At 69.7% G+C, this 57,671-nt stretch carries 47 protein-coding genes and 5 pseudogenes (1 of these 52 running past the window's edge); 16 read left to right on the plus strand and 36 right to left on the minus strand.

Features of this window, described 5'->3' with window-relative positions:
• Positions 1-158 precede the first annotated feature (158 nt).
• A pseudogene (locus tag GEV07_16135) lies at positions 159-1,387 on the plus strand (IS110 family transposase).
• Between the two features lie 17 nt (positions 1,388-1,404).
• On the opposite strand, the gene GEV07_16140 reads toward GEV07_16135, so the two are convergent.
• The 5 genes from GEV07_16140 to GEV07_16160 are packed head-to-tail and all read right to left on the minus strand — an operon-like array spanning position 1,405 to position 6,145.
• Positions 1,405-1,902, minus strand: a complete 498-nt coding sequence (locus GEV07_16140) for a dehydratase (protein MQA04185.1) — start codon at positions 1,900-1,902, stop codon at positions 1,405-1,407.
• Positions 1,851-2,315: a MaoC family dehydratase gene (locus tag GEV07_16145; protein MQA04186.1), complete on the minus strand. Its 465-nt coding sequence runs from the start codon at positions 2,313-2,315 to the stop codon at positions 1,851-1,853. The genes GEV07_16140 and GEV07_16145 overlap by 52 nt, the downstream gene beginning before the upstream one ends.
• A 20-nt stretch (positions 2,316-2,335) precedes the next feature.
• On the minus strand, positions 2,336-3,670 hold the full coding sequence (locus GEV07_16150; protein ID MQA04187.1) for an MFS transporter: 1,335 nt from the start codon (positions 3,668-3,670) through the stop codon (positions 2,336-2,338).
• 41 nt (positions 3,671-3,711) lie between these two features.
• A complete protein-coding gene (locus GEV07_16155) occupies positions 3,712-4,536 on the minus strand; it encodes an enoyl-CoA hydratase/isomerase family protein (protein MQA04188.1) in 825 nt (274 codons plus the stop codon).
• Positions 4,520-6,145, minus strand: coding sequence for an AMP-binding protein (locus GEV07_16160; GenBank protein MQA04189.1), 1,626 nt, complete (start codon positions 6,143-6,145; stop codon positions 4,520-4,522). The genes GEV07_16155 and GEV07_16160 overlap by 17 nt, the downstream gene beginning before the upstream one ends.
• A gap of 124 nt (positions 6,146-6,269) precedes the next feature.
• On the opposite strand from GEV07_16160, the gene GEV07_16165 reads away from it, so the two are divergent.
• The 3 genes from GEV07_16165 to GEV07_16175 all read left to right on the plus strand — a co-directional run bounded on the left by GEV07_16165 (position 6,270) and on the right by GEV07_16175 (position 7,890).
• On the plus strand, positions 6,270-6,887 hold the full coding sequence (locus tag GEV07_16165) for a TetR family transcriptional regulator (GenBank protein MQA04190.1): 618 nt from the start codon (positions 6,270-6,272) through the stop codon (positions 6,885-6,887).
• A gap of 274 nt (positions 6,888-7,161) precedes the next feature.
• Positions 7,162-7,452, plus strand: coding sequence for a hypothetical protein (locus tag GEV07_16170; GenBank protein ID MQA04191.1), 291 nt, complete (start codon positions 7,162-7,164; stop codon positions 7,450-7,452).
• Between the two features lie 111 nt (positions 7,453-7,563).
• A complete protein-coding gene (locus tag GEV07_16175) occupies positions 7,564-7,890 on the plus strand; it encodes an alpha/beta fold hydrolase (GenBank protein MQA04192.1) in 327 nt (108 codons plus the stop codon).
• A 218-nt stretch (positions 7,891-8,108) separates the two neighbouring features.
• Here GEV07_16175 and GEV07_16180 read toward each other — a convergent pair.
• Positions 8,109-8,348: pseudogene (locus GEV07_16180) on the minus strand (SAM-dependent DNA methyltransferase).
• A gap of 113 nt (positions 8,349-8,461) precedes the next feature.
• Positions 8,462-8,641: pseudogene (locus GEV07_16185) on the minus strand (IS5/IS1182 family transposase).
• A gap of 120 nt (positions 8,642-8,761) precedes the next feature.
• Between GEV07_16185 and GEV07_16190 the strand changes: the two are divergent.
• Positions 8,762-9,190 (plus strand): LLM class flavin-dependent oxidoreductase, encoded by a 429-nt coding sequence (locus GEV07_16190; protein MQA04193.1) that lies wholly within the window; start codon positions 8,762-8,764, stop codon positions 9,188-9,190.
• 9 nt (positions 9,191-9,199) lie between these two features.
• Here the strand turns inward: GEV07_16190 and GEV07_16195 are convergent, their stop codons facing one another.
• The 4 genes from GEV07_16195 to GEV07_16210 all read right to left on the minus strand — a co-directional run bounded on the left by GEV07_16195 (position 9,200) and on the right by GEV07_16210 (position 13,925).
• Positions 9,200-9,616: a hypothetical protein gene (locus GEV07_16195; protein MQA04194.1), complete on the minus strand. Its 417-nt coding sequence runs from the start codon at positions 9,614-9,616 to the stop codon at positions 9,200-9,202.
• Positions 9,617-9,733: 117 nt separating this feature from the next.
• On the minus strand, positions 9,734-11,197 hold the full coding sequence (locus GEV07_16200; GenBank protein MQA04195.1) for an adenosine deaminase: 1,464 nt from the start codon (positions 11,195-11,197) through the stop codon (positions 9,734-9,736).
• Complete coding sequence (locus GEV07_16205) at positions 10,732-12,510, minus strand: amidohydrolase family protein (protein ID MQA04196.1); 1,779 nt, start codon at positions 12,508-12,510, stop codon at positions 10,732-10,734. Before GEV07_16205 ends, GEV07_16200 begins: the two co-directional genes overlap by 466 nt.
• Positions 12,507-13,925 carry a thiamine permease gene (locus GEV07_16210; GenBank protein ID MQA04197.1) on the minus strand — a complete coding sequence of 473 codons (1,419 nt, stop codon included), beginning with the start codon at positions 13,923-13,925 and terminating at the stop codon, positions 12,507-12,509. The genes GEV07_16205 and GEV07_16210 overlap by 4 nt, the downstream gene beginning before the upstream one ends.
• 107 nt (positions 13,926-14,032) lie before the next feature.
• Here GEV07_16210 and GEV07_16215 point away from each other — a divergent pair, with 107 nt between their 5' ends.
• Positions 14,033-15,043 carry a LacI family DNA-binding transcriptional regulator gene (locus GEV07_16215; protein ID MQA04198.1) on the plus strand — a complete coding sequence of 337 codons (1,011 nt, stop codon included), beginning with the start codon at positions 14,033-14,035 and terminating at the stop codon, positions 15,041-15,043.
• A 227-nt stretch (positions 15,044-15,270) separates the two neighbouring features.
• Positions 15,271-18,347, plus strand: a pseudogene (locus GEV07_16220) (amidohydrolase family protein).
• Between the two features lie 7 nt (positions 18,348-18,354).
• Here the strand turns inward: GEV07_16220 and GEV07_16225 are convergent.
• Positions 18,355-19,653: a DUF2088 domain-containing protein gene (locus tag GEV07_16225; protein MQA04199.1), complete on the minus strand. Its 1,299-nt coding sequence runs from the start codon at positions 19,651-19,653 to the stop codon at positions 18,355-18,357.
• 5 nt (positions 19,654-19,658) lie between these two features.
• On the opposite strand from GEV07_16225, the gene GEV07_16230 reads away from it, so the two are divergent.
• From GEV07_16230 to GEV07_16245, 4 genes and pseudogenes are all read left to right on the plus strand, one after another.
• On the plus strand, positions 19,659-20,447 hold the full coding sequence (locus GEV07_16230; protein MQA04200.1) for an FCD domain-containing protein: 789 nt from the start codon (positions 19,659-19,661) through the stop codon (positions 20,445-20,447).
• 84 nt (positions 20,448-20,531) lie between these two features.
• Positions 20,532-21,389 (plus strand): 2-hydroxy-3-oxopropionate reductase, encoded by an 858-nt coding sequence (locus tag GEV07_16235; GenBank protein MQA04201.1) that lies wholly within the window; start codon positions 20,532-20,534, stop codon positions 21,387-21,389.
• Positions 21,390-21,397: 8 nt separating this feature from the next.
• Positions 21,398-23,041 carry a thiamine pyrophosphate-binding protein gene (locus GEV07_16240; protein ID MQA04202.1) on the plus strand — a complete coding sequence of 548 codons (1,644 nt, stop codon included), beginning with the start codon at positions 21,398-21,400 and terminating at the stop codon, positions 23,039-23,041.
• A 10-nt stretch (positions 23,042-23,051) separates the two neighbouring features.
• Positions 23,052-24,780, plus strand: a pseudogene (locus tag GEV07_16245) (dihydroxy-acid dehydratase).
• Here GEV07_16245 and GEV07_16250 read toward each other — a convergent pair.
• From GEV07_16250 to GEV07_16275, 6 genes are read right to left on the minus strand one after another with little or no spacing between them, the layout of a single operon-like run.
• Entirely contained in the window at positions 24,777-25,613 is an 837-nt protein-coding gene (locus GEV07_16250) for a TIM barrel protein (protein MQA04203.1), read from the minus strand. The pseudogene GEV07_16245 and the gene GEV07_16250 sit on opposite strands and share 4 nt — an antisense overlap.
• Before the next feature lie 28 nt (positions 25,614-25,641).
• Positions 25,642-26,262, minus strand: a complete 621-nt coding sequence (locus tag GEV07_16255) for a hypothetical protein (protein MQA04204.1) — start codon at positions 26,260-26,262, stop codon at positions 25,642-25,644.
• Positions 26,133-27,257, minus strand: a complete 1,125-nt coding sequence (locus GEV07_16260; protein MQA04205.1) for a hypothetical protein — start codon at positions 27,255-27,257, stop codon at positions 26,133-26,135. Before GEV07_16260 ends, GEV07_16255 begins: the two co-directional genes overlap by 130 nt.
• A 17-nt stretch (positions 27,258-27,274) precedes the next feature.
• A complete protein-coding gene (locus tag GEV07_16265) occupies positions 27,275-28,045 on the minus strand; it encodes a hypothetical protein (protein MQA04206.1) in 771 nt (256 codons plus the stop codon).
• A 19-nt stretch (positions 28,046-28,064) separates the two neighbouring features.
• Positions 28,065-29,015 carry a hydroxyacid dehydrogenase gene (locus GEV07_16270; GenBank protein MQA04207.1) on the minus strand — a complete coding sequence of 317 codons (951 nt, stop codon included), beginning with the start codon at positions 29,013-29,015 and terminating at the stop codon, positions 28,065-28,067.
• A complete protein-coding gene (locus GEV07_16275; GenBank protein ID MQA04208.1) occupies positions 29,012-30,562 on the minus strand; it encodes a transporter in 1,551 nt (516 codons plus the stop codon). Before GEV07_16275 ends, GEV07_16270 begins: the two co-directional genes overlap by 4 nt.
• A 132-nt stretch (positions 30,563-30,694) precedes the next feature.
• Here GEV07_16275 and GEV07_16280 point away from each other — a divergent pair, with 132 nt between their 5' ends.
• On the plus strand, positions 30,695-31,564 hold the full coding sequence (locus GEV07_16280; GenBank protein MQA04209.1) for a helix-turn-helix domain-containing protein: 870 nt from the start codon (positions 30,695-30,697) through the stop codon (positions 31,562-31,564).
• A gap of 62 nt (positions 31,565-31,626) precedes the next feature.
• Here GEV07_16280 and GEV07_16285 read toward each other — a convergent pair whose 3' ends face one another.
• The 16 genes from GEV07_16285 to GEV07_16360 form a co-directional block, all read right to left on the minus strand.
• Positions 31,627-33,309: a methyltransferase domain-containing protein gene (locus tag GEV07_16285; GenBank protein MQA04210.1), complete on the minus strand. Its 1,683-nt coding sequence runs from the start codon at positions 33,307-33,309 to the stop codon at positions 31,627-31,629.
• 438 nt (positions 33,310-33,747) lie between these two features.
• The gene (locus GEV07_16290; protein MQA04211.1) at positions 33,748-34,206 is read right to left on the minus strand and encodes an AsnC family transcriptional regulator; all 459 of its coding nucleotides are present in this window, start codon (positions 34,204-34,206) and stop codon (positions 33,748-33,750) included.
• Between the two features lie 14 nt (positions 34,207-34,220).
• On the minus strand, positions 34,221-35,084 hold the full coding sequence (locus GEV07_16295; protein MQA04212.1) for an amidinotransferase: 864 nt from the start codon (positions 35,082-35,084) through the stop codon (positions 34,221-34,223).
• Between the two features lie 105 nt (positions 35,085-35,189).
• On the minus strand, positions 35,190-36,587 hold the full coding sequence (locus tag GEV07_16300; GenBank protein MQA04213.1) for an aminotransferase class I/II-fold pyridoxal phosphate-dependent enzyme: 1,398 nt from the start codon (positions 36,585-36,587) through the stop codon (positions 35,190-35,192).
• A gap of 38 nt (positions 36,588-36,625) precedes the next feature.
• Positions 36,626-37,411 carry a hydrolase gene (locus GEV07_16305; GenBank protein MQA04214.1) on the minus strand — a complete coding sequence of 262 codons (786 nt, stop codon included), beginning with the start codon at positions 37,409-37,411 and terminating at the stop codon, positions 36,626-36,628.
• A 13-nt stretch (positions 37,412-37,424) separates the two neighbouring features.
• The gene (locus GEV07_16310) at positions 37,425-38,453 is read right to left on the minus strand and encodes an ATP-binding cassette domain-containing protein (protein MQA04215.1); all 1,029 of its coding nucleotides are present in this window, start codon (positions 38,451-38,453) and stop codon (positions 37,425-37,427) included.
• On the minus strand, positions 38,450-39,457 hold the full coding sequence (locus GEV07_16315; GenBank protein MQA04216.1) for an ATP-binding cassette domain-containing protein: 1,008 nt from the start codon (positions 39,455-39,457) through the stop codon (positions 38,450-38,452). Before GEV07_16315 ends, GEV07_16310 begins: the two co-directional genes overlap by 4 nt.
• Entirely contained in the window at positions 39,436-40,254 is an 819-nt protein-coding gene (locus GEV07_16320; protein ID MQA04217.1) for a creatininase family protein, read from the minus strand. The genes GEV07_16315 and GEV07_16320 overlap by 22 nt, the downstream gene beginning before the upstream one ends.
• An 18-nt stretch (positions 40,255-40,272) precedes the next feature.
• The gene (locus GEV07_16325; GenBank protein MQA04218.1) at positions 40,273-41,142 is read right to left on the minus strand and encodes an ABC transporter permease subunit; all 870 of its coding nucleotides are present in this window, start codon (positions 41,140-41,142) and stop codon (positions 40,273-40,275) included.
• Positions 41,139-42,086, minus strand: coding sequence for an ABC transporter permease subunit (locus tag GEV07_16330; protein MQA04219.1), 948 nt, complete (start codon positions 42,084-42,086; stop codon positions 41,139-41,141). The genes GEV07_16325 and GEV07_16330 overlap by 4 nt, the downstream gene beginning before the upstream one ends.
• Before the next feature lie 5 nt (positions 42,087-42,091).
• Positions 42,092-43,699: a hypothetical protein gene (locus tag GEV07_16335; GenBank protein MQA04220.1), complete on the minus strand. Its 1,608-nt coding sequence runs from the start codon at positions 43,697-43,699 to the stop codon at positions 42,092-42,094.
• A 205-nt stretch (positions 43,700-43,904) separates the two neighbouring features.
• Positions 43,905-44,855, minus strand: a complete 951-nt coding sequence (gene speB / locus GEV07_16340; GenBank protein MQA04221.1) for an agmatinase — start codon at positions 44,853-44,855, stop codon at positions 43,905-43,907.
• A 19-nt stretch (positions 44,856-44,874) separates the two neighbouring features.
• Positions 44,875-46,479 (minus strand): amidohydrolase family protein, encoded by a 1,605-nt coding sequence (locus GEV07_16345; protein MQA04222.1) that lies wholly within the window; start codon positions 46,477-46,479, stop codon positions 44,875-44,877.
• A complete protein-coding gene (locus tag GEV07_16350) occupies positions 46,476-48,047 on the minus strand; it encodes an amidohydrolase (protein ID MQA04223.1) in 1,572 nt (523 codons plus the stop codon). The genes GEV07_16345 and GEV07_16350 overlap by 4 nt, the downstream gene beginning before the upstream one ends.
• Before the next feature lie 2 nt (positions 48,048-48,049).
• Positions 48,050-49,384 (minus strand): MFS transporter, encoded by a 1,335-nt coding sequence (locus tag GEV07_16355; protein MQA04224.1) that lies wholly within the window; start codon positions 49,382-49,384, stop codon positions 48,050-48,052.
• A 54-nt stretch (positions 49,385-49,438) separates the two neighbouring features.
• Positions 49,439-51,025, minus strand: coding sequence for a 5-guanidino-2-oxopentanoate decarboxylase (locus tag GEV07_16360; GenBank protein MQA04225.1), 1,587 nt, complete (start codon positions 51,023-51,025; stop codon positions 49,439-49,441).
• 105 nt (positions 51,026-51,130) lie between these two features.
• Between GEV07_16360 and GEV07_16365 the strand changes: the two genes are divergently transcribed.
• Both GEV07_16365 and GEV07_16370 read left to right on the plus strand, forming a co-directional pair.
• Positions 51,131-52,204, plus strand: coding sequence for an AsnC family transcriptional regulator (locus GEV07_16365; protein MQA04226.1), 1,074 nt, complete (start codon positions 51,131-51,133; stop codon positions 52,202-52,204).
• Between the two features lie 41 nt (positions 52,205-52,245).
• On the plus strand, positions 52,246-53,172 hold the full coding sequence (locus GEV07_16370) for a C-terminal binding protein (GenBank protein MQA04227.1): 927 nt from the start codon (positions 52,246-52,248) through the stop codon (positions 53,170-53,172).
• Positions 53,173-53,230: 58 nt separating this feature from the next.
• Here the strand turns inward: GEV07_16370 and GEV07_16375 are convergent, their stop codons facing one another.
• Positions 53,231-54,976, minus strand: a complete 1,746-nt coding sequence (locus GEV07_16375) for a BCCT family transporter (protein ID MQA04228.1) — start codon at positions 54,974-54,976, stop codon at positions 53,231-53,233.
• Between the two features lie 453 nt (positions 54,977-55,429).
• On the opposite strand from GEV07_16375, the gene GEV07_16380 reads away from it, so the two are divergent.
• On the plus strand, positions 55,430-56,866 hold the full coding sequence (locus GEV07_16380) for a hypothetical protein (protein ID MQA04229.1): 1,437 nt from the start codon (positions 55,430-55,432) through the stop codon (positions 56,864-56,866).
• A 166-nt stretch (positions 56,867-57,032) separates the two neighbouring features.
• On the opposite strand, the gene GEV07_16385 is transcribed toward GEV07_16380, so the two are convergent.
• Positions 57,033-57,491: a Rieske 2Fe-2S domain-containing protein gene (locus GEV07_16385; GenBank protein MQA04230.1), complete on the minus strand. Its 459-nt coding sequence runs from the start codon at positions 57,489-57,491 to the stop codon at positions 57,033-57,035.
• Between the two features lie 134 nt (positions 57,492-57,625).
• On the opposite strand from GEV07_16385, the gene GEV07_16390 reads away from it, so the two are divergent.
• Positions 57,626-57,671, plus strand: the beginning of a protein-coding gene (locus tag GEV07_16390) for a hypothetical protein (GenBank protein MQA04231.1). It continues 371 nt past the right edge of the window; only the first 46 of its 417 coding nucleotides appear in the window; its start codon is at positions 57,626-57,628; its stop codon lies beyond the right edge, outside the window.

A 57,671-nucleotide genomic window follows, 5' to 3' on the forward strand; every position in this document is an offset into this window, starting at 1 on the left:
GTCGCTCGTTGAGGGCCTGCATGACACTGCCGCCCCCGGTTCTCGCGGGGCCGTGGACCGGCAACAGGGAGACGCGCCGTAGAGCGCCGGTTAGTGACCGCCCGGGTGTCGGCCTCGTCGCCGCCGGGTCGTCGCTGCTGCCTGATGGAGGAGTCTCGTTGTCTCTTGCGCTGCCTGCTGCGCTGTACTTCGTTGGGATCGACTGGGCCGCTGCGATCCACGCGGTGTGCGTGATGGATGCGGCCGGGGTGGTTGTGGCGGAGTTCACCGTCGCCCACTCCGCGGACGGGATCACAGCGTTGATCCGTCGTCTCGCTCGTCTGGGTGATCCCGCCGATGTGCCGGTCAGGATCGAACGGCCGAACGGCCGCCTGGTCGACCTGCTGCTCGAGGCCGGTCACCCAGTGGTGCCGGTGTCCCCGAACGCGATCAAGACCTGGCGTGACGGCGAGGTGCGCTCCGGCGCGAAGTCTGATGCCGGCGACGCCGCGGTGATCGCGGAGTACCTGCGGCTGCGGGCGCACCGGCTGCGTGTCGCAGCGCCGTACTCGCCCGAGACGAAGGCGCTGCGGACCGTGGTGCGGTCGCGAGACGACCTGGTCGAAATGCGGGTCGCCGCGACCAACCAGCTCTCCGCACTGCTGGACGCGTACTGGCCAGGGGCCAACGCCGTCTTCGCCGACGTCGAGAGCCCGATCAGCCTGGCGTTCCTGACCCGCTACCCCACCCCGGCCGCCGCAGCCCGGCTCGGCGTCAAGCGGATTGCCGCGTTCATGGTCAAGCACGGCTACTCCGGCCGCCGCACCGCTACCGAGCTGCTCACTCGGCTGCACGGCGCCCCACCGGTGTCAGCGACGACGCCGTGACCGAAGCACTGCGCGACGCCGTCCTCGCCCACGTCGCCGTGCTGACCGCGTTGAACACCGCGATCAAGGACCTCGACCGGTCCGTGACCGCCCACCTCGGGGAGCACCCGGACGCCGCGATCTTCACGTCGCTGCCAACGTCGGGTCAGATCAACGTCGCCCAGGTGCTCGCCGAGTGGGGCGATGTCCGGCAAGCCTACGACTCTCCCGACGCCGTCGCCGCGCTCGCCGGCTGCACACCTGTCACCAAGGAGTCCGGCAAGCACCGCGCGGTGCACTTCCGGTGGGCCTGCAACAAGCGGTTCCGCAAGGCGATCACCACCTTCGCCGACAACAGCCGCCACGCCAGCCCCTGGGCCGCCGACATCTACACCCGCGCCCGCGCCAGCGGCAAGGACCACCCACACGCGATCCGCGTCCTGGCCCGCGCCTGGATCCGCGTCATCTGGCGCTGCTGGCACGACAACAACCCCTACGACCCCGCCAAACACGGCACCGCAGCCACCCTCACAGCGGCCTGAGGTTGACACAGGGAGTGTCATGACCGCACCCCCGTCCGTTCCGTCACGAGCGTCTTCAGGCTCGCCGCGACCACGGTCTCGTCGCGCTGGTTGAGCACGGTGAAGTCGGAGGTGACCACGCCGGTACCGTCACCGCGCGGCGTCTTGTCGGTGACCACCGTGCGGACCCGGATCGTGTCGCCGATCCTGGTGGGCGTGACGAACCGCAGCCGGTCGATCCCGTAGAACGCCTTCATCGCCTGCGGCCAGAAGGTGACCAGGCCGAGCGCCACCGAGAGGACGAGCGCGCCGTGCGCGACGCGGCCACCGAACACCGGGTCGGACTCGGCGTACGTGACGTCGGTGTGCGCGGGGTGCCAGTCACCGGTGAACATCGCGAACGTGACGATGTCCGTCTCGGTGACCGTGCGCGCCATGCTGACGTGCTCGTCGCCGACGGCGATCGCGTCGAAGTAGTCGGTGATCACGCATGCGCCTCCTGCGGTCTGCGGTACATCAACCCGGTGCGGCGGCATCGGCACACCAGCACGTCGTCCTGGTTGTACGCGCGGTGCTCGAACACCACGATCCCCGCGCCCGCGCGGGACTTCGACGCCCGTGCGTCGACGACCTCGCTCTCCACGCGCACCGTGTCTCCCGCGAACACCGGGGCGGGGAACTGCACGTCGGTCAGGCCGAGCTGGGCGACGATGGTGCCCAGGGTGAGCTCGGGTACGGACAACCCGACCACCAGAGCGACGGTGAACATACTGTTCACGAGCGGCTTGCCGAACTCCGTGCGCGCGGCGTACTCGGCGTCAAGGTGCATCGGCGCCGGGTTCATCGTCATGGTGGTGAACAGCACGTTGTCGGTCTCGGTCACCGTGCGCCGGGTGGCGTGCTGCACGACGGTGCCGACGGTGAGCTCCTCGAACCACCGGCCGGACACCCGACGTCGCGGGTCCACGGTCACGAGCGGTCCTCCACGGCGGCGCCGTCCATGTCGCGGCTGCCGCGGGCGAGGTCACGCTGGCTGACCAGCAGCACGCTGAACAGCGACACGAGCGAAACCGCGGCGACGTACACCGCGACAGACATCGACGTTCCGGTGGCGGCGACGAGCGAGGCGGCCACCAGCGGGGCTACCGCACCCCCGAGGAGCACGCCGAGCTGGAACGACGTGGACGAGGCACTGAACCGCACCCGTGCGTCGAACAGCTCGGTGATGAACGTCGCCTGCGGGCCGTAGGAGACGCTGAACAGCACCGCGCCGACGAGGTACGCGAGCACGACCAGCGGAACGATCCCGCTGTCGATGGCGAGGAACGTCGGGAAGATCCACACGCACATCCCGGCGAGCCCGATGAGGATCAGCCGGCGGCGGCCGTGGCGCTGGGCCAGTGCGCCGAAGAACGGCAGGGCGAACACCGCGACCACGGCCGAGAGCAGGACGGCGACCAGCATGACGCTGCGGCTCATCACCTCCGTGGAGGCGGCGTAGGACAGCGAGTAGGTGTTGACGACGTAGAAGTAGGCGCCGGTGCTGATCATCGAGCCGGTGGCGAGCAGGACTTGCTTCGGGTAGGTGCGGAATGCCTCGACCAACGGCACCCGCACGACCTCCCGCCCCTGCGTGACCCGCTCGAAGACCGGTGTCTCCGTGAGCGTGAAGCGGACGATCATGCCGATGACCACGAGCACGATGCTCACCAGGAACGGGATCCGCCACCCCCAGCTCAGGAACGCCTGCTCGGGCATCTGCGCGACGAGGAAGAACGCGCCGGTGGCGAGGAACAGCCCGGCCGGTACGCCGATCTGGGGGAGACTTCCGTAGAAACCGCGTCGTCCGGGGCTCGAGTACTCGACGGCGGTGAGCACCGCACCACCCCACTCGCCGCCGACACCGAAGCCCTGTACCAACCGCAGCAGGACGAGGATGATCGGCGCCGCGACGCCGATGGTGGCGTACGTCGGCAGGGCTCCCATGAGGAACGTCGCCACGCCCATCATCGACAGCGACAGCACGAGCATCTTCTTGCGGCCGACCCGGTCGCCGAAGTGTCCGAGGACGATCCCGCCCAGTGGCCGCGCGAAGAAGCCGACCGCGAACGTGCTGAACGCGAGCAGCGTCGATGCGACGGGGTCGGACGACGGGAAGTACAGCGGACCGAGGACCAGGGCGGCCGCCGACCCGTAGAGGATGAAGTCGTACCACTCGATGGTGGTCCCGATGAGGACGGAGGCGGCCACCCGCCGCATGGGCGGCGCCTGAGCGGTCGTGAGCTCGGTTCTGGAATCGGTCATCGTCAGGCTCCTTCGTCGACGTCCCGCGGGCACTTGGTCGGTCACGGAGCGACCGGCGCCGGCGCCGTGCGGCGGAAGTCCGGGTTACGGCGTTCCGCGAACGCGGAAAGCCCCTCCCGTGCGGTCGCGCTGCCCAGGTGGTCGAGCAGCGCGTCTCTTTCTGCTGCGATCGCCCGCGCCGGCTCGGCGGCACGAGCATTGGTGTGCAGGCGTCTCATGAGCGCCAGGGCGTCCGGGCCGTGCCTGGCCAGCCGGTCGACGAGCGCGTCGACGGCGGTGTCCAGGTTGGCTGCCGGGACGACGTGGCTCACCAGCCCGAGCTGGCCGGCGGTACGGCCGTCGAGCATCTCGCCGGTATACAGCAACCGGCGCGCCAGCATCGGCGGCAGCGCTCGCGTGAGCCGGACCGAACCGCCCGCGCCCGGCACCAGCCCGTACTCGAGATGCCGGTCGCCGATGGCCGACGTCTCGCTGACGACGGCGAGGTCGCAGGCGAGCATGATCTCGCAGCCGCCGGCCAGCGCGTACCCGTCCACCACGCAGACCGAGACGAAGGGCGCGGCCTCCAGCCGGTCGACGGTCGCCCCGATCGACGTGATGTAGTCGCGCAGTGCCCCCGGTTCGTCCACGACGCCGAGCAGGTGCTTGAGGTCGGCGCCGGCCGACAGGGTGCCGTGCGCACCCCGGACCACCACGACGCCGCACCGCGCGTCCGTCGCGGCGTCGACGGCCGCGTCGAGCCCGGCGACCACGGACGGACTGAGCGCGTTGCGGGATCTCGGCCGGTTGATCGTGACCCGACCGACCGGCCCGTCGACCTCCACCAGGACGGCGCCGTCCGCGAGCTCCTCACCTGCCGATGACAATGCCGGCCGCCTCTCTGTCCCACAGTTCACCGAGGCGTTCGGCCGCTGCGGTCTTCAGCTTGTACTTCTCGATCTTCTCGCTGGGCGTCTTGGGGAGCTCGTCGATGACGTCGAGGTAGCGCGGCACCATGAAGTACGGCATCTGGTCGGCGCAGAACGCGATGATCTCCTCGTACGTGATCGTCGCGCCGTCGGCGGCGACCAGGTACACCATCACGTCGTCCTCGCCGAGCTCGGATGCCACGGGGACGGCGGCCGCCTCGTGCACCGCCGGATGCTGGCAGATGATGGTCTCGACCTCGTACGCGGAGATGTTCTCGCCCCGCCTGCGGATGGCTTCCTTCTTGCGGTCCGAGAAGTACAGGTACCCGTCACCGTCCAGCCAGCCGCGGTCGCCGGTGTGGAACCAGCCGTCCTTGTGCGTCTCGGCGGTGGCCTCAGGCATGTTGTAGTACCCGAGCATCGTCATGCCGGGCTCGGCCGGCTTGATCCGGATCTCGCCGACCGCGCCGACCGGGACCTCGACCCCGTCGTCGTCCACGATCTGCACCGCGACGCCGTCGCGTACCCGCCCGGCGGACGGCACCTTCTCCTGTGGGTCGTCCGGGCCGAACACGGTGACCGCGCAGTTCTCGGTCATCGCGTAAACCGAGGTGACGGTGATGCCGTACCTGTCGAGGAAGCCGCGGCTGAGCTCGCGCGAGTTCGGCACCATCATGCAGATCCGGGCGCGGTGCTCGCGGTCCGCGGGCGACGGCGGCTGCTGCCAGATGATGTTCGCCATCGCGCCGAGACAGTTGAACACGGTCGCGTTCGACTGCTGGATCTGCGCCCAGAACCGGCTGGCCGAGAAGGGCGGGTACAGCGCCACCGATGCCTCGGCCCAGAGCGCCGCGTAGACCGTGTACCAGAGCGCGTTGCCGTGGAAGACCGGCAGGCAGGTGTAGAGCACGTCGTCCGGCCGGTAGCCGTTGATCGAACTCATCTGGTGGCCGACCGCGTGGCCCTGCGACTGTGGGCAGATGGCGCCCTTGGACGGCCCGGTGGTGCCCGACGTGTAGAGGATCAGGTGCGGGTCCTCGGCACGTACCGGCACCGCAGGCTCCGGCGGCGTGTCGGGGCCGGTGGCGAGCTCGGTCAGCTCGTGCGTGCGCACCCCGTCCGGCAGGCCGGCGGCGGTGAGCGCGTCGGCGTCGACGCCGTGGCCGAGCACGGTGCGTACGGCAGGCACCTGGCCGAGGACGTCGACCGCGCGCTGCAGCAGCGATCGGTCCACGCACAACATCACCGAGTCGGACTGGTCGAGGAAGTAACGCAGCAGCTCGCCCTTCGCCGCGGTGTTCAGCGGCACCGCGACCGCACCGAGCTTGCCGAGACCCCACAGCGTCCAGAGGAACTCCGGGCAGTTGGGCATGAGGAGCGCGACGTGGTCGCCCCGGCCGACGCCGAGGTCGGCGAACCCGTTCGCGTACCTGTTGGTCATCGCGTCGAGGTCGCGGTACGCGTACGTGCGGCCCTGCCAGTGGAGGAACGGCCGGTCACCGACGGTCGCCGCCTTGTCGGCGAGGATCCGGGTCGTCGTCCGGTCGCTGGCGTCGTAGTAGCGCATTGGGTGCTCCGCCTCTGCTCTCGACCGAGACGGTAACCGGGGCCACGGCCAGAGTCAACAAACACTTGTTGCATCGCCTCGCCTGGATCGTCACCTCGATCGCCCGGTGGTGTGTAATGGGCGGATGACCGAACGCGCTACAGGCAGTAACGACTACGCGGCTCCGATCGTGCAGACCGCCGCCGCGCTCTTCGCCCGGCAGGGCTACCGCGGCACGTCGATGCGGGACATCGGCAGGGCGGTCGGCGTCCACGCGGGCAGCCTGTACGTGCACATCTCGAGCAAGGAGGACCTGCTCGAGGAGATCGTCTTCCACATCATGGAGCGCTCCGAGCAGGACATGGCCGATGTGCTCGCCGGCGGCGGCACGGCGACCGAGCAGCTCTACCGGATCGCCGCCAAGGACCTCGAGCTCATCGGCGAGAACAAGGAGTTCGCCACCGTCTTCTTCCACGAGTGGCGGAACCTGAGCGAGGAGCGCCAGCAGAAGGTGATCGCGAGCCGGGACCGCTGGGAGGCCAACCTGCGGAGCGTGCTCGCGCGGGGGATCGCCACCGGCGAGTTCCGCGACATCGAGCCGCGGATCGCCGGTATCGCCCTCACCAGTATCCTGAACTGGGCATACGTCTGGTACTCGCCCGACGGCGACCTGTCTACCGACCAGCTCGCGAAGCGATTCGTGGACATCGTGATCAACGGCATCCGGGCGCCGCGCAAGGGTGGCGAGATGGGAGTCGGCTAAGCCGGTCGAGATCGTCCGTCGACCAGCGGGGGAGGGGTGTTTCAAGATCATGTAACAACTGTTTGTTGATTGCGTGCAGTGATTGTGGTTTGCTTCCCTGCAACCGCGCGGGACCGAGACAAGGAAACCAAGCCTTCGGGGTGCGACACCACCGTGCACCGGGGCGCGGTCGCAGGGGAGCGGATATGCCATTCGTCCCGGCATCGGACGGTGTCCTGCTGCACTACTCTCGACCGGCACCGGCCGGCCGATCGTTCTGATCCACGGGTGGACGATGAACGGCCGACTGTTCCACAAGAACGTCGACGCGCTGGCCGCCGACCATCGGGTGATCACTATCGACTCCCGCGGCCACGGCAGGTCGGGTAAGGAGTTCATGCACCTGACCATGGAACAGGTCGGCCGTGACATCGAGACCGTGTTGGCCGCCCTGGACCTGCGCGACGTCGTGCTCGCCCGGCTGGTCGATGGGCATGGCGACCGTGGACAACTACCTCGCCCAGTTCGGCACCGAGCGGCTCGCCGGGATCGTGGACATCGACATGACCCCGTACCTGTTCGCTGACGGCGACTGGCCGCACGGCGTCTTCGGGAACCTGGATGCCAGGAGCTCGCTGGACGTGCAGCGCCAGATGATCGCCGACCGCACCGGCCTGATGGAGGTCTGATCCCGGCCATGTTCGCGGCCGGCTCCACCCAGGACCCCGAGACGATCGCCTGGTGGTCCGACGAGTCGACCACGGTCCCCGACCTGACGGCGCTCGCCCTGTGGGTGCCCTTCTCCAGCCAGGACAGGCGACCGCTGCTGCCGACCATCGACGTACCGGTGCTGCTCGCGCACGGCCGGAAGAGCCAGATCTACCCGACGCCGGTGTGGGAGGCGCTGAGCGACCTGATCCCGCAGACCTCCCTCGCCCTCTTCGACGATAGCGGCCACTCGCCGTTCTGGGAGCCACCCGAGGAGTTCAACGCCGTCGTCATCGACTTCGTCAAGACGCTGTAGCGCGCCGCCCGCATCTGATCTGCGACAACACGAGCCCCTCGGGCCTTCGTCACACATTCCACACGAAGCCGGCTCACTGCGGATTTGCTTGAATAGCTCCCCCGGCGACGCCAATGGGGACGGTATTCGTCCAGACGATTGCGCCGTACTCCTTGCGAAGTGCGCGGCGACCTCCCAGTGGTCCTACGAAAGGTGTGCCAGGTGCGCCTGCTGGACGGCTACCCATCCCGCGATTGGTTCTCGGACGCGGCCTCGAGCGCAATCGCGACCGCCTCGAACTCCTCCAGAGCAGCGGTGAGGTCCTCGACGATCTCTCGGGCGATCACCTCGGGGACGGGGAGGTTGTCCGTGTCCTCGAGGGACTCGTCCCGCAGCCAGGTCAGGTCGAGGTTGACCTTGTCGCGGGCGAGCAGCTCGTCATAGGTGTAGGACTTCCAGCGTTCGGATTCGACGCGCTCGGCGCGGTCTTTGCTGGGCAGCAAGGACGACAAGATCACCCGTAAGCCCCGACCAGTGGTTGGGAATTTAGAACACCAACTGGTGCATTTGGTCAGACGCACCTTGTCAAGGCGGACAGGCCATGCAACGCCTGCAACGTGATCACACTAGCCATCACCTCCGCCGGCACACTCGGCCGACCCCGACCCGAGGGAAACAAATCCGCGAACATCTCATCCGGGAACAACACCCCCCGATACTCAGCCAAGAACCAGAACACACCACCATCTCCGGAAACGCCGGGATGGTTCAGACCAAGGACACGGAGAACCGGCGAGCACAGCGCCGGGACTCAACCACGCCCGTCCATCACCCACGCTCAACCCAACTGTCGACCCCGTCATCTGACAGCGACGCGAAAGATCGAGGCTAGGTGGTTGGTCCAGACCCCGACCCGGTGTGCCAGCACCGGATCGGCCGCTATCGGATCGCCATCCAGACAAGAGCCACTAATTTGATCTCAGCCTGGATCGACGGCAAGGGCAGGAGGTGGACGCTGCGTACGGCCGCGCGGTACGCGGACGTGTGGAACATGCCGGGACCCGGCGAGTCGACGGCGGAGTTCGAGGATCTCTGCCGGGTACTCGACCGACACTGCGCCGATGCCGGCCGCGATCCAGCGGAGATCCGCAGGTCCATCCAGCTCGCCGTCACCGACGACCACGACGAGCTGCTCGCCACCGTCGAGACGTACGCACGGGCCGGGGTCACCGACTTCGTACTGATCCTCCGCGGCGCGGACCCGGTCGCCCAGGCGGACCGCAGCGCGGAGCTGCTGCCCCGGCTGCGGTCGGTCGCCTGAGCCGTACGGTCAGAAGGTGCCTGGGATGGACTGACTGATGTTGTGGGTCAGATCGGTGACCATGACGTCGGTGAACTCGACGGTCATCGGCGGGCTGCACGACGGCTGGAAGGTTGCGGTCGCCGTGAGTGTGAAGTTGGCCTTGCCGTTCTGAACGGGGAACGTCCCTTCGGCGGCGAGGCTCTGCTTGTTCCCCGCCTGTGGCTTGTTGCTGCCCGGGTTCACGCACTGAGCGGTTGCAGTGAGCTGGACCTGGACCTGGTCCTCGTTGCCGAGCCCGGCGATCTTGCCGGTCGCGGTGAGGCTGGTGTCGGCGCGCGTGATGCTGGTCGTACCGACGAAGTGTGGGCTGCCGGCGTATGCGGCAGGCGCGAAGAGCAGTGAGGCGAGCATGGCCATCACGGCAGCAATGACTAGTCGGCGCACGGAAGTCCTCCGTCTCGGTGACCGCTGACGCGGCCACTGAGCCGAGGTTCGCGGGTACCGAGCGGTGCGGCCAGTGACAGTACCCTGACGAGGCCCTGACGAGCCGCCCGGCGATCTTCAGGGCGCCGAGTACCGGTCGAGCTCGGCGAGGTACGCGTCGCGCCGTGACGTTCCGAGCCAGGCGATCTCGAACGCGTTTCGCTGCAACCGCACGATGTCGGCGGCCGACAGGTCGAGGGCGTCCTGCACCGCGAGCAGGTTCTCCGTCACGTAGCCGCCGAAGTACGCGGGATCGTCGGAGTTCACCGTCACCTTGACGCCGGCGTCGAGCAGCTTGCGCACCTCCGTGGCCTTGAGCCCGTCGGTGACCCAGCCGTTCGAGATCGGGCAGACGGTCAGGCCGAGCCCGCGGTCGCGGATCTCGGCGAGCAGCGCTTCGTCGTCCAGTGCGTTCACGCCGTGGTCGATGCGGTCCACCGCGATGACGTCGAGACACTGGCGGATGTGCTCGGTGGCGTTCTCCTGGTCGACGTCGCAGTGCATGGTGAGGAAGTAGCCCTCCGTGCGCGCGTGTTCGAAGACCGCGGTGAACTTCGTCGGCGGGTTGCCCTTCTCGTCGGAGTCCAGCCCGACGCCGATGATCCAGTCCTTGTACGGCAACGACTCCATCAGCGTGGCCATGGCGTACTCGGCGGAGAGGTCGCGCAGGAAGCAGAGGATCAGCTCGGCGTGCAGGTCGTACGCACTGCGCGCGTCGACGAGCGCGCGGCGCAGGCCGCGGATCACCGTGCTGAACGGCACGCCGCGCGACGTGTGCGCCTGCGGGTCGAAGAAGATCTCCACGTAGCGCACGTTCTGCTCGTGGGCGCGCGTGAGGTACGCCCACGCGAGGTCGTAGAAGTCCGCCTCGGCGACGAGCACCCGCATCCCGTCGTAGTACGACGCGAGGAACGACGGGAGGTCGTCGAAGGCGTACGAGTCGCGCAGCGCCTCGGCGTCCGCGTAGGGGAGCGTGCGGCCGTTGCGGCGGGCCAGCTCGAACCGCAGCTCGGGTTCGAGCGTGCCCTCTATGTGGAGGTGCAGCTCGCACTTGGGGATGCCGGCTATGAAGTCCTTCACGGGGTCGCCTCCTTCGCGACGTCGAGCAGCGGGTCGACGTGCTGTTGTGCGTGGTAGTCGACGAGGCCACCATCGGTCACCGCGTAGTCCGGTATCGCCGTGATGGCCAGGAACATCAGGTACCCGAACGCCGACGGCAGCCGGCAGCCGAGCTCGCCGGCCGCTGCGTCCAGCCGGCGTTCCGCCTCGGCCATCTGCTCCGCGGGCAGGTCGGCCACGATGCCGCCGACGGGCAGGGCGAGGAACTCGCGTACGGTGCCTTCGGCCGCGACGGCGAGGCCGCCGCCGGTAGCGAGCACCTGGTTGACGGCGACCGCCATGTCGGCCGCGTTCGTGCCGACGCAGACGATGTTGTTGTCGTCCGGGGCCGCGCTCGTGGCCAGCGCGCCGGTGCGCAGCTCGAACCCGGTGACGAACGCGGTGCGGATCGGCGTCTCGTTGCCGTAGCGCTCTACCACGCATACGTAGAGCACGTCCTGCGCCACGGAAGGCGGGAGCACGCCGTCGACGGCGGCGAGCACCACGTCGCGCCTGCGACGGACGAACGGCACCTGCCGGTCGAGGTCCATGGCGAGCACCCGCACGCTCGGGGCGCCCGCCGGTGCCCGGACGGCGATCTGGTCCTGGCGTACGGGTGCCCGGCGCATGGTGTGGAGCAGCGCAGGGTCGCGTACCGGCGGGGTCGGCGCGGTCAGCATCTGCCCACCGGCGGCGACGAGCCGGCCACCCGCGACCACCTGCCGTACGTCGAACGCCTGCAGGTCGCCGGCCACGAGCAGGTCGGCGTACTTGCCAGGTGCCACGGAACCCACCAGGTGGTCGATGCGGTACATCTGCGCGCAGTTGATGGTGGCCATCTGCACGGCGGTCACCGGTGGCACGCCCGCGGCGATCGCCAGCCGCACCAGGTGGTCGATGTGCCCGTGCTCGAGCATGTCGGACACGGTGACGTCGTCGGTGCAGAACGCGACCCGCGACGGGTCGGCGCCGAGCTCCGTCACCACCTTTATGTTCTCCTCGAGGAAGTGCGCGACCGACGACTCGCGGACGAGGAAGTACATGCCGGCGCGCAGCTTCGCGAGCGCCTCAGCGGCGCTGTAGCTCTCGTGGTCGAGCCGTATCCCGGCGACGCACAGCGCCGGCAGGGTCGCCTCGGCGGCCATCGGCGCGCAGCCGAACGCGGGCAGCCGGTTGCGCCTGGCCAGCTCCAGGGTCTCGAGCACGGCAGGGTCGCGGCCGAGCACGAACTCCGACACCGTCTCCCAGACGCCGACGCACTCCGGCCAGGCCTGCGCGACCCGGTGTTCGGCGGGGCCGAGGTAGTGCCCCACGGTAGACCGCGGGAGCGTGTACGGCGTCTGGAACGGCGCTCCCCAGAACACCCGCAGCGGGCTCGCCGCCGCCTCGTCGAGCGCCGACCTGGCGCCGTCCAGGCCGGCGACCACGCACATCTGGTCGAGCCCGGAGACCACGCTCGTGGTGCCGCACCGCACCACGGCGTCGGCGAACATGGTGACGGAGAGCTTGCTGCACTCGATGTGCAGGTGGCCGTCGACCAGGCCTGGCACCACGTACCCGCCGGCCGCGTCGACCTGCTCGGTGTCCGCGCCCCGGTACCTGTCGACGGCGCCGACCGCGACGATCCGGTCGCCGGCGACGGCGACGTCCGCGGGATAGATCTCGCCGGTGAACACGTTCACCAGCCGGCCGCCGGTCACCACGAGATCGGCCGGGCGTGCGGCGGTCGCCGCGTCGATCAGCTGGTCGAGCCTCACCGCTGCGCCTCCCGCACCTGCGGCTCGGCGACCGCCTCGGCCTCGGTCCGTACCCGCTTCCTGGCCAGCAGCCAGTACACCCCGCCGCCGACCAGCATGCCGGCGAAGACGCTGAGGTCGGAGCCGCCGGTGGCCGCAGAGAGCGGGCCGACGACGAGCACCGAGTTGATCCACGCGGTGGCGGCGGCCATGCCGAGCAGCAGCGCGACGATCGCCGGCACGTGCACGCCGCCGGAGCGCCAGTAGATCCCCGTGCTGCCCGTCTCGCTCGGGAACAGCGACTCGGCGTGGTAGCGCCCGCGGCGCAGCAGCCAGTCGACCAGGTAGAAGGCCGCCCACGGCGCGAGCCAGATCACCAGGATCGCGAGGAAGTTCTCCAGCAGCTCGTAGAACGACTCGGCGAACACCGCCCAGAACGCGATGGCCACGCAGATCACCAGGTCGACGATCACGGTGATCGACCTGCGGATGCGGACGCCCATCGTCTGCAGGTTGAGCCCGGACGAGTACAGGTCGCTGGTGTTCACCGCGAGCAGGGTCACGATGGCGAGCAGCAGGTACGGGACCACGAACCAGGCCGGCAGCACGTCCGGCAGTCCGGAGATCGGGTCGCTCGCGTCGACGGTGATCGAGGCCACCGCGGCGCCGAGCGTCATCAGCAGCGTGTACGCGGCGCAGCCGCCGGCCGCCGAGCACAGGAACGTCGCGCGGGGGCTCGCCCGCGGCGACAGGTAGCGGGAGTAGTCGCTGCCCATCACCGCCCAGGACAGCCCGCCCGCGGCGATGACGAGTGCGATTGCCGCCGTGACCAGCGGGACGGGCGCAGGCTCGGCCGCGGCGCCGAGGTCGACCTGCGGCACCACGACGATCGCCATGACCGTGAACATGGCGATGGCCAGGTAGCTGAAGTACCGCTGCGCGCGCATGATCAGGCCGTAGCCGAACAGCGGCAGCACCAGCTGGATCGCCGCGGCGACGAGGATGACGACCGTGCTGACGAACGCGTTGTCCGGCACGCCGAGCTGGCCGAGCAGCGCGAGCGCGGCGAACACGATGAGGATCAGCCCGCCGGCCTCGAAACCGACCAGGGTGAGCCAGGAGAAGAACGCGAGCAGCCGGCCGCCGTTCGGCCCGAACGCCGCGCGCGAGATCGTCTGGGTGGACGTGCCCACCACCGGGCCCTGCAGGCTGGTCAGCCCGGTCAGCGTGAAGCCGATCAGGTTGCCGAGCACGATCGCGAACAGCGCCTGCGGGAACGACAGGCCGATCGCGACGAGCAGCGCGCCGTAGGCGAAGGTGAAGACGGTTGCCGTGGTGCCCACCCACAGCCAGATGAGGGACCGCGGGCGGGTGTGTCGTTCGGCCAGCGGCACCAGGTCGATGCCGCGGCGCTCGATGCGGAACGGATGAGACATGAGGACCGTCCTCCGCTGATTAAACCTTTAAGCAGGCTGGCAGACAACGTACTTGAGACGATCTGACACATTCAAGGGGGACGCGGCAGCGTGTGCGAGGAGGCGATGTGACGAAACGGCCCGGGGCCCGGGTGGGCATCCGCGAGGTGGCGCAGGCAGCGGGAGTTTCGACCGCGTCGGTGTCGAACGCGCTGAACGGCACCGGGCGCATCGACCCGCGTACCCGGGACCGGATCGTCGAGGTAGCCAGGCAGCTAGGTTATCGGGCCAACCCGAGCGCCAGGCAGCTGCGTCAGCAGCGCACCGGCGTGCTCGCCGTCACCGCCAGGGAGCCGAAGGGTGACGGCTACGGCCTGATGGACGTCGAGTACTTCGTGGAGATGCTGATGTCCGCCGCGTCGGTCGCCCTGGCCAAGGGGTACTCGCTGACGTTGGTGCCGATGGCGACGGCCGGGGACACGCTCGACCAGATCGCCGTCGACGGCACGCTGCTGTTCGACGTGCTCAGCGCCGACCCGCTGCTCGCCGAGCTGAGCGCCGCCGGCACACCCGTCGTGACGGTGGGCCGCGACACCGCGCTGCCCGAGACCACCGGCTGGTGGGTCGACAACGACCTGGCCGTCGGCGTCACCGGCCTGCTCGACCACCTCAGCGACGCGGGCGCGCGGCGGATCGGACTGCTCACCGGCCCGGCCGAGTACTCGTACTGCGTGGACGCCGAACAGGCCTACCTCGCCTGGGTGGCCGCACGCGGCGGCGAACCGCTGGTCGCGCACGTCGACGAGGAGCCGGGACACGCCGCCGCCGCGGCGTTGCTCGACCGGCCGGACCCGCCGGACGCCGTCTGCGCCGTGCTGGAGCGGTACGCGGTCGCGGTGGTCGACGAGGCCGGTCGGCGGCGGCTGCGGGTGCCGCAGGACCTGTTGGTCGCCGCCGCGTCGGACAGCGCCGCGGCCCGGCGTGGCGAGGTGCCGATCACCGTGCTCGACCTCCATCCGGGCGAGGTCGGCCGGCAGGCGGCGGAGCTGCTCATCGGCCGGGTCGAGGGCAGCGAGGCGGAACCCGCGCACCGGCTGATCGGCGCCGACCTCGTGGCGCGGCGCTCGACCACGTCGTAGCGTGCACGTGCCGTTCGGCGCGGTAGTGCTGCCGTCTGTCGAACACTGCCAGTGATTGTCTTCTCTCGGAGCGGGTACAGCTCCTTACCATGCCGTCGACCGGTTTTTGGACAGCAGACGGTGTCCGAGCCGGGGGGCCCAGTGCGTCGTCACCGCCTGCCCGCATGGAAGTGGGTGTGACGATGGTGGACGGCGACGTCGTGCGTGGGTTCAGCCGGAGAACGTTCATGGCGGGTGTCGGTGGCTCCGCGCTGGTTGCGCCGGCCGTGCTGACCGCTCCAGGTGCGCACGCGCAACCCAGGGCCGGGGGCAGCAGGCAGGTGCGGTTGCGGCAGGGCACGGACATCGCCGCCCAGGTCTCCCCGGCCGGCCGGCAGGTCGCGATCGACCTGGTGGGCGTGCTGTGGGTGTTCTCCGCGTCCGGCGGTACGGCGCGGCGGCTGACCGGTGACTTCTTCGACATCGCGCAGCCCAGTTGGTCGCCTGACGGGCAGACGCTCGCGTTCCAGTCGTACCGCGACGGTGTCTTCGACCTCTGGACGATCCGCGCCGACGGCAGCAAGCTCAGGCGCCTCACCCGCGGCCCTTACGACCATCGCGAGCCGCGGTTCTCGCCGGACGGCAAGCACCTGGCGTTCTCCTCGGACGCCTCGGGCCGCTACGCGATCTACACCTACGACCTGGCGGACGGCACCATCGCCACGGTCGCCGACACCGCCGACGAGGAGTACGAGCCGGCGTGGTCGCCGGACGGTTCGCGGCTGGCGTTCGTCGTGGCCGACACGAAGATCGACGCGGTCGACGTGCAGTCGGGGGAGCGGGAGACGCTGGTGTCGCGCGAGAGCGGCGAGATCCTGCACGGCCCGGCCTGGACACCGGACGGCGAGGACGTCGTCTACACGCTGACCACGCCGGCGGCCACCCAGCTGATGCGCGGGAACACGGCGCTCGTGGACGGCGAGGAGGTGTTCCCGTTCACCGTGTCGTGGCTGGACGACGAGCGGTTCGTCTACACCGCGGACGGTGCGGTGAAGAAGCGCTCGCTAGCTGGCGGCAGCGTGGCCACCATCGGCTTCACCGCCGCGATCGACGTGGTGCGGCCCGCGTACGAGAAGCGGCGCCGCGACTTCAGCTCGACCCGCAGGCACCCGGTGCGCGGCATCGGCAGCCCGGTGCTGTCCCCGGACGGGAAGCAGGTGGCGTTCCGCGCGCTCGGCGACATCTACACGATGCGGGTCGGTGGCCGGCCCCGGCCGCTCACCAGGGACCACTGGTGGAAGTCGGATCCCGCCTGGTCGCCGGATGGCAGCAAGCTGGCGTTCTCCACCGACCGGGCGGGCAAGCTGGACATCTGGATCCGCGACCTCGCGACCGGCGACGAGCGGCAGCTGACCAACCTGCCCGACGCGGCCGCCGTCTCCGGCAGCTGGTCGCCGGACGGCGCTTTCCTGGCGTTCCTCGACCAGAACGGCGCGCTGCACACGGTCGAGGTGGCGACCGGAGTGGTGCAGCGCGTCTTCCCCGCGACGTTCGAGCCCGGCCGGCCGACCTGGTCGCCGGACGGCAACGTCATCGCGCTCGCCGCCGTCTACCCGTACTCCGCGAGATACCGCGAGGGCCTGAGCAAGATCATGCTCGTCGACCGGACGACCGGCCTGGCGACGTACGTGGACCCGCTGCCCGACCGGTCGATCCAGACCCGCGGTGACGACGGGCCCGTCTGGTCACCCGACGGCACGAAGATGGCGTTCGTCGTGGCGAGCGTGCTGTGGGTGATGGACGTAGCGCCTGACGGCACGCCGAAGTCGGAGGCACGACAGCTCACCGAGGAGGTCACCGATGCGCCGTCGTGGAGCGGCGACTCGCGGTCGCTGCTCTACCTGAACAACGGCCGGTTGCGGCTGGTGTCCGCCGACGGCGGCGAGCCGGAGACCGTTGCCGTGCCGCTCACCTGGGTCAACGTGCAACCGCGCGGGCGTACCGTGATCCGCGCCGGGCGGATGTGGGACGGCACGAGCGAGACCGTGCAGCGTGACGTCGACATCGTCGTCGACGGGCAACGCATCGCCGCCGTCGAGCCGCACCGGGCCGGACGCGACGGCCGCCGTATCGACGCGCGCGACCTGGTGGTCACGCCGGGCATCGTCGACATGCACCACCACAGGGAGATGCAGGGCTACTCCTACGGCGACCGGCAGGGCCGGCTCTGGCTGTCGCTCGGGATCACCACGACCAGGTCGCCCGGCAGCCCCGCGTACCACATGGTCGAGGAGCGGGAGGCCATCCAGTCCGGTGCGCGCATCGGGCCGCGGTACTTCGCCACCGGGGAGGCGATCGACGGGGCGCGCATCTACTACAACTTCATGCGCCCGACGTTCGACGCCGACCAGCTCGCGCTCGAGCTGGAACGCGCCGAGGCGCTCGACTACGACCTGCTGAAGGCGTACGTGCGGCTGCCCACCGCGTGGCAGCAGAAGGTCATCGACGCGGCGCACCGGATGGGGGTCCATGCCAGCTCGCACTACCACTACCCGGCGTTCGCGTTCGGCGGTGACGCGATGGAGCACACCGGTGCGACGAACAGGTTCGGCTACTCGCGGACCATCACGGCGCACGGGCACGGTTACTCCGACGTCATCGACATCTTCACCGCGTCCCGGGCGGCGCGGATGCCGACGTACTTCATCTCGAGGACGCTGTACCGCGAGGACACCTCGCTGGTGACCGACCGTAGGGTGACCACCCTGTACCCGAGCTGGGAGTACGCGAAGCTGCAGGCGAACGTGCGGTCGGCGCAGACCACCGACCAGACGGCGATCCGCGCGAACCTGCGCCGCCAGGTGCAGCAGGCGGTGGACATGCTGGCCGGCGGCGGGCGGGTGCTCAACGGCACCGACTCGCCGATCGACCACAACGCGGTGAGCACGCACATGAACCTGCGCGCGCTGGTGAAGTACGGCCTCACGCCGCACCAGGCGATGGTCGCCACCACGAGCGAGCCAGGTCGCTTCCTCGGCGAACCGATCGGCCGGGTAGCGGTCGGCATGTACGCCGACCTGGCCCTGCTGGCCGGCAACCCGCTCGAGGACATCACGGAGGCGGCGAACGTACGTCAGGTGCTGGTCGGCGGCGTCAGCCACACCGTCGACGAGCTGCTCGAGCCGTTCGCCGTGACGGCGAAGCGGGCCAACGGCCGGACAACCGCGTCGCGTGGCCGGTGCCCGAGCACCCGGACAACAAGAAGTACTGGTGGCACGACCCGAAGTACGTCGAGGAGGCCAGAACCGCCTGCTGCGACGACTGACCCTCGACTACCAGTCGCGCAGGTCGCCGTCCGCGGAGAACAGCTCCGCGGACGGCGACCCGGCCGGTTCGAGCGCCGGGTCGGCCGCCACCTCGTCGAGCAGTGCCGGCGAGACGTACATGCTGTCGAGGGCGAGCGTGTCGCGGATGCGCACGATGCGCTGTTGCGCGCCGTCGGCCACGCCGCAGCTGCGCACGGCGGCCGCGACCGCGTCGCGGTCGGTGGGGAGCACGACCGGCAGCTGGATCTTGCGTACGGCGCTGAGTCCGGCGGTGAGCCCGTTCGTGTATGTCTTGGCCAGGTCGATCTGCTCCATCAGGCGCAGTGGCACGAAGTCGGCGAGGCCGATGCCGGTGGCGTTGCCCCGGGACGCGGGCGTGAGGTGATGGGCGGTGATCAGGGTCACCTCGGGCCCGCCGAACAGCTCGGGCACCCCCGGCACGCCGATCCGCCCGATCACGTTGGGGTCGATGCCGGCACCCGACTTGTCCTTGCCGAACTCGTCGATGACGAGCACGTCGACCCGTTCGAACGGGAGGCGCGGCAGCATCGCCCTGGCCCGCTCGAGCAGCGCTGCCTCGCCGGCACCGCCGATGCCGTCGGCCGGCAGGAACTCGACCGCGGCGACCTCGTGGCACGCGTTCTCCACGAGCGCCAGCCCGCCGAGCACCTTGCCGGTCCCGGCGAGCGTGCGGTACGCGGCGGGGATCCAGTGCTGCAGCTGGCTGGGGCCGAACGCGTGGATCCCTTCCGCGCCGCGCTGCTTGCCGAGCCCGATCGCCGCGATCTTCGCCAGCCCGCTCTCCACCTCGCCGCGGAAGCTCGTGTGCGGCTTGACCCGGTTGAGCAGCAGGATGGCGTCGGCCGCGGCGGCGTTCGCGTCCAGGTGCACGACCGGCCCGTCCGGCAGCCGGCCGAGCTCGACGGTGTCCATGGTCGCGCGGATCGGGGCGCCGACCGTGTCCTCGGTCACGCCGAGCTCGGCGAGCAGCGCGCGCTGACCGTCGGCGGTGGCGCCACCGTGCGACCCCATCGCCGGCACCACGAACGGCTCCGCGCCCGCGCGACGCAACGTCTGCACCACCGCCCGGACGGTGCAGGCGAAGTCGGCGATACCGCGGCTGCCCGCCGTGACGGCCACGCTCGCGCCTGCGGGGAGCTCGTCGAGCCGGGGAGCCAGCGCCTCTTCCACGGCGGCGGCGGTGTCCGGCACCCTGGGTGCGGGGACGTCCTGGCGGACTGGTGTGAACGCGGGGAACGGGGCGTCGACGCGCAGCTCACGGATCGCGGCAAAGGGACCGTACATGGGCGTTGCCACCCCTCCGTGCGGCGGAAACCGAGGTGATCTGGTGTATCGTATCTCGTGTCTTATCCGATGGCACCGTTGACCGGGGGAAGGTGACGAGTGTGAACGCCGAGGGCGACGCCACGAGATCCGGGCTGCCGTCGCTCACGCTGCAGGGCTCGCGGTCCCAGGTGGTCGCGGATACTGTAAGAACGGCCATCCTGTCCGGCCAGCTCGCTCCCGGGCAGCAGCTCGTGGAACGCGAGCTCTCCGAGCTGTTCGGGGTCTCCAAGACGCCCGTGCGCGAGGCACTCATCGGCCTCGTCGGCACCGGCCTGGTGGAGCAGAACCCGTACCGCGGCATGGTGGTACGCACGGTCACGCCGGAGCTGGTCCAGTCGGTCTACGACACCAGGGAGCTGCTCGAGCCGCCGGCGGTGGCCAGGTCGGCCGAGCGCATCCCGGAAACGTCCATGGCGCGGGCGAGCGAGCTGCTCGACGAGGCGTACAAGCACGGCAGCGCGGGCGACCAGGTCGGGCTGCAGCTGCGCAACAGGGAGTTCCATCGGGTGCTCTACTCCAGCTGCGCCAACTTGGTGCAGTGCCACTACCTCGACGGCCTGCAGGATCTCGTCGCGCTCATCTCCGTCACCGGCTGGACGAAGAAGCAGACCTGGGAGGTCGAGTACGAGGAGCACAGGGGGATCCTCGCCGCCGTCACCAGCCGCGACGTCGAGGCCGCCGAGGCCCGTACCCGCGAGCACGTGCACGCGTTCGCCGCGCAGCTGCTGCAGCGGTTCGGGTCGGAAGGATGAATCCACGGTACTGGGAGGGCTAGCGTGCCAGAGCGGGAACTCACGCCCGGAGACACGAAGGTCGGGTTCGTCGGCCTCGGCATCATGGGCGAGCCGATGGCCGGCAACCTCGTGCAGGCCGGCTACCAGGTCACCGTGCACAACCGGAGCAGCCCCGCGGTCGAGCGTCTCGCCGCCGCCGGTGCGCAGCCGGCCGGCACGCCGGCCGAGGCGGCCAAGGGCGCCGACGTAGTGATCCTCATGCTGCCGGACTCACCGGACGTCGAGCTCGTGATGAACGGGGAGAACGGCGTCGCCGGCGCCCTGCGCGAGGGTGCCGTGCTGATCGACATGAGCACGATCTCGCCCGAGGTGACCAGGCGGCTGGCCGGTGAGCTCGCCGGCCGTGGCGTACGGATGCTGGACGCGCCGGTCAGCGGCGGGCAACAGGGCGCGATCGCCGGCACCCTCACCATCATGGTCGGCGGCGACGCGGACACCTTCGCCTCGGCCGAGCCGCTGTTCGACGTGCTCGGCGGGAGCGTCACGCTCATCGGGGACTCGGGCGCGGGCCAGGTGGCCAAGGCCTGCAACCAGACCATCGTCGCGTGCACCCTCCAGAACGTCGCGGAGGCGCTCGTGCTGGCGAAGCGCTCCGGCGTCGACCCGGCGCGGGTCAGGCAGGCACTGCTCGGCGGCTTCGCTGGCAGCAAGATCCTCGAGATCCACGGGCAGCGGATGCTCGACGAGGCGTACGAGCCTGGCTTCAAGGTGCGGCTGCATGCCAAGGACCTGGACATCGCGCTACGTACCGCCGCCGAGGCGGGCGTCGCCCTGCCGAGTACGGCTGCGGTGCGCCAGTTCCTCACCACGCTGGTCGCCTCCGGGCGGGGCGAGCTCGACCACTCGGCACTCGCCCTCGTGGTGGAACAGCTGGCGGCCGGCCAGGAGCCGACGGCGTGAGCGAGGAGATGCACGAGGCCGGCCGAGCGCTGGTCGACGTACTCGCCGCGCGCGGTGTGCGCCGCTTCTACACGGTTCCCGGCGAGAGCTTCCTGCCGGTGCTGGAGGCCGCGTCGTCCGACCCGAGGCTGCAGCTGGTGTCCACCAGGCACGAGTCAGGTGCGGCGTTCATGGCGGAGGCCGACGCGAAGCTGACCGGGCAGCCGGCGGTCGCCATGGGCACCCGCGGGGTGGGCGCGTCGAACCTCGCGATCGGCGTGCACACCGCGTACCAGGACGCTACGCCGATGATCGTGCTGCTCGGCCAGGTCGAGACCCAGCACCTGCACAAGGAGGCGTTCCAGGAGGTCGACCTCACCGCGTACTTCGCGCCGATCACGAAGTGGTCGGTGACGGCACACCGCGCCGACCGGGTCTGCGAGCTGGTCGCCCGTGCGTACCAGGTGGCGGTGTCCGGTCGCCCCGGCCCGGTGCTCGTCGCGTTGCCGGCCGACCTGCTCTCGGTTCATGTCCCCGTGCCTGCCACGGTGGCGGAGGGCATGACCGGGCCGCAGGCGAGCGACGCCGACGTGGCCGAGCTCGCCGAGCAGCTGCGCGGCGCCGACCGGCCGGTGCTCATCGCCGGCGGCGGAGTGCGGCACGCCAGGCGTGAGCTGGTTGCGGTGGCCGAGAGCTACTCCTGCGGCGTGTACACCAGCTTCCGCCGGCAGGACGTGTTCCCCAACGACCATCCGCACTACCTGGGCATCCTCGGGCTGCGCCCGGAGAAGACGACGCGTGCGCTGCGCGACGCCGACCTGGTCGTGCTCGCCGGTTCCGGGCTGGACGAGATCACCAGCCAGGGGTACACGCTGCCGGCACCCACGGCGCGGGTGGTGCAGATCGACGTCGACCCCCGGCCGCTCGGCGTGGACACCGCGTCGGCGTGGCACCTCGCTGCGGACGCCGGCAGCGTGCTGGCCGCGCTCGCGCGTACGGCACCCGCCGTGCCGCCGGAGCGCGACTGGTCGGCCGAGCGGCAGCTCTTCGAGGACTACCACCGGGTCGACACCGCCGACACGGCGCAGGGCAGCGGGCTCGACCCGGCTCGGGTGGTGGCCGCACTGCACCGGCACTTCCCGCGCGACACCGTCGTCACCAACGACGCAGGCAACTTCTCCGGGTTCGTGCAGCGGCACTGGCTTTTCACCGAGCCGCACACCCAGCTCGGTCCGGTCAACGGCGCCATGGGGTACGCGGTGCCAGCGGCGGTCGCGGCGAAGCTCGCCGACCCGCAGCGTACGGTCCTCGCCGCCGTGGGCGACGGTGGTTTCCTCATGACGGGAGCGGAGCTGGAGACCGCAGTGCGGCTCGGGCTCTCGTTCACCGTCGTCGTCTTCCGCAACGGTCTCTACGGCACGATCGCCATGCACCAGGCGCAGACGTACGGCCGGCTGGCCGGGGTCGACATCGGCCCGGTGGACGTCGCCACCGTCGCGCGTGGTCTCGGCGCCCGTGCCGCCACCGTCCGCACGGAGGACGAGCTGGAGCGCGAGCTGTCCGGTGTGCACGCGGCCGGCTCGCCACCGGTGCCCATGGTGCTGGACGTCGTCACCGATCCCGACCTCATCGCACCGGGGCGACGGCTGGCCACCGACCTACATCCGGACTGAGGAGCCAGCGATGCCGAACGAGTTCGATCCGGCGAAGCTACGCAGCCAGCGGTGGTTCTGACCGGACGACCTGCGCAGCTTCAGCCACCGGTCCCGCGCCAAGCAGCTCGGCTACAGCGAGGCGGACTTCCAGGGCCGCCCGGCCATCGCCGTGCTGAACACGTGGAGCGACATCAACCCCTGTCACAGCCACTTAAGGGACCGCGCCGAGGAGATCAAGCGCGGGGTGTGGCAGGCCGGCGGCTTCCCGCTCGAGCTGCCGGCAATCTCGCTCGCCGAGCCGTTCCAGAAGCCGTCGACCATGCTCTACCGCAACCTGCTGGCTATCGAGGCCGAGGAGCTGCTGCGTTCTTACCCGGTCGACGGCGTCGTGCTGATGGGCGGCTGCGACAAGACGACGCCGGCTCTCGTCATGGGCGCTGCGAGCGTCGACCTGCCGGCGATCTATGTGCCCGCGGGACCGATGCTGCGCGGCCGCTGGCGCGGCGACCTGCTCGGCAGCGGTACCGACCAGTGGCGCTACTGGAACGAGCGCGAAGCCGGCCAGATCACCGAGTGCGACTGGCGCGAGATCGAGGGCGGCATCGCACGTTCCGCGGGTCACTGCATGACCATGGGCACCGCGTCCACCATGACCTCGGTGGTGGAGACGCTGGGGCTCACACTGCCCGGTGCGGCTTCGATACCGGCGCCGGACTCCGGTCACTCGCGGATGGCCGCCGACAGCGGCCGGCGGATCGTCGACCTCGTACGCGACGACGCCCGCCCGTCCCGCATCTGCACGAGGGCGGCGTTCCGTAACGCGGTGATCGTGGTGCTCGCGCTCGGCGGGTCCACGAACGCCCTCATCCACCTGGTTGCCATGGCACGGCGGTTCGGCGTCGACTTCGCGCTGGACGAGTTCGACGAGCTCAGCCGCGAGGTACCCGTGCTGGCGAACATCCGCCCGTCGGGCGCGTACCTGATGGAGGACTTCGCGTACGCCGGTGGCCTGCTGGGGCTGATGACGCGGCTGACCGACCTGCTCGACCTGTCGTGCCCGACGGTGAGCGGAGCAACGCTCGGCGAGAACCTGGAGCGCGCCGGCGTGTACGACGACGACGTGATCAGGGACCGGGCCAACCCGGTGCCCGCCGAGGGCGGTCTGGCCGTGCTGCGCGGCAACCTGGCCCCCGCAGGTTGCGTCATCAAGCACAGCGCCGCCGACCCGCGGCTGCTCACGCACACCGGCGCCACGGTGGTGTTCGACGACTACAACGACATGGCGGCACGGATCAACGACCCGGCGCGCGGCGTGGACGAGAACTCGGTGCTCGTGCTGCGCGGCTCGGGCCCGCAGGGCGGTCCTGGCATGCCGGAATGGGGGATGCTGCCGATACCGCGTCACCTGTTGCGGCAGGGGGTGCGCGACATGGTCCGGATCTCCGACGCGCGGATGAGCGGCACCAGCTACGGCACGTGCGTGCTGCACGTGGCCCCGGAGTCGCACATCGGCGGGCCGCTCGCCCTGGTGAGCGACGGCCGACCAGATCCGCCTGGACGTGCCGGCCCGCCGGCTCGACCTGCTCGTGGACGACGCCGAGCTGGACCGCCGCAGAGCCGAGTGGTCACCCCCGCCGGTGCGCTACACCCGCGGCTACGCCGCCATGTTCTGCCAACACGTCAGCCAAGCCCACGACGGCTGCGACTTCGACTTCCTCGCCCGCCCAGGCACCACCCAGGAGCCGGAGATCCACTAGGCCGTCACGAGGTCGCTCGGGCGGGTGTCGAGCTCGCCGCTGCGGGCCGAGGGAGACAGCCAGCCGAACGGGTCGGGTGTGGTGCTGCGGTACTCCAGGCCCACCATGCCGCTGTAGCCGGTGTCCTGCAGTGCGTCGAGCACCCGGCCGAACGCGATCTCGCCGGTGCCCGGCGTGCTGCGGCCGGGGGAGTCGGCCAGCTGGATGTGGGCGAACTCGGCGCCGTGCCGGCTGATCGTGTCGATCAGGTTCCCTTCCATCCGCTGCATGTGGTACGCGTCGTACAGCAGGCCGATCGACGTGCCGCCGGTGGCCTGCACCTGGCGGATCACGTCGAGGCCGTGTGTCGTGTGCAGCACCGGATAGCGCGGGTTCTCGTACGAGTTCAACGGTTCGAGCACGACCGTCGCGACGCCGTGCGCGGCGTCCGCCGCCCACGCGAGGTTGGCGAGCGCACACTCGTCCTGCCGCCACGGGGCCACGTCCTCCTGCCGGTTGCCGTACAGCGCGTTGATCACCCGGCAACCGGTGCGCTTCGCGATGTCCACCGCCACAGGGACGTTGGCGCGGAACCTGGCCTGCTGGTCGGGCAGCGACACCAGCCCGCGGTCGCCGGCGGGCATGTCGCCGGCGTCGAAGTTCAACCCGGTGAGCTCGACGCCGGCGTCGTCGATGCTGCTCAACAGGGCGTCCACCTCGGCGTCCGCGGGCTCAGGTGTGGTGAACGGCCACCACATCTCCACCGCGTCGAACCCAGCCTGTTTCGCGGCTTCCGGTCGTCGGTTCATCGGCAGGTCGACGAACAGCATGGACACGTTGACGGCGAATCTCATCGCGGCTCGGCTCCTCTCGGGTGAGCGGTCACGGTAGCGGCATGGAGAAGACGTACGGGATGACGAAGCCGGTCAGTACGACACCGACGGCAGTAGCGACCGCGATCTGCACCCAGCTGCCCGAGCGCAGGAACACGAAGGTGGCCACCAGGTAGGCGCCCGTCACGATGGGGAAGGGCACCAGCCCGATCAGCATCGCGTAGCCGACCATCAGCGCGAACAGCACCACCGCGCGGCGCGACTCCGCACTGTGGGCCAGTTCCCGCAACCGCGGCGCCAGGGCGCGCAGCGCGCCCCCGCGCACGGCTTTCGCCAGCACGACGAGGCTGAGCAAGGCGATCGCGCAGCTGACGAGGATCGGCGTGAAACCCGGGCTGGTCATCAAGCCGAGGTCGCCGCGATGCGGCATGCCAAGGGCTTCCCTGACGATCCACGCGCACAGCGGCAGCAGCACGATCGCGACGACGAGGTCGCCGGCAGCCGTCGGCGGTGCCTCCGGCTGCCGGGAACCCTCGTCCGTCACTGGTCCTTCGGCCACGGCTCGGCCTTCTTCGCGCGGTCGTGGGGCGGCCAGAAGAACTTCTCCACCGTCGGGATGCCCACCTTCTCCGGGTCGTTCTTCGTGGCGCCGAGCTCGTACAGAGCCCAGGCTCGCCCGGACTCCAGCCTCGCCATCGCCTTGTCGGAGTCCGTTCCCGTGGTGAAGTCCACGATGCCACCGAGATCGCCCTCGTACAGGTTCTTGAAGTCCTTCTGCTCGGTCGCGTGCTTCACTGCCTTGCTCAGCCGCTGGAGGACCGCCGGTGGCGTGTCACGTGACACGTAGATGCCGAACCACGGGTTGACGGCCGTGTAGGCGCCGAGCTTCGGGTACTCGTCGGTGATCGGCGGCACGGTGTGCCCGGCGACCTCGACGGGTTCCTCGTAGAGGTTGACCAGCGGCCGCATGTCACCTGCTTCTGCCATGTCGATGAGGTCGCCCTGGGTGACGGCGGCCCAGTCGATCTCGCCCGCCTTCAGGAACTTGCCGGCTTCGCTGCCGCCGGTGTACGGGACGTGCTTGGCCTTGACCCCGGCCTCGTCCTTGAGCAGCTCACCGAAGATCTGCCCGTTGCTGCCGGGCCCCGGTGTCCCGTAACGCATCGACGGGTCCTTCTTCATGGCCGCGACGAGGTCGCCGACCGTCTCGTACTCGCTGTCGTCCTTGACGTAGATGGTCGTCGGTGACGGCCCGGCGAGCAGTGCGTAGAAGTCCTCCCAGCCGACGTCCGCCTCGTCCATGACCGGCCAGACCCCGGCGACGTTGGCGCCGCCGAACAACGAGTAGCCGTTCGGCTCCTCCTTCGCCACCTGGCCGCCGCCCACGCCGCCGTTGGCGCCCTCGACGTTGACGACGTTGATGTTCACGCCGAGGTCGTCCTTCATCTCCTTGGCGAGGCCGCGGGTGGTCAGGTCGGAGCTGCCACCGGCCGACCAGCCGACGGTGATCTTTATGGGACGCAACGGGAACTCGTCCGTGGCGGTGCGGGTCTGGCAAGCGGTCGCCGCAAGAGCGACCACCGCCAACGCCGCACCGGCGACGCGGAGTCCCGGCGTGCCGCCTCGTCTCGATGGGTGGTGACTGTGCGGACGGGTGCGCAACATGGGTCCTCCCACATGGTTCACTGCTGCAGCGATTCGCGTATCTTCCTGGTGTTCTCGGCGGCTTGGTCGACGATCATGTTGATGTCACTGCTCACCGAGCACACCTGCATGCCCTCGGCGAAGAGCTCGATGGCCGTGTCCGGCTCCTGTACGTGGATCGCCGAGACGATCCCGTGCTGCTCGGCCACGTCGATGACCTTCCGGAAGGCGGCCCGCACGTCGGGATGGTTCACCTCCGCGGGCAGCCCCATGTCGACGGACAGGTCGAACGGTCCGATGAGGAAGCCGCCGAGACCGTCGATCTTGGCGAGCTGCTCGAGATTGTCCAGCCCGCGTCTGGTCTCGATCTGCACCAGGACGAGCGTCTCCTCGTTCGCCTGCTGCATGTACTCGGTGGCGTTGCGCGCGGCGTAGGCGCTGTGCGCGCGGCGAAGCGCGACACCGCGACGGCCGGTGTCCGGGTACCTCGCGTGCGCGAGCACCTCCTCGACCTGCGCGACCTCCTCCACCTGCGGGACCACGAGTCCGGTGGCGCCCGCGTCCAGCGGCTTGAGCACGGTCTCGCGCCGGATTTCCGGGATGCGGACCATGGGGGTGATGCCCCAGCCGCGTGCGGTGGAGACCAGCGCGGCCATGTCGGACCAGTCGCAGGTGCCGTGCTCCATGTCGATGATGAAGAAGTCCAGTCCCGCCGTCGCGAGCATCACCGCCAGGTTGGGATTGGTGACGTCCGACATCATCGCGCCGACGAGCTGCTCGCCGCCTCGTACTCTCTCCCGAAAGGACACGTGTTCCTCCTGATCTGCACTAGCCCCGATTGACGGCGGTGACCTCGGCGGCGGGCTCGTCACCGCCGAGCACCCTCGTGATGTTGTGCGCTGCGTCGATCGACATCCGCCGAATGGCTTCTGCGGTGTGCGCAGCGATGTGCGGCGTGAGGATCACGTTGTCCAGGCCGAGCAGGGGCGAGTGCACGGGCGGTTCGGTGGCGAAGACGTCGACTCCCGCTGCCGACAGGCGTCCGTCGCGCAGCCGTTCGGCCAGTGCCGCCTCGTCGACGACGCCGCCTCGTGCGGTGTTGACGACGATGGCGGCGGGTGCGAGCAGGTCCAGCTCGCGTGCACCGACCAGCGAGCTGGTCTGCGGCGTCAGCGGTACGTGCACCGTGAGCGCGTCCGCAGCGTCGAGCGCGGTCTCCAGCCGTTCGTGTGCTGTGGGCAGCGCCTCGCTCGGCAGGTACGGGTCGTGGACGCGTACGTCCATCTGGAGTGCCTCGGCCACGGCGCCGACCCTGCGCCCGATCCGGCCGTAACCGACCACTGCCAGGGTCCTGCCGGCGAGCTGGGTGCCGACGAGCTGGTCGCGGCGCCCGAACTCGCCCTCGGACACCACTGTGGTCGTCTCGCGGTACCGCCTGGCAGCGGCGATCAGCAGACCGACGGTGTGCTCGGCGACCGATGCGGCGTTCGCCTGCGAGGTGATGAGCACGAGGACACCCGCGCGGGTCGCCGCCTCGACGTCGATGGAGTCCAGGCCGACGCCGTGCCGCGCGATCACCCGCAGGTGCGGCGCGTTCGCGATCACGTCGGCGTCGAGACGGCCGGTGCGCATGAGGATCCCGGCCACCCGGTCGCACACCTCCGTCACCGGGACGGCGTGCGGCCCGAACCCGAGCGCGACGTCGCCGTGCTCCTCCAACAGCGCCATGGCTTCGGGGTGGATGGGGCCCTCGACGTAGACGAGGTCTCGCACGGTCATCTCGTGCCCTCCCGGCGTCGGCGCCACCAGTTCTGGGCGAGCATGAGCACCAGCACGGCGATGAGTACCAGCGCGACCGGACGGGTCAGCATGCCGATGAAGTCACCCTCGTAGGTGAGGATCGCCCTGCGCAGTGACCTGTCCGCGATGGGGCCGACGAGAATGCCGAGCACCAGGGGCGCGAGTGGGAAGCCGCGGCTGCGCAAGATGTAGCCGACGAGCCCGAAGACCAGCACGACCTGGATGTCGAAGGTCGTGAAGCCGACACCCCAGGCGCCCACGAACCCCAGGGTGACCGCGATCGGCAGGATGACGCCACGGGGGACGGAGAGCAACCGGATGAAGTACGTGGACGCGAAGTAGGCGAGCAGCCGCATGACGATCGCGGACATCAGGAACAGGGCGATGGTCGTGGCGATGAACCCCGGTTCCTCGACGATCAGATTGGGGCCTGGCTGTACCCCGTACATGAACAACGCGGCGAGCAGGATCGCCGTCGGCCCGCTGCCCGGGATGCCAAGGGTCAGCGTCGGTACGAGCGCTCCACCGGACGTCGCGTTGTTGGCCGTCTCCGCGGCGATCAGCCCTTCGTGCGAGCCCTTGCCGAACAGCTCGGGCTCCTTGGACCGCCGCTTGGCGAGGTCGTAGGCGAGCCACGGGGCGGCCGACTCGCCGGCGCCGGGGACGATGCCCATGCCGACGCCGACGAGCCCGGACCGGACGATGTTCAGGATGCTGGCAGGCTTGCGCAGGATGTCCCAGCGGGTGATGGCACGGCCGGGCTCCCCGGTCAACCGGTACGGGTGCTTCGAGCGGAGCACGAAGAGCACCTCGGCGACGCCGAAGAGGCCGATGAGCGCGGGGACGAAGTCGATGCCGCGCATCAGCTCCGGGGTGTAGCCGAACCGCTCGGTGCCGTAGATCGGGTCGGTGCCGATCATGGCGACGCTGATGCCGAGCAGGGCGGCGATCCAGCCCTTGGTGGGGCTGCTGCCCGCGAGTCCGCCGGCGAGTAGCACGCCGACCATCGCGACGAGGAAGAGCTCCCAGTCGCCGAGCAGCATCGCGAGCACCGCGACGAACGGCAGGAGCAGGAAACCGACGATCTCCCCGACCCACTCGCCGAAGAAGCTCGCCCACGTCACCGTGCCGACGGCCTCGCGCGAACGGCCCTGCTTGGCCAGCGGGAACCCGTCCAGCGTGGTCGCGGCGGCCGCGGGCGTACCCGGGATGTTGAGCATGACCGCCGTGATGCTGCCGGAGTAGATGGCGCCGGTGTAGACGCCGATCAGCAGGCCCATGCCGGCCTCGACCGGGAGGCCGAGCATGAAGCCGAGCAGCAACGACATCGCCATGACCGCAGTCAGGCCGGGCAACATCCCGACGCAGATGCCGATGAGCCCGCCGACGACGAGGGAGAGGAGCGTGACCGGGCTGGTGAAGATCTCGAGGAAGGCGCCGGGCAGCAGCAGCCACTCCTGAACGACCAGGCTCCAGTCCACCAGTCCTCCTCGTCGAGGGATGGCATGCCGTGCAGCGTATACCATACATTCTCTTCCAACCGGATGCGATCCACATGTGAACTAGCGGTTCACTAGAGTTACGGGAGGTCACGAAGGCCGCCGTGTGGGCGTCGATCGAGAGGCCCACGCGCGGCGAGATGTCCTGGTTGACCGCGTATGGGCGGTGCTCTGCGTGTTCGGGCACTGCGACGGACAGCGAGGTGCGGAGGTGGTGCAGTGACAGCCGGCAGCAGCGGGGAGTCCAGGAAGTACGCCGCGCCCGCCGCCGCGGCCGCGGCGGAGACGCTGCTGCTCCTGGCCCGTACCAGCGGCGGGGTGTCGGTCGCCGAGATCGCCACCCGCACCGGTCGGACGAAGTCGCTGATCTACCGTGTCGTCGCCGAGCTGGAGTCCCGGAGCTTCGTGGTACGCGGACCGGCGGGCGACTATAGGCTCGGCGTGGCCGCGGTCGAGCTCGGCGGCGCGTTCTCCGCGTCCGTGCCGGTGCTGGCGTCCGTACGGCAGGTACTCCGCCGGCTCGCCGAGTTCACCCGCGAGACCGCCAACCTCGGCATCCTCCAGGGCGACCAGGTGCTGTACCTGGCGCGCGAGGAGGGCGACCTCTCGGTCGTGTCGGTGTCGCGGGTCGGCAAGCTACTGCCGGCGAACACCACGGCCATCGGGAAGGCGCTGCTCGCCGACCGCTCCGACGACGAGGTCAGGGAGATCTTCGCGGGACGCCTCGCCGAGCACGGTGAGCTGAGCCCGCTGACGCGACGCAGCCGCACGTCGATCGACGACCTGCTGCAGGACCTGGGCGAGGCCCGCGCGGCCGGCTACTCGGAGGAACACGGCGAGACGGTCGTCGGCCGCTGCTGCCTCGGCGTCACCGTGCCGTTCGGCGAACGCGGCGCGACCGACGCGGCCATCAGCGTCTCCATCTCCGACCACCGCTTCGGCCCGATGCGCGACGAGATACTGAACCGCCTCCTCGACGCCAAGCGAGACCTGGTGACCGAACACCGCGCCCGTGCCGCGATCGGCTGACGCAACGACGACGGGCCGCGCGGTCGATGACCGCGCGGACCGTCGTGGTGTCGTACGTGGGGTCAGGCCCTGGCGTGGAAGATGCCCCAGGCGAGGTTGCCGGCGTTGCCGCCGTTGACCCAGTTCCGCAGGCCTTCCTTCATCTTTGTGCGGTACTCCGCGCTGACCTTGCCCTCCAGCTCGGACTCGACCTGCTCGAGGACGGCGAGCACCCGGCCGTAGTGCCGCGGCAGCTGCTCGGTGAGGTCGTGGAACTCCACCGACTTCATGCCCACGCGGCCGAGCTGCTCCCGGTAGAAGTCCGGGCTGGCCATGGTGTCCAGGTTGAGCCTGGCCAGGATCGGCGTCAGGTTCTCCTTCGGGCAGCCGTCCGCCGCCATCGGGTCGGTGAAGACGATGTGCCCGCCGGGGACGAGCACTCGGCCCGCCTCCTCGAGCACCCGCTCGCGGTCACCGCTGTGCAGGAACGCGTCCTGCGACCAGACGACGTCGAAGCCGTTGTCCTGGAACGGCAGCTCCTCGAAGGACCCGTCGGCGACGTTGATCAGGTGGTCGAGGTTCTGCTCGACGTTCATCTGCCGGTTGCGCTCGTTCTCGACCTCGCTGAGGTTGAGACACGTCACCTGGCAGCCGTAGGTGGCGGCCAGGTAGCGGGCCGCGCCGCCGTAGCCGGCGCCCAGGTCGAGCACCCGGGTCGACGGGGTGAGCGTGACCTGGCTGGCCATCGTCTCGACGGTGCGCCTGCTGGCGTCGAAGATGTCCTCGTCGGGCGTCTGGTAGAGGCCGACGTGAATGTCCTCGCCACCCCACACGTGGAAATAGAAGTTGTCTGCGTCGTCGGAATTGTAGTAATCACGCGCAGTGTGCACGGCAGTGGAATACGTAGCGGTCAGCTCGTCATCCTTGACATAGCCCTTCTCGGCTACGTGGATGAAGAAGTCCGGCTCGTCCTCCGCGTACGTCTCCTGGAAATCGCCGTACGTTTCGATAGCCTGAAATCCCGCCTCGCGTAGCAGTTTGCGCGTGTAGTTCTTGCGCAGCGGGTACATGTTCAGGTGGAACTGCGACTGGTCAGGGAACGTGTAGCGGAACCGCGTGAGACCCTCGTCGACGTACTCGGGCTCCGCGGACACCTCTTCGCCGCAGTAGTAGTACGTGTGCTTCGTCGAGAACGAGTTGTCGAGGATCGCGTCGTAGTTGCGCTGATCGAGGATCAGTACGCCGTCATGCTTGAGCATGGCGTAGAACTCGGCGAGTGCCTTGCGACGATCGCGCTCGGAGAAGAGATGGGTGAACGAGTTCCCCAGGCAGATGATCGCGTCGTACTCGCCGTGGACGTCACGGCTGAGCCAGCGCCAGTCGGCGTGCACGAGCCGGAGAATCTTGTTGTCGTTCTTGATGCCGTTGGCGAACGCCTTGGCGAGCATCTCGGCGCTGCCGTCGGCGCTGACGGTCTCGAAACCTTCTTCGAGGAGGCGTACGGAGTGAAATCCGGTACCCGTCGCCACATCCAAGACCGATGTGACACCACGCGACTTCAGCTGGTCAATAAAGAAGCGACCCTCGCTTTTCGAGCGTCGCTTCCAATCGATGAGTTCATCCCACTTGTCGACGAAGTCTTCCACGTACTCCGCCGTGTAGTGGTCGGTGTCACGGACCTCGATGGGGTCGTCACCAAAGAGCTGTTGACTGTTGCTCGTCACCTCGAAGGTCGAGGGATCGTGCTCGGTCGTATGGCTCGGCATACCTCTCCCGCCTGCTCGTCGTGCGGTCCCTGTAAGAGCGGACCGCTTGGCGCTCCGGCGGACGACGGCTCGCGCGCATCTCGAGCACGCAGATCGCCGGCTTTCGCCCACCAGTCATCCGCACGCGCGGGTCGCGCCGTCGTCCTTCGAACCGGCCCCATTGCCAGTTCTCGCGCGATTGCGAAAGTTCACGCCCGCTGGATCGCGTACTCGGCATCTAAGTTAGGGCATCCGCAGGAGATATCAAGTCCGCGATCGGCCAATTCTGCCGCTAGCTGCGCGCGTGTGCGCGCGGAAGGCTCGCCACTTTCTCGGTCTGACCAGCGTTGATGACGGCTCCCGCGAAAGCTCCGGAGGACGCGTGAAATGTTTCTCGGGATTCTTCGCAGGTCTCAGTTTGCGAGACGCATCGCTCATTATATGAGAACAGCGTGTCCCTCACAGTGAGATGGAGGGCATCGTCGCGCGGTCGAGCAAGCGGGAGAGAACGATGACGCTCTTGGTCTGTACGACGTTCGGTTCGTCCCTGATGCGTTCCAGTGCGCTCTCCAGGTGCCCGGTGTCGGCGGCGAGCATGTGGATGAGCGCGTCGGCGTCTCCGGTGATGGTGTACGCGGCGACGACCTCGGGGTGTCTGACCAGGCTCTTCTTGATCTGCTCCGGTGAGGTGCGGCCCTGGCAGTACAGCTCGACGAACGCCTCCGTCTGCCAGCCGAGCGCCGCCGGGTCCACGGCCACGGTGTAGCCGGTGATCACGCCGCCTGCCTGCAGCTTGTCCACCCGCCGCTTGACCGCAGGCGCGGAGAGGCCGACGGCGGCGCCGATGCGCGCGTAGCTCGCCCTGCTGTCGGCCAGCAGGAGCGCGACGATCCGTTCGTCCAGGCGGTCGAGCCGCACGGTAGGCCCCCTGATCAGCTGCGAAGCTCCAGGGTGCAGCACTTTACGCTGCCGCCGGCCTTCACCAGCTCGGACATCTCCACGCCGAGCGGGATGAACTCGTGGTCGGCGAGCTGTGCCGCCAGCTGCTGCGCCTCGGCCGCGAGGACGACGTGCCGGCCGTCAGAGACGGCGTTGAGGCCGAGCACGGCGGCGTCTGCGCGGCTCGCGAGGATCGCGTCAGGGAAGAGCTCGGCGAGCACGGCGCGGCTGCCGGCGGAGAACGCCTCCGGGTAGTACATGACCTGGTCGCCGTCGAGCACGGCCAGCGCCGTGTCGAGGTGGTAGAAGCGCGGGTCGACCAGCCGCAGGCCGATGACCGGCCGGCCGAACCACTCCTGCGCCTCTGCGTGCGACGACGGCTCGCTGCGGAAGCCGGTGCCGGCGAGCAGCCAGCGGTCGGTGACGAGGAAGTCGCCCTCGCCCTCGTTGACGAACTCCGCCGCGCGGACCTGGTACCTGCCGGCGGCGACCAGCCAGTCCCGGTACGCGGGCGCCTCGGCGGCCCGTTGCTCGCTGTGGAACCGCGCCGTGAGCGCGTGGCCGGCGACGACGGTGGCGCCGTTCGCGGCGAACACCATGTCCGGCAGGCCGGCCACCGGGTCGATCAGGTCGACCGTGTGGCCAAGGTCACGGTAGACCTCGACGAGACGTCGCCACTGCCGCACGGCGAGCTCGTGGTCAACCGGGACGGTGACGTCCATCCACGGGTTGATCGCGTAGCGCACGTCGAAGTAGGTGGGCGGGCACATCAGGTAGTGCCGGGGCCGCGCGGTCCGCGCGGTCGGCAGCGGTGTCGGACGCGCCACTGTCTCGAGCTGCACCACAACTACCTCCATCGCCTCCGGGATACGGCTCGTTCAGCGTATGGACGCGGATCTTGCGCAGGCAGCGGCGATTCGTTGCGTACTTCCGCCGTACTGGCGCGATTCGTTGCGTACGGCTCAGACCATCCGGGAGGAGCGTGGCCGGCCGGCGGCGGCGAGCAGGTCGGCGACCGTCTCCGCGTCCTCCGGCCGCAGCCGCGAGGTGGCCACGCGCAGGTGGTCGCCGCCGGGGATGGGCGGCAGCGCGAACCGGCTGCCGGGGCCGGCGCCCAGGCCGTGCGAGGCAAGCTCCACGAGCGCCGTGCGCTCGTCGTGTACGGGGACCCAGAGGGCGAGCCCGTCGCGGGCGTACGTCGGCACGCCCCGGGCCGCGAGCGCGTCCGCCAGCAGCTCTCTGCGCCTGGTGTACTCGCCGGCGGCCTTCGCCACCCGGCGGCGCGAGCCGGCGTCGGCGAGCATGGCGGCGAACGCGCCCTGGAGCAGTCGGGACGTCCACACGGCACCGAGTTGGCGGTGGCCGATCGCCCGCTCCACGATGTCCGCAGCGCCGCCGATCAGCGCCAGCCGCAGGTCCGGGCCGTGTGACTTGCTCCACCCCCGGATGTGCACGACCTGGTCGGGCAGCCGGGTGCCGAGCGTGACCGGCGGCGTCTGCGCGAGCTCGGGGATCGCGTCGTCCTCGATGACCACCGGTTTGGCCGGGCACTTCGCGATCGCCGTCGCGAGCTCCTTCGCCCTGGCCGGGGTCAGCGAGCGGCCGTCCGGGCACGCGCAGCGCGGCTGCACGAGCACGGCCGCCGGGTTCTTGGCCAGTGCTGCGCGCAGCTGCTCGGGCAGCATGCCCTTGTCGTCGCACGGCACCGGCAGCATCTCACCGCCGAGCGCCTCGATGATCTCGATCGCCGTCGCGCTCGTCGGGTTCTCCACCACGACGCGGCGACCCGGCTTGATCAGCACCTCGCAGAGCAGGAAGAGCGCGTCGTAGCCGCCGTACGCACAGGTGAGCCGCTGGAACGGGAACGGCCAGGTCCGTTGCGCGTACTCGACGAGCGGGCCGATGACCTGGTCCGCGTGGTACTCGTTCAGGCCGGTGTCGACGTAGTCGGCCGCGCGGGCCAGCGCGCGCCGCATGTCCGGCAGGAACTCCGGTTCCGGCACCGCCAGCCGCAGGTCGTAGAGCAGCTCCGCCTTCCTGCCGAGCGCGTTGTCCGGCAGGTACGCGGTGGGGTCCCAGCCGGTGACGAACGTGCCGCGGCGGCCGAGCGTCTCGATGGTGCCGGCGGAGCTGAGCACCCGCCAGGCCTCCGCGACGGTGGTCGGGCTCATCCGCAGTGCGGTGGCGAGCGCGCGGACGGTGGGCAGCGCCGTGCCGGCGCGCAGCCGGCCGGTTCGTACCAGGTGGTCGACGCCGGCAGCGATGCCCTTGGCCGTCGGCTCGTCGATGGCGGCGGCGAGATCGGCCGCCGGGATCCGAGCCGGGCCGAGGGCGTCGGCTGCCGGCGAGTTCGACTCCACCTGGGTCCACTACCTCCGCGTCACCGCAGGCAGGATGCTCAGTGCATCACGACGGAGTACCTGCGGTGTTCGAGTGAGGGTAGCTTGGCGCGGACGGTGCGGACGCGCTCGGCCTCGACGTGCGCGTAGCAGGTAGTGGTCTCCTCGCCGGCGCCGGCGACGATCACGCCGAACGGGTCGATCACCTGGCTGTTGCCGCTGTTGCGTGGCCCGACCTCGCCGCTGGCCACGATCCAGGTGGTGTTCTCGATCGCCCGCGCCCGCAGCAACGTGTTCCAGTGCTCCTCCTTGTAGAGCCCGCGCACCCAGGCGGCGGAGATGGTGATCGCCTCCGCGCCGGCGTCGACGAGCACCCGGAACACCTCGGGGAAGCGCAGGTCGTAGCAGGTGAGCACGCCGATCTTCATGCCGTCGATGTGCACGACAGGTGGCGTGTCCGAGCCAGGCGTCACGTGCTCGGACTCCTGGTTGCCGAGGGCGTCGTAGAGGTGCAGCTTGCGGTACGCGGCGACCAGCTCACCGTCGTCGACGACGACGTTCGTGTTGTACACGCGGTCCTGCCCACTGGGCTCGTGCACGCCGACGATGACGGCGGTGCCCGTCTCCTTGCTCAGCTCCCGCAGCCCGGTGACGAACGGGCCGTCCATCGGCTCGGCCGCCGTACGGATGCGCTCGCGGCCCGCCTCGAAGGCCACCATCGCGGCCTCGGGCAGCACCGCCAGGCGCGCGCCCGCCTCCGCGGCGGAGTGCACGGCCTTGCGGATCTGCTGCAGGTTGGTGTCCTTGTCCTCGGACACGTCGAACTGGTGGGCGGCGACGTACATCGCGGTTCTCCTTCTAGCTGGCCGGTGCTGCGGGTGTGGTGGACACGGGACGTTCTGGGTGGTGGCACGCGACCTGGTGCCCGGCGGGGCCGACCAGTGGCGGCTCCTCGGTGGCGCAGATCTCCGTCGCCTTCCAGCACCTGGTGCGGAACCGGCAGCCGCTCGGCGGGTTCGTCGGCTTCGGCACGTCGCCGCTGAGCACGACCCGTTGCCGCTCGCGTTCGAGCTTCGGGTCGGGCGCGGGCACCGCGGACAGCAGCGCCGTCGTGTACGGGTGGGCCGGCGGCTCGTACACCGCGTCGGCGTCGCCGAGCTCGACGATCTTGCCGAGGTACATGACCGCGATCCGGTCGCTGATGTGGTGCACGACGGAGAGGTCGTGCGCGATGAACAGGTACGCGAGGTCGTGCGCCCGCTGCAGCTCGTCGAGCAGATTGAGCACGCCGGCCTGCACCGAGACGTCGAGCGCGGAGACCGGTTCGTCGAGGATCAGCAGGTCGGGCTGCAACGCCAGCGCCCTGGCGATGCCTATCCGTTGCCGCTGCCCGCCGGAGAACTCGTGCGGGTAGCGGGACGCGTGGTCGGCCTCCAGACCCACCTCGGTGAGCAGCTTGGCCACCGTCTCGCGGCCGGTGCTGCCGTTCCACCTGCCGTGGATCTTCAGCGGCTCCGCGACCAGGTCGCCGACGGACAGCCGTGGGTTCAGCGAGGCGAACGGGTCCTGGAACACCATCTGCGCACGGGCGCACAGTGCACGGGTGCTGCCGTAGCTGCGGCCCAGGATCTCCTCGCCGCAGATCCGGACGGTTCCCGCGGCGCCCTTCTCCAGGCCGAGCACGCTGCGGCCGAGCGTCGACTTACCGCAGCCGGACTCGCCGACCACGCCGACGGTCTCGGCCCCGTGCACGGTCAGCGAGACCGACGACACCGCATGCACCGTGCCGCGGGGCCGGCCGAGGACGTCATACGGCGGGGCCGGGTAGGTGGTGACCAGATCCTCGACGGCGAGGACCGGTGTCGCTGTGACCGTCGTTGTGCTCACGGCTGGCCTCCCGAGTCCGGGTGATGGCAGGCCGCCAGGTGGGCGTCGGACACCTGCGTGAGCGCGGGCTCTTCCGCGGTGCAGACGTCGTCGGCCTTCTGACAGCGGGGTGCGAACGGGCAGCCGGCCGGCAGCCGGCTCATCGACGGGGGCTGACCGGGGATGGGGTGCAGCGCCTCCCGGCGGCTCGCGGCGCCCGGCAGCGCATGCAGTAGCGCCGTGGTGTACGGCATGGCCGGGTGCGCGAACAGGTCGTCGACGGTCGCCAGCTCCACCGGGCGCCCCGCGTACATCACGATGACCCGGTCGGCGACCCGCGCGATCACACCGAGGTCGTGGGTGATGAGGAGCACGCCGACGCCCAGCCGCTCCCGCAGCGACAGCACCAGCTCGAGCACCTGCGCCTGCACCGTGACGTCGAGCGCGGTCGTGGGTTCGTCGGCGACGAGCACGGCCGGGTCGTTGACGAGCGCCATCGCCACGACCACGCGCTGGCGCATCCCGCCGGAGTACTCGTGCGGGTAGGCACGTGCGCGCGTCGCGGCGTCCGGGATGCCGACCAGGTCGAGCATCTCCACCGCACGCTCGTACGCCTCCTCCTTGGATGCGCCCCTGTGGTGCGCCCGGTACGCCTCGGCGATCTGGGCGCCGACCCGTACCACCGGGTTGAGCGCCGTCATCGGGTCCTGGTAGATCATGGCGATCCGGTTGCCGCGCTGCGCGTCCAGGTCGGCGCGGGTCAGCCGGGTCAGGTCGACGTCGTCGAGGTACGCGCCGCCGCGCACGGTGGCGTTGTCGGGCAGCAGGCCGAGCAGCGCCAGGCTCGCGGTGGACTTGCCCGACCCGGACTCGCCGACGATGCCGACGATCTCGCCGCGGCGCAGCTCCAGGTCGAGCCCGCGCACCGCCCGCACCTCGCCGCCTTCGGTGTGGAACGAGACATGTAGGTCGTCGACCCGCAGGATGACGTCCTGGTCGGTGGTCACTCCGGTTGCTGTGCCCATGAGGTGTCCTTGGTGTTCGCGTCGAACTCGCGGACGAACGCGGTGCAGAAGCCGATCACCCGCTCCACCCAGACCTTGCCGGTCTCCTCGCTGGCGACCGAGGTGTCGCCGCTGACACCGCTTCGGCTCACGTCGGAGAAGTCCCAGTAGACCGTGCCCGGCACGTCGTAACCGGGTACGGCGACGCCGTTGTAGCTGTGCGGCCGCCAGCCCTCGATGCCCTGCAGCTCACCGCCTTCGATGCGGTCGTGCTGCACCTGCTCGGGGAACATCACGAGCATCGCCGACAGCTCGGGCTCAGCGCCGTGCCCGTAGACCTTGTCCGGGTCGTCGTACGCCGAGCGCATCAGCTGGTAGCCGAGCTGCCACGGGTAGAGCGAGCCCATCAGGATGCCGTGCTTGGTGCGCATCTCGAACGCGGCCGCCATCACCGACGCCTGGTTGCCGCCGTTGTTGTCGACGAACACCAGGCGGCGGAAGCCGTGCGACACCAAGCCTTCGCAGATGTCGACCATGACCGCCGTGAGGGTCTCCCTGCGCAGGCTGAGCGTGCCTGCGTACGCGGCGAACATGGGGGAGTGGCCGTAGTTCATCACCGGTGCGACGAGCGCGCCGGTCGCGGCGGCGACCTGCTTCGCGACGTGGTCGGCGACGATCGCGTCCTCGTGCAACGGTAGGTGCGGGCCGTGCTGCTCGATGGCGCCGACGGGGATGAGGACGACGGGGTTGTCCGCTGCCGCCTCTCGAGCTTCCGTCCACGACATCCTGCCGAGCTCGTAGGTGCGCGGGTTGGTCATTGCGTGTCTCCTGTCGGGTCAGTGGCGACGGCGTGGGTCGAACACGTCACGGAGGCCGTCACCGAGCACGTTCAGCGCGAGCACGGTGATGGCGATGACGACGGCTGGAGCGATGAGCAGCATCGGCCGCACCTCGAGGAAGTCACGGCCGGTGGCGATCAGGCTGCCCCACGACGGCAGCGGCGGCTGCGCGCCGAGACCGAGGAAGCTCAGCCCGGACTCGATCTGGATGGCGAACCCGAGGCTCAGCGACGTCTGCACGAGGATCGGTGCCGTGACGTTGGGGAGCACGCTCTTCGCCAGGATCCGCAGCGAGCCCGAGCCCATCGAGCGGGCCGCCGTGACGTACTCCATCTTCGCCACCGAGAGCACCGCGCCGTAGACGATGCGCGCGAACCGTGGGACGTAGAGCACCCCGATGATGATCACTACGTTGCGCAGCTCGGGACCGAGGGCGGCGACCGCGGCGACGGCGAGCACGACCGGCGGGAACGACAGCAGGATGTCCATGCCCCGCATGGTGACGGTCTCCGTCGCACCGCGGAAGTACCCGGCGACCAGACCGATGAGGGTGCCGAAGAAGACGGCGATCGCGACGGCCAGCACGGAGACGCCGAGCGACACCCGGCTGCCGTGGATCAGCCGGGAGAGTACGTCCCTGCCGAAGTCGTCGGTGCCGATCCAGCCGACGCTGCCGGCCGCGGACAGCGGCAGCCCCACCGGGTCGCGGTAGTCGTACGGTGCGATCCACGGGGCGAACAGCGCGAGCAGGCCGACGACCACGAGCACCGCGCCGCAGACGGCGACCCGGCGGTTGCGCAGCATCCGCCGCGCCATCCCGGTGCTCTGCCCGGTGAGTACGGGGAGCTGGATCGTGGTGGCACTCATGTCGAGACTCCGATCCGCGGGTCGATGAGCCGGTACGCGACGTCGACGGCCAGGTTGATGAGGATGGTCAGCGCTGCGATCACCAGCACGACGCCCTGGATCACCGGGTAGTCCCGCGACTCCACGCCGGACATCAGCAGCGAGCTGAGCCCCGGCCAGCCGAAGATCGTCTCCACGATGACCGTGCCACCGAGCAGCGTCGCAAGCTCGAGGCCGACAACGCTGGTCACCGGGTTCATCGAGTTGCGCAGTGCGTGGGCGACCACCACGCGGCGCTCACCGATGCCCTTGCCCCGCGCCGTCCGTACGAAGTCGGAGGAGAGCACCTCCAACATGGCGGACCTGGTCATCCGCACCACGACGGCCGTCGTGCTCGCGGCGAGCGTCACCACAGGGAGCACGATCAGCCTGAGGTGGGTGAGCGGATCCTCGGTGAACGTCACGAACCGGGTCGGCGGCAGGACGGGGATGGTCACGCTGAACAGCAGCACGAGCAGGGTGCCCAGCACGAACACCGGCAATGAGAGCCCGACCACCGCGGTGGACGTGATGACGTAGTCGTGCGCCCGGTCCGCGCGGCGGGCCGCGGCGACGCCGAGCGGGATGCCGATGACCACCGCGAGGAGCACGCTGAGCAGCACGAGCTCCAGCGTGTTGCCGAAGCGCAGGCCGATGTCGGTGAGCACCGGTCGGCCGCTGATCAGGCTCTCGCCGAGCGAGCCGCGGAACAGGTCGGCCCAGAACTGGCCGAACTGCACGAGCAACGGCTGGTCCAGGCCGAGCTTTGCGTGGATCTCGGCGACCTGTTCCTTGGTGGCCGTGTCACCCAGGGCCGCGCGTGCGGGGTCGCCGGGAATGAGTCGTACCACGACGAAGATCAACGAGCCCGCGATGAACAGCTGCACGAGCAGCAGGCCGAGCCGGCGGATCAGGAAAGTTCCCATCGCTGTTATTCCCGCCTCTCCAGCCACACCTTGCGTAGCGCCGTCTGGGTCCAGGCGCCCTTCCGCGGGTGCGCGTAGCCCTTGACGTAGTCGCGCATTGCCTCGGCCTGCACCCGGCGCACGGTGTACGTCCACGGCAGCAGGTCGAGGGTGCGGTTCTCCACCTCGCGGTAGATGTCGGCGCGCTTGCCCTCGTCGGTCTCCCTGCGTCCCTGGGCGAGCAGCGAGTCGATGCGCTCGTCCTTGAACTCCAGGTACTGCGCGTTGGGGCTGTCGGAGCCGAGCACGACACTCAGCGCGTCCGGGTCGCTGTGCTCGATGGCGGTGCCCCACGCGTGCGTGGGGAACGTCTTCGCCTCGACGGTCTTCCTGAACGTCAGCCACTCCTGGCGTACGAGCTTCGTGTCCTCGCCGGAACCGCGCAGCGACGGCAGCATGCCCTGAGCCGGCCGGTCGATGACCGAGTACGAGCTGGTGGTGACCATGTCGATGTCGAGCTTGCCGAAACCGGCCTTGCGCAGCAGGCTCTTCGCGCGGTCCGGGTCGTAGGGGTACCTGTCGGCGAGGTCCGGGTCGTACCCGAGCATGCCCTTGGCGAGCAGGCCGCCGGTCATCGGCTCGCCGTGGTCGAGGAACGCGGTCTGTAGCACGGCCTTGCGGTCGATGCCGTACGCGAACGCCTGCCTGACCCGGATGTCGCGCAGTGGCTTGCGGCCGAGCACGAAACCTACGTAGCCGAAACCGAACGTGCTGTCCGAGGCGATGCGCACACCGCGGGCCTTCGTCAGTACGTCCAGGTGCGTGGGCGGCACGTAGTCGATGAAGTCGACGACCGCACTGCGCAGTGCGCTGACCCGTGCGTAGTCGTCCTCCATCGGGAGGAACTGGATGCCGTTGAGGTACGGCAGGCCGTCCTCGAAGTACTCGTCGAACCGCTTCAGCGTGATGCTCACGCCCGGTACGCGTTCGACGAGCCGGAACGGACCAGTGCCCATCGTCTGCGTACGCGGGTCGACGCCCTTCTCGATCCACGCCTTCGACACGATCGGCGAGCTGGCGGACGCCAGCGCGTGTGGCAGCACGACGTTCGGCTGGCGCAGGTGGAAAACCACCTTGTCGGCGCCGATCGCCTCGACCCGCGTGACGTCGGCGTACTGCGACGCGTCGGTCGCGGCGGTCTTCTCGTCCATGATGCGCTCGATCGTGAACACCACGTCGTCGACGGTGAGGGTCGAGCCGTCGTGGAACTTGACGCCGCGGTGGATGGTGACCTCGTAGGTCTTCGGGTCGCTGAAGCCGAAGTCCGTGGCGAGGTCGCCGACGATGTCGCCGTTGTCGTCGTACTTCAGCAGCGAGTTGTAGATGAGCTGCTTGACGGTGTTGGACGCGGAGCCGGTGCTGACATGCGGCTCGAGGTCACTGGTGTCCGTGGACAGCCCGTAACGCAACACGCCGCCGCGGTTGGGTTTGCCCGCGGCACGTTCGGTGAGCTCGTCGCTGACGACGGACGGGTCGGTGGGGTTGACGCAGCCGCTGAGCGCGCCCATCACCCCGAGAGCGGCGGAGCCGCGGAGTAACGCTCGGCGGTTGAAGATCGGAGAGGAGTCGTGCATCCGCTGCCTCCAGTCGGCGGGATGACGGAGACGACGCTAGTGATACAGAAGGGCCGGAACAAGAGCCTATTTGTATCGGAACAAAATCTGGTCACGCGGCGCGTTCGGCCGCCGCGGGGTCGGGCTGGCCGGCGGCTGCACCGGCACGACGGCAAGCGGCCACGCTGACCAGCTGGTCGGCGTGGCCGTGGCGTGGTCGACCGCCCTATTGGGCGCGGAGGTGGGCGAGCAGGCCGACCAGGTCGTAGGTGACGTGGGCCGCTGCGACTGCGGTGATGTCCGCGTGGTCGTAGGCGGGCGAGACCTCCACGACGTCCGCGGCGACGAGCTGGCAGCCGACCAGGCCGCGGAGGATCTCCAGCAGCTCACGGCTGGTCAGGCCGCCCGCCTCCGGCGTGCCCGTGCCGGGTGCGTGCGACGGGTCGAGCACGTCGATGTCCACCGAGACGTACACCGGGCGCTGGCCGATCCGCTCGCGCAACATGCCGGCGATCTCGTCCGCACCGCGGCGCATCACGTCGGCAGAGCTGACGATGCCGAACCCGAACCGCTGGTCGTCGGCGAGGTCGCGCTTGCCGTACAGCGGCCCGCGGATGCCGACGTGGCACAGCGCGTCGGTGTCGAGCAGGCCCTCCTCGACGGCGCGGCGGAACGGCGTGCCGTGGGTGTACCGCTCGCCGAAGTAGGTGTCCCAGGTGTCCAGGTGCGCGTCGAAGTGCAGCAGCGCCACCGGGCCGTGCTTGGCCGCCGCGGCGCGCAGCAGCGGCAGCGCGATCGCGTGGTCGCCGCCGATGGTGACCAGCTGCGTGTCGGCGGTCAGCAGCTCTCCGGCACGGGACTCGATGGTGCCGAGTGCGGCGGTGATGTCGTACGGGTTGGCGACGATGTCGCCGGCGTCGACGACCTGCACCACGCCGAACGGTTCGACGTCGAGGGCGGGATGGTACGGCCGCAGCAGCCGGCTCGCCTCCCGTACGGAGGATGGGCCGAACCGTGCGCCCGGCCGGAACGAGACCGCCGTGTCGAACGGGATGCCGACCACGGCGATGTCCGTGTTGGTCACCTGGTCGATCCGGGGGAGGCGGGCGAACGTGGCGGGTCCTGCATACCTGGGGACCTGCGAGGCGTCGACCGGGCCGAGCGGTTCTTGCGTCATCGGATGCGCTCCTTCGTTGTCATGCGGCGAATACGCGTTCGCCGCCGATCCAGGTCTCGAGCACGGCCGCCGTGCGCAGGCGCTCGACGGCTTGCGTCGGGTCGGTGTCGAGCACGACGAAGTCGGCCAGACTGCCAGGGGCGAGCGCACCGACGTCGTGGCACCCCAACAGCCTGGCGGCCGTCGTGGTCACACCGGCGAACGCCGTCGCCGTCGCAACGCCCTGGTTCGCGACGGAGCCTGCGGTGCCACCGGCGACCAGGTCGCCGACCGTCTGTCTGGTGACCGCGGAGTGCACCGCGCGCAACGGGTCCGGCATGGTGACCGGCCCGTCGGAGCTGAGCACGACGGGCAGGCCGGCGCGGTGGAAGTCGCCGGTCGGGTAGAACCGGCCGCCGTAGTCGCCGTACTCGTCGATCAGCGAGTCCGCGAACAGTGTTACCTGCATCGGCTGCGGTACCGGCACGACGCGCAACTCGGCCATCCGGGCGATCTGGGCGGTGGTGGGGAAGCCGCAGTGTTCGATGCGGTGGACGAGGTCCGTGCGTGGGTCTGCACGACGGCAGCGTTCCACGGCGTCGAGCACGATGTCTATCGGCAGCTCGCCCTGCGCGTGCGTGGCGGTCGGCAGGCCGAGCCGGTGGGCGCGGCCGATCAGGGCGATCAGCTCGTCCGGTTCGTGGTAGAGGTACCCGTCCGGCCGCGCGCAGCCGTCGCAGTGCTGCCCGAGGTACGCAGTGCGTGCGGTGACCGAGCCGTCGGCGTAGAGCTTGACGCCAAGCGGCACCGGCGACGGGTTCACCCGTGCCTCCAGCTCGTCGAGCCCGCTCGAAAGTGTGAGCTGGTGGGTACGCAGCCGCAGGCTGCCGTCCTGCTCTGCCTCCTGGTACGCCAGCCGTTCCCTGGCGGTGACCTGCGCGTCGCACACGGTCGTGACGCCGACGGACAGCAGCTGGCGCTGGCCGAGCGCGAGCGTCGCGGCCCGTCCTGGTACGTCGAGCGGGAGGTGGAAGTTCGGTCCGTGGCCCTCGATCTTCACGCCGGACGGCCCGGTCAGCAGGTCGCAGGCGGCGTCGAAGACGACACCGGTGGGCTCGCCCGCGGCGTCCCTGTCGATTCGGCCGCCGGGCGGGGTGACGGTGTCCGCGGTGATACCGCTCTCGCGCAGAGCAGTGCTGTTCACCACGTAACCGTGCCCGCTGACGTGCTGCACGCGCACCGTGCGATCCGTGGACACGGCGTCCAGGTCGGCGCGCGACGGATGCCTGCGCTCGGCCAGCTTGGACTGGTCGTAGCCGTAACCGGTGACGGCGGCCGGTTCTGGGACGGTCGCGGCGTGCCGGCGCAGCAGCTGTACGAGCTCGGCGATCGAGCGTGCGGGGGACAGGTCCACGCTGCCGAGCGCGTCGCCTAGCAGCAACGGGTGGACGTGTGCGTCGACGAACCCTGGCAGCACCGTGCGGCCGGCCAGGTCGTACGACCGCGGGGTGCCGGCGGCCGCGCGGCGGCAGTCGTCGGCGGAGCCGACCGCCGCCACCCGTCCGTCGCGTACCAACATCGCGGGCACGACGCCTTCGGTGAAGGTGTGGATCGTCCCGCCGTGGAGCACGAGCTCCGCCGTCATGTCACGACCCCCGGTTCCGGTACGCACCAACGGGTGCCGTCGTCGACGTAGTCGGGCCAGCCGTAGTCGTGCGGCGCGGTGAAGTCGGCGGGCAGCAGCGGGGCGAGGTCGCCGTACTCCTCCCGCCTGCGGGCGAGCTCGTCGTGCGCGGCGGCGAGGGCCTCCCGGTCACGTACCAGGTCGAGCAACGACCCGCCGATCGTCTTCGCGGCGCACTCGATCGTGGGGTCGATGGTCGCCGGCATGCCGCCGAGCGCGTTCATCACCCAGTCGGGGTACGCATGGCCGTCGCCGCGCGGGGCGAGCGCGGGCCGGCCGACGTACAGCCGTGCGGTCGGTGCGTACCAGGACATCTCGACGTAGTCGTCGGAGGTCCAGCTGCGCTGGCTGGGTGGCAGCAGCTCGCGCACGCGCCGCTCCGCCTCCCACGGTTCGACCAGCTGGGTGAGGTCGGCGAGCAACGGCTGGTCGGTCGGTTCGACGCCGGCCGCCCGCTGCATCTCCTGCGCGGTACGTACGGCGTCGTCGCCGTAGCGCGGCGGCCCGACGTCGTGCAGGTTGGACCAGACGAGCTCGGTCACCGTGTGGTTCGGCAGACCTGGACGGCTGCGCGCAACCCACCTGTCGTGTACAGAGCAGTGCGTCGCGGCGGCCGCCGTCTGCGCGTTGCGGTCGAGCACCGCGAGGATCTGTTCCGCGGTGGCGAGGTCGGGGGCGCGCCAGGTGTACTGGATCTGCGCGAGCCGCGGCGCCAGGTTGTCCGCGGTCGCCTGGCCGCTGTGCAGGATCGCCTCGTTCAGCGACCAGCCGCCGAACGCAGGCGCCATGGCGTCGTGGGTGGTCTTCGTCAGCTGGTACATGGTGAACAGTGCGGCGTTCGCGCCAGGTGCCCGCGCCGCGGAGTGCGAAGCGGGGATCGGGCTGTCCGTGCCGCCGGCTGCCCAGGTCTGCGGCTCGTCGCAGCGGAACGTGTAGATCTTGCTGTAGCACAGTCCGCAGTGCGTGTCCCAGCGCAATGTGTTGCACCACGGCAGCAGGTAGAACGGGTGGAAGCTGACGATGGCGTCGACGTCGTCGTAGTAGCCGCGCAGGCCGTGTACGGGTTTCGAGCCGTGCATCTTCTCCGCCGGCTCGCCCGTGTAGCGCAGGGTGCCGGGGATGTCGTGCCGCTGCATCGCCTCCTTCGCCGCCAGGAGCGCGGCCAGGGTGGAGATGCCGAGCGCCGAGTGCGGGTCGGTGTGGCCTGGCGCGTAGCTGTTGGTGCCTGGCCGCGGCTCCCGCCTGGTGGTCGCCGCCTGGCTGTTGTGCGGCACGGCGTCGTACTCCGCGTACGTGAGCACCGTCGGGCCCGGGCCGTTGGTCCAGCTGGCGGCGAACGCCGTGGGCATGCCGCCGCTGCCCTCCTCGACGTCGAAGCCCGCGGCGCGCAGTCGGGCGACGTACCACGCCGCGGACCGGTACTCCCGCCATGCGGGCTCGGCGTAGTTCCAGATCGTCGTGTGCCACTGCGACACCTCGTCGCGGTGTGCGTCGACCCAGGCGTGTGCGGTGGTCTTCGCCGGGTCCACGGCTACCTCCCCGTTGCCGGTGTCATCGGTGTGGTCACGGGTTCGGCGAGATGGTCCCTGCCGCGGTAGCCGAGCACGCAGGTCATGGAGAGCAGGCTCATGGCGGCGAGGAACACGGCGACCCACAGGTACGCGGGGTTGCTGATCGCGTAGAGCGCGGTCGCGACGACCGGGGCCAGGCCGGAGCCGAGCACCCCGGAGACCTGGTAGGCCACGGAGATGCCGCTGCTACGCACCTGCGCAGGGAACCAGCCGGACAACAGGCCGGACAGCGCGCCGTACGCGAAGCTGTTCGCCACCATCACGAGGCTCATGCCGATCCACATCCAGCCGACCACGCCGGTCTCGGTCAGCCAGAACATCGGGAAGCTGACGAGCGCGCACGCCAGGGTGGCCCAGATCATCGTGCCGCGCGCGCCGTAGCGGTCGCCGAGGATGCCGCCGAGCGGTGTCGCGATGATCGCCATCAGCCCGGTGAACGTGACGCCGTTGAGCATCTGGCTCTCGTCGAACAGCCGTTGGTCGACGCCGTAGAAGATCATGAACGTGCTGGAGAGGTAGAAGCCGCTGATGGTGATCAGCACGGCCCCGACGCCGAGTACCAGCGGCCGCCAGTGCTGACCTACGAGCGCGGCCAGCGGCACCGACGCCGTCGCCTCCTGCCGCTGCACCTCGGTGAACTCCGGCGTCTCCTCGACCGAGCGCACCCACAGCCCGATGGCGATGAACGGCGCGGCGATCAGGAACGGCACCCGCCAACCCCAGGCGAGCAGCGCGTCGTTGCCGGCGAGGGCGAGCAGCCCGAAGATGCCCGTGGAGAGCATGAGCGCCACGGCGGAGCTGGTCTGCGGCAGCGAGCCGTAGAACATCCTGCGCTTCTTCGGGGCGTGCTCGACGGCGAGCAGCACCGCGCCGCCCCACTCGCCGCCGACCCCGAACGACTGCACCAGTCGCAGGAACGTCAGCAGGATCGGCACCCAGATGCCTATCGTCGCGTGGCTCGGCAGCACACCGATGAGCACCGTGGCCAACCCCATCAGCGTCAGCGTGACGGTGAGCACGAGCTTGCGGCCGGCCTTGTCGCCGACGTGGCCGAAGACGATCGCGCCGAGCGGTCGTCCCACCGAGCCGACGGCGTACGTCGCGAACGCCAGCAGTGTGCCGGTGCCGGTCGCGTGGCCGGGGAAGAACAGCTTGGCGAACACCAGCGAGGCGGCGGTCGCGTAGATGTAGAAGTCGTACCACTCGACGGTCGTGCCGATGAACGACGCGAGCGCGACCCGGCGCATCCGGCGGTCGGGAGTCGGGGCCATTGGTGCCTCCTGGAAGCAGGGCATGCCGCAGTAGACCCGCGGCGGTACGCGAGCCGGTGGTCGGTGCGGTGTGGTCGGTTAGCCGACGGGTACTTCGATGACCGTCGGGCGCGGTGTGCTCAACGCCTCCCGGAGTGCGCCGGGCAGCTGGTCGAGCCGGTCGAGAGTGCGGCCCTCGCCGCCGCAGGCTCTGCCCAACGCGGCGAAGTCGACGACATCGAAGTCGACGCCGACGCGCGGGATCCCCAATCCGTCCATCTCCTCGCGGATCTCCGCGTAGCCGCGGTTGTTCATCACGACGATGGGGATGCAGAGTCCCTCGGCGGCCGCGGCCGCGGTCGCGAGCTCGAGTGCAGTGAACTGGAACCCGCCGTCGCCGCACAGTACGGCAGCGGTGCGTTCCGGCGCGGCGATCTTCGCGCCGATCGCGGCCGGCAGCCCGTAGCCGAGGGTGGCGTAGCCGGCGGGGTAGATGAACTGCCGCGGCTGGCTCGCCGGCCAGAAGTGCACGGTGCCGAAGTACGAGACCTGCGCGCTGTCCCCGGCGACGATCGCGTCCGCAGGCAGCTCGCTCGCGAGGATCTCGTTCACCTCCCGCCACGCGCCGCCGTCCGTGGCAGCCTGCTCGGCGAAGGTCCCCCTGAGCTTGGCGGCACGCGCGCCGCCCTCGCCCGCGGACGTACGTGCCGCAGCCGCGCGCAGTGCGGTCAGCGCCGCGCCGGCGTCGGCGTGGAGGGTGCTGTCGGCGGGCGCGTTCTTCTGCAGCTGGCGCTCGTCGATGTCGACCCTGATCACCGTGCCCTTCGGGCGCAGCTGGTGCCCCCACAGGTCGGAGTCGCCGAGCTCGCTGCCCACGACGAGCACGGCGTCGGCCGCCTCGATCTCCGCCCAGGCACCCGCAAGCCGGATCGACGCGCCGGCGGACAGCGGGTGGTTCTCGGGCACCACGCCCTTGCCGTTGACGGTCGTGAGCACCGGCGCGTCGAGCGCCTCCGCGAGGGCTACCGCGGCGCCGGCCGCGCCCGCGGCGCCACCGCCGAGCACGAGCAGCGGCTGCTGTGCGGAGGACAGCGCCGCGCCGGCCGCGCGGACCGCCGCCTCGTCGAGCGCCGGCGGCGACAGCGGCGCGGCTCGGCGTGCCTCGCCGTCCCAGCTCTCCTCCAGTACGTCCACGGGGATCTCGACGTGCACCGGACGTGGCCGCTCGACCTGCCAGCGGGCGAACGCCTCGTCGATGGCGGCGTACGCCTCGCCTGGACTCTCGACCCGCACGCTGCGGTCGAGCAGCCGGTCCATGTGGCCGGACTGGTCCTTCACCTCGTGCAGCCAGCCGACGTCGGCGCCCTCCATGCCGCGCGGCACGCCGGGGGAGATCACCAGCATCGGTATCGAGTCGCCGTAGGCGGTGCCCGCTGCCGTGGAGATGTTCGTCAGCCCTGGCCCAGTCGTGGTGATGCAGACGCCTGGCCGCCCGGTGACCCTGGCGTAGCCGTCGGCCGCGTACCCGCCGCCCTGCTCGTGCCGCGGCGCGACGTGCCGGACGGAGAACGCGGACAGCTGCCGGTAGATCTCCAGGTTGTGGGTGCCGGGGATGCCGAACACGGTGTCTACGCCGTTGTCGCGCAACGCCTGGACGACTGCTGACCCACCGGTGTTCGTGCTCACGCGCGCTCCTCGCTTGACGGCTGCGGATGGCCGAGACAATATGTCCTCCACTACGGGTCGTCAACGGATCATCCGTAAGTCGATCCGAGGATCACCGACGAATCGATGGTCGATCGCGGCTCGTGGGTTACGGATTGGCAGTCGTCGCCCCGGTGGTGGTCGGCCCGGCGTTGCGGGTTTGTCGCGGTGCCGCTGTCGAATCGTGTGACTTGGCCGAGGGAGGCGGGCAGCGACGTGGACCTGGACGCCGTCGACACCTCGCTGGTGCGTGCGCTGCAGGCCGACGGTCGGGCCAGCTTCGAGACGCTGGCCGGAGTGGTCGGGTTGTCCCGGGTGGCGACGAGCAACCGGGTGCAGCGGCTGCTCGACAGCGGCGCGATCCGGGTGGCCGCCGTGGTGCATCCGGCCGCCCGCGGGCTGTCCACCCTCGGGCACCTGGCGATCGACGTCAGTGCGGACGCCGCGAAGGTGGCGGCGACGATCGCCGCCAAGCCGGAGATGCCGCTGGTGTCGATCGTGGCCGGCAGGCACGCGGTGATCGCCGAGGTGCGTACCGAGGACATGGGCCACCTGCGGGCGACCGTCACCGAGGTGCGCGAGCTGCCCGAGGTGCACACCGTCACTACGGCCGTCTACACCCGAGGCGTAAAGGACGTCTACGCACCCGGTCAGGGACGCGCGCCCGCGGCGGCCGTACCGCAGCCGACGGAGCTCGACCCCATCGACCAGGGGCTGGTGTCGCTGCTGCAGCACGATGGCCGCAGCTCGTACGCGGAGCTCGGGCGCGCGGTCAGCATCTCGCCGAGCTCGGCGCGCGCCCGGGTGCGCGCCCTGCTCGACGCGGGGGTCGTGCACATCGCCGCGATGATCCGCCCGGGCATGCTCGGCCTGAGCTCGATGTGCGGGTTCGGGCTCACCCTGGACACCGGGCCCGGCATCACCGACCGGATCGCGGAGCACCCCGAGGTGTACTACCTCACCGAGACGATCGGCACCTGGGACGCGCTCGGCACCGTGCTGTGCTCGTCCTCGGAGACGGTCAGCGTGACGCTCGACCAGATCAGGAACATCCCTGGCGTGGTGCACCTGGAGGCGTGGATGCACTTGCACGTCGTCAGGGAGGACTACTCGCTGCCCGCGTTGTCCGGCGGCGACACCGAAGGAGAGGGGACACGTTGACCACGGCCGGAGCAGAGCGCGACGGTGGCAGGCCGGCCGCGATCTACCTGCCGATCGCCGGCGTCGACGTCGAGCCCGGCACGCGGGCGCTCACCGCGGCCGGGTTCGACGTCCACCACCTGGCCGAGCCGCGGCTGGACGACACCGCGCCGAGGGACGCGGTCGCGCTGTTCGTCGGCTACGACCCGGTCGACGCCAGGATCCTCGATGCGCTGCCGCAGCTGCGGATCGTCGTCACGCACTCCGCCGGCTACGACATGGTCGACGTGGCGGAGGCGCGTCGGCGCGACATCTGGGTGTGCAACGTCCCTGCGGGCGCGACCGAGGAGGTCGCCGTGCATGCGTTCGCCATGGCGCTGGCCCTGCTGCGGCGGCTGCCCGGCTGGGACAGCTACGTCCGCGGCGGGGTGTGGGACGAGAACATGCCGCACGGTATGCGCAGGCCGAGCGCGTTGCGTTGTGGTGTGCTCGGCATGGGCCGGATCGGGCAACGCTTCGCCCAGCTCGCGAGCGGCGTGTTCGGTGAGGTGGTGGGCGCCGACCCCTACCTGCCGCAGGAGGTGTGGCCGGCGGGCGTGACGCGGGTCGAGGTGGACGAGCTCTTCGACAGTGACGTGGTGACCCTGCACCTGCCGCTGACCGCGGACAGCCGTGGGATCGTCGACGCCGCCCGGCTGGCGCGGTTGCCGTCGGACGCGGTGCTCGTCAACACGTCCAGGGGTGCGCTCATCGACGAGGCCGCGCTGCTCGCGGCGCTGGACGCCAGCCGGTTGGCCGGGGCCGGTCTGGACGTGCTCGACGGTGAGCCGCCCGCGCCGGACAACCCGTTGCTGCGCCACGGGCGGGTGCTGGTCTCACCGCACGTCGGGTACCTGTCCGCGGAGTCGGACGCGGAGTACGCGCGGGCGCCGGCGGAGAACGTCGTCGCCTGGTACCGCAGCGGCCGGCCGAACACCCCGATCGCCTGAGGCCGGAAACAGCGTTGGCGCCCTCCCATCTGGGAGGGCGCCAACGATTGGGTGCCGACTAGTCGTCCAGTCGGTCCCTGGGCTCGGTCGACTCCCGCGTGAGCGTGGCCGTCGCGGTGCCCGACGTGCTCGTGCCGCCCGCGCCGTCCGGCTCGGGCTCGTCGATCAAGCCTTCCTTGATCAGCGACTGCGACACGTGCTCGGTGAGCTCCTCGCGCTGGCGACGCCGCTGCACGCGCAGCACCGCCTGCCGCTCGGCGTGCAGCTCCTTGTACGTCGCGAAGCACATCAGGATCATCACGATGCTGAACGGCAACGCGATGAGGATGGACATCGTCTGCAGTGCGACGAGCCCACCCGCGGTGAGCAACGCGATGGCGACTGCGCCTTCTGCGACCGCCCAGAAGATCCGGCTCCAGGTGGGTGGCTCCGGGTCGCCGCCGGACGCGAGCATGTCGACGACTAGCGATCCCGAGTCCGACGAGGTCACGAAGAACAGCGTGATCAGGATGATCGCGAGGATGCTGACGAAGAACCCGCCTGGCAGGCCCTCGAGGAGGTTGAACAGGGCGCCGTCGGTGCTGACCGGCGGGTCCTGGCTCCTGTCGATGAAGTTGCCGTTCTGGAACAGCTGCTTGTAGATGCCGGAACCGCCGAACACGGAGAACCAGAGGAACGTGATGACGCTCGGCACGAGCAGCACGCCACCGACGAACTGGCGGACCGTGCGCCCGCGGGAGATGCGGGCGATGAACACACCGACGAACGGTGCCCAGGAGATCCACCAACCCCAGTAGAACGAGGTCCACGTGGCCTGCCACGTCTGACCGTCGCCACCCTGCAGGGCGGTGACGTCGAAGCTCAGCGACAGGATGTTCTGTACGTAGAGCCCGATCGACTGCATGAACTCGCGGGCGATGAACAGCGTCGGGCCGGTGAGGAGCACGAACAGCAGCATCCCACCGGCGAGACCCATGTTCAGGTTCGACAGCCACTTGATGCCCCGCTTCACACCGGTCACCACCGACAGCGTGGCGAGAAGCGTGATGCTGCCGATCAGGATGATGTAGAGCATCGTGGACGGCTCGATGCCCATGGTGAAGCCGAGTCCGGCGCCGATCTGCATCACACCGAGACCGAGCGACGTGGCGACACCGAACAGGGTGCCGACGATCGCGACGATGTCGATGAGGTCGCCGACCCAGCCCTTCACCCGGTCGCCGAACAGCGGCTCGAGTGCCCAGCGGATGGAGATCGGCCGGCCTTTGCGGTGCACCGCGTACGCGATCGCGAGGCCGATGACGACGTAGATCGCCCACGGGTGGATGCCCCAGTGGAGGAACGTCTGGATCATCGCCTGCTGGCCGGCCTCTTCGCGGGTCCCGTCGAAGCCCGGCTTCGGCTCGGCGAGGTGGCGCAGTGGCTCGGCGACGCCCCAGTACACCAGGCCGATGCCCATGCCGGCGGCGAACAGCATCGACAACCAGGCGACGACGCCGAACTCCGGCTCCTCGTCGTCCGGGCCGAGCTTGATGTCGCCGAAGTGTCCGACGCCGAGCCAGACGGCGAACACTACGAAGGCGGAGACCAGGCCGACGTAGTACCAGCTGAACCCGGCGACGATCGCCGACTGCACGGCCAGGATGAGAGTCTCTGCCTGCTTCGGCAGTGCGACGCCGTAGATGACGAAGGCGACGATGACGATGGCGGCAGGTATGAACACGCGTGGCGCGACCGAATGTCGCTGCGTACCGGTTGGACTGCTGCCGCCCGACGATTCTGGTGGCGCTGACGTTGTGGCCACTAGTAGGCACCCTCCCGAGCCTGGGACTCCGCGAGCCGGGTAACGAAGCGCGGAATCCGCTGTCTGTACCGTTGTCGGGGCCTACCGTGTCGTAACTGGCCGCGGAACTCAAAGTCCTGGTCAAGATTTCGTTACAAGATTCCACGCTGTGGGTCCCGTCAGGTGCCCATCTCGCGCTCCCGGCGCCCCGTGGGACAGCGGCGTACTCACCGGCGATGCATCCCGCGATGCGGGTCGAGCAGGACTCGAACACTGCGCGTACTGGCCCAGTCATACACCCTGTGACCAGCGACGACGCTCGCTGAACGGCCGCGATGAAGCTGCTCGACCCGCCGTCGGATGGTCTGGAAGATTCGCAGCCGCCCGTCTACGCTGTGCGGATGTCGGCGGCCGGCCCATCCGGGCACCGCGGGCTAGGGGGCTTCCTACCCAAAGACGAGATGAGGGAGCCGGATGCCAGAAGTTAACGACGGGCAGACCTCGACGCTACCGAGCAAGTACCTGCCGGCAGTCGAGCAACGGGATCTACCAGAACCCGTCCCGCTGAAGCGGGTCAGTGGCGCCAGCGTCATCATCCTGGCGACTGCTATCGGGTCGGGCGAGTTCATCCTCTGGCCCTACATCACCACGCAGATCGGGTTCACGTTCATGTGGGCCGCAATCGTCGGGTTCGCCATCCAGTTCGTACTGAACATGGAGATCGAGCGGTACACGCTGGCGACCGGCGAGAGCGCGGTGACGGGGTTCGCCAGGCTCTTCAAGCCCTGGTGGTGGCTGTTCATCATCTTCGCGCTCCTGCAGAACTTCTGGCCAGGGTGGGCGACAGGTGCCGCGACCACCTTCACGTACGTACTCGGGTTGGGCGAGAACGCACCGATCGTGCCGATCACGATCGCCGGCCTGATCGCCATCGGCCTGGCGTTGACGCTGTCCCCGGTGGTCTACCAGGTCGTCGAGAAGATCCAGTTCGTGATGGTCATCATCATCATGGCGATCGTGATCGCGGCGATCCCGCTCGCCACCACGGGCGAGGCCTGGGGCGCACTGTTCACCGAAGGTGTCGCCGACATCGGCTTCCCCATCGGTCAGGAGGGTCTCACCGCCGCACTGCTCCTCGGTGCGCTGGCGTTCGCCGGCGCCGGTGGCGCGAACAACCTGGTGCAGAGCAACTACATCAGGGACAAGGGCATGGGCATGGGGCAGCACATCCCCAGGATCGTGTCGCCGATCACCGGACAGGAAGAAGCCAAGCCCTCGCTCGGCTACACCTTCCCGACCACCGAGGAGAACATGCGTCGCTGGCGCGGCTGGTGGCGCGTGGCGAACTGGGAGCAGTTCATCACGTTCTTCCTCGTCGGTGTGGCGTCGTTGATCATCCTGGCGGTGGTTGCGCATTCGTTGCTGCCCGTCGGCGAGGTGAAGGCACAGGACCTCGAGTTCATCCTGCTCGAGGGCGAGGCGCTCAAGGAGCAGGTGGCTCCGTGGTTCGGCACCGCATTCTGGGTCGCCGGCACCATCACGTTGTTCTCCACCAACCTGGGCATCCTCGACTACACCTGCCGGCTGATCGCCGACCAGTTGAAGATCAACGTGTTCATGGAGAGCACGTTCTGGACGGAGAGCAAGGTGTACGCGGTCTTCGTCTGGCTGATGGTCGCGGTCGGGTCGATCATCCTGCTCGCGGGTGTGGACCAGCCGTTCGTCCTCGTGGTGATCGCGTCGTCCATCGCCGGTGTGCAGATGTTCATCTACTCCGGTCTGCTCATCGCGCTCAACCGGAAGGCGTTGCCGAAGCAGCTGCAGATCAGTGGTCTGCGACTGGCCGTGGTAGCGGTGTCGTTCCTCTTCTTCGGCTTCCTTTCTGTGATGCTCGTGCTGGACCAGTTCTGATGTCCATCCTGAAGCGGCTGTGGCTGAGGGTGCTCGTCGCCCTGACCATCTGGATGGTCCTCATCGCGCTGATGTGGGTCTTCGGACTGCTGCGCTGACCGGTGCCTGACCGCCGGCGTGGAGCAGGCGGTCAGGCACGATAGCGTGGACGCCCGCCGCTGCGGGGTCAGCCCTTGCCTGTGACGACCTTGCCGGACTTCACGTGCACGTCGATGGAACCCAGCGGCGCGTCTGCGGGGCCACCGAGCACCTCGCCGTTCTCCGGGTCGAACCTGGACTGGTGGCAGGGGCACCGCAGCTCCTTGCCCTGTGGCTTGACGGGGCAGCCCTTGTGCGTGCACTTCGCGTCGAAGGCGACCGCGGTGTCATCGCCCGACCTGGTGACGATGATGTTCTTGTCACCCGACTTCACGCGGATGGCCGAGCCGACCTCGATCTCCGACAACGTCGCCAGCGTGGCGCCCTCGTCGACGGGTGCGCTGCTCTTCTCGCCGCCGGACGAGCGGGTGGGGTCTGCGCTCTCTTCCTCGCCGCCGCCACAGGCGGCGAGGGCGATGACCCCCAGCCCGGCACTGGCCCCTGCGATCACCCGGCGGCGTGACGGCTGCGTACTGGAGTCCACGATCGTTCCCTTCCTGTCGGCGTTGTCCTCTACCTACGTGGCGACGGCCCGGTCGGTTCAGACCGAGTTGAACCGACCGGGCGCCGGGCACGTAGTCACCTGCAGCAGGTCGAGGTGAAGGGGCTGATGTGATCGACATGGCTAGGTCGCAAGCCGGGGTGCGCAGCGGCATCGGGCTTGCCG

It is taken from the genome of Streptosporangiales bacterium (genome assembly GCA_009379825.1).
Lineage (GTDB): Bacteria > Actinomycetota > Actinomycetes > Streptosporangiales > WHST01 > WHST01.

Excerpts from the sequence above, each read along its gene's own strand:
- GEV07_16150 (MQA04187.1), bottom strand. The coding sequence starts at position 3,670 with ATGACCGATTCCAGAACCGAGCTCACGACCGCTCAGGCGCCGCCCATG.
- GEV07_16355 (MQA04224.1), bottom strand. The coding sequence starts at position 49,384 with ATGCCCTGCTTCCAGGAGGCACCAATGGCCCCGACTCCCGACCGCCGG.
- GEV07_16315 (MQA04216.1), bottom strand. The coding sequence starts at position 39,457 with ATGGGCACAGCAACCGGAGTGACCACCGACCAGGACGTCATCCTGCGG.
- GEV07_16240 (MQA04202.1), top strand. The coding sequence starts at position 21,398 with ATGCACGAGGCCGGCCGAGCGCTGGTCGACGTACTCGCCGCGCGCGGT.
- GEV07_16140 (MQA04185.1), bottom strand. The coding sequence starts at position 1,902 with ATGCCGCCGCACCGGGTTGATGTACCGCAGACCGCAGGAGGCGCATGC.
- GEV07_16170 (MQA04191.1), top strand. The coding sequence starts at position 7,162 with ATGAACGGCCGACTGTTCCACAAGAACGTCGACGCGCTGGCCGCCGAC.
- GEV07_16225 (MQA04199.1), bottom strand. The coding sequence starts at position 19,653 with ATGTACGGTCCCTTTGCCGCGATCCGTGAGCTGCGCGTCGACGCCCCG.
- GEV07_16380 (MQA04229.1), top strand. The coding sequence starts at position 55,430 with ATGCCAGAAGTTAACGACGGGCAGACCTCGACGCTACCGAGCAAGTAC.
- GEV07_16285 (MQA04210.1), bottom strand. The coding sequence starts at position 33,309 with ATGCCGAGCCATACGACCGAGCACGATCCCTCGACCTTCGAGGTGACG.
- GEV07_16305 (MQA04214.1), bottom strand. The coding sequence starts at position 37,411 with ATGTACGTCGCCGCCCACCAGTTCGACGTGTCCGAGGACAAGGACACC.
- GEV07_16330 (MQA04219.1), bottom strand. The coding sequence starts at position 42,086 with ATGGGAACTTTCCTGATCCGCCGGCTCGGCCTGCTGCTCGTGCAGCTG.
- GEV07_16210 (MQA04197.1), bottom strand. The coding sequence starts at position 13,925 with ATGTCTCATCCGTTCCGCATCGAGCGCCGCGGCATCGACCTGGTGCCG.
- GEV07_16335 (MQA04220.1), bottom strand. The coding sequence starts at position 43,699 with ATGCACGACTCCTCTCCGATCTTCAACCGCCGAGCGTTACTCCGCGGC.
- GEV07_16160 (MQA04189.1), bottom strand. The coding sequence starts at position 6,145 with ATGCGCTACTACGACGCCAGCGACCGGACGACGACCCGGATCCTCGCC.
- GEV07_16175 (MQA04192.1), top strand. The coding sequence starts at position 7,564 with ATGTTCGCGGCCGGCTCCACCCAGGACCCCGAGACGATCGCCTGGTGG.
- GEV07_16345 (MQA04222.1), bottom strand. The coding sequence starts at position 46,479 with ATGACGGCGGAGCTCGTGCTCCACGGCGGGACGATCCACACCTTCACC.
- GEV07_16235 (MQA04201.1), top strand. The coding sequence starts at position 20,532 with ATGGGCGAGCCGATGGCCGGCAACCTCGTGCAGGCCGGCTACCAGGTC.
- GEV07_16260 (MQA04205.1), bottom strand. The coding sequence starts at position 27,257 with ATGTTGCGCACCCGTCCGCACAGTCACCACCCATCGAGACGAGGCGGC.
- GEV07_16295 (MQA04212.1), bottom strand. The coding sequence starts at position 35,084 with ATGGAGGTAGTTGTGGTGCAGCTCGAGACAGTGGCGCGTCCGACACCG.
- GEV07_16365 (MQA04226.1), top strand. The coding sequence starts at position 51,131 with ATGGTCGATCGCGGCTCGTGGGTTACGGATTGGCAGTCGTCGCCCCGG.
- speB (MQA04221.1), bottom strand. The coding sequence starts at position 44,855 with ATGACGCAAGAACCGCTCGGCCCGGTCGACGCCTCGCAGGTCCCCAGG.
- GEV07_16200 (MQA04195.1), bottom strand. The coding sequence starts at position 11,197 with ATGCGTGGTAGAGCGCTACGGCAACGAGACGCCGATCCGCACCGCGTT.
- GEV07_16270 (MQA04207.1), bottom strand. The coding sequence starts at position 29,015 with ATGACCGTGCGAGACCTCGTCTACGTCGAGGGCCCCATCCACCCCGAA.
- GEV07_16280 (MQA04209.1), top strand. The coding sequence starts at position 30,695 with ATGGGCGGTGCTCTGCGTGTTCGGGCACTGCGACGGACAGCGAGGTGC.
- GEV07_16325 (MQA04218.1), bottom strand. The coding sequence starts at position 41,142 with ATGAGTGCCACCACGATCCAGCTCCCCGTACTCACCGGGCAGAGCACC.
- GEV07_16250 (MQA04203.1), bottom strand. The coding sequence starts at position 25,613 with ATGAGATTCGCCGTCAACGTGTCCATGCTGTTCGTCGACCTGCCGATG.
- GEV07_16320 (MQA04217.1), bottom strand. The coding sequence starts at position 40,254 with ATGACCAACCCGCGCACCTACGAGCTCGGCAGGATGTCGTGGACGGAA.
- GEV07_16165 (MQA04190.1), top strand. The coding sequence starts at position 6,270 with ATGACCGAACGCGCTACAGGCAGTAACGACTACGCGGCTCCGATCGTG.
- GEV07_16275 (MQA04208.1), bottom strand. The coding sequence starts at position 30,562 with ATGGTATACGCTGCACGGCATGCCATCCCTCGACGAGGAGGACTGGTG.